Annotated in this window: 54 protein-coding genes and 2 pseudogenes (1 of these 56 cut by a window edge); 32 read left to right on the top strand and 24 right to left on the bottom strand. The window is 70.4% G+C overall.

Annotated features, from left to right (window positions below):
- Positions 1–20: 20 nt before the first annotated feature.
- Positions 21–578 (bottom strand): hypothetical protein, encoded by a 558-nt coding sequence (locus tag IEY88_RS28835; protein WP_189158016.1) that lies wholly within the window; start codon positions 576–578, stop codon positions 21–23.
- 25 nt (positions 579–603) lie between these two features.
- On the opposite strand from IEY88_RS28835, the gene IEY88_RS28840 reads away from it, so the two are divergent.
- From IEY88_RS28840 to IEY88_RS28860, 5 genes and pseudogenes are all read left to right on the top strand, one after another.
- Positions 604–1,269, top strand: a complete 666-nt coding sequence (locus IEY88_RS28840) for a response regulator transcription factor (RefSeq protein WP_189158017.1) — start codon at positions 604–606, stop codon at positions 1,267–1,269.
- A complete protein-coding gene (locus IEY88_RS28845; RefSeq protein WP_189158018.1) occupies positions 1,266–2,546 on the top strand; it encodes a HAMP domain-containing sensor histidine kinase in 1,281 nt (426 codons plus the stop codon). Before IEY88_RS28840 ends, IEY88_RS28845 begins: the two co-directional genes overlap by 4 nt.
- Before the next feature lie 540 nt (positions 2,547–3,086).
- Positions 3,087–3,308: pseudogene (locus IEY88_RS45580) on the top strand (DUF4360 domain-containing protein); the annotation flags it as partial.
- Between the two features lie 200 nt (positions 3,309–3,508).
- Positions 3,509–4,021 carry an ATP-binding protein gene (locus IEY88_RS28855; RefSeq protein ID WP_189158019.1) on the top strand — a complete coding sequence of 171 codons (513 nt, stop codon included), beginning with the start codon at positions 3,509–3,511 and terminating at the stop codon, positions 4,019–4,021.
- 273 nt (positions 4,022–4,294) lie between these two features.
- Entirely contained in the window at positions 4,295–4,921 is a 627-nt protein-coding gene (locus IEY88_RS28860) for a DUF4360 domain-containing protein (protein ID WP_189158020.1), read from the top strand.
- Between the two features lie 80 nt (positions 4,922–5,001).
- On the opposite strand, the gene IEY88_RS28865 is transcribed toward IEY88_RS28860, so the two are convergent.
- The 4 genes from IEY88_RS28865 to IEY88_RS28880 all read right to left on the bottom strand — a co-directional run bounded on the left by IEY88_RS28865 (position 5,002) and on the right by IEY88_RS28880 (position 8,878).
- Complete coding sequence (locus IEY88_RS28865; RefSeq protein WP_189158021.1) at positions 5,002–5,538, bottom strand: hypothetical protein; 537 nt, start codon at positions 5,536–5,538, stop codon at positions 5,002–5,004.
- 190 nt (positions 5,539–5,728) lie between these two features.
- Positions 5,729–6,556 carry an extensin family protein gene (locus IEY88_RS28870; protein ID WP_189158022.1) on the bottom strand — a complete coding sequence of 276 codons (828 nt, stop codon included), beginning with the start codon at positions 6,554–6,556 and terminating at the stop codon, positions 5,729–5,731.
- A 129-nt stretch (positions 6,557–6,685) separates the two neighbouring features.
- Positions 6,686–7,588, bottom strand: a complete 903-nt coding sequence (locus tag IEY88_RS44470) for an SRPBCC family protein (RefSeq protein WP_229693853.1) — start codon at positions 7,586–7,588, stop codon at positions 6,686–6,688.
- Between the two features lie 27 nt (positions 7,589–7,615).
- On the bottom strand, positions 7,616–8,878 hold the full coding sequence (locus IEY88_RS28880) for an NAD(P)/FAD-dependent oxidoreductase (RefSeq protein WP_229693854.1): 1,263 nt from the start codon (positions 8,876–8,878) through the stop codon (positions 7,616–7,618).
- A gap of 71 nt (positions 8,879–8,949) precedes the next feature.
- On the opposite strand from IEY88_RS28880, the gene IEY88_RS28885 reads away from it, so the two are divergent.
- Entirely contained in the window at positions 8,950–10,422 is a 1,473-nt protein-coding gene (locus tag IEY88_RS28885) for an FAD-dependent oxidoreductase (RefSeq protein WP_189158024.1), read from the top strand.
- Here IEY88_RS28885 and paaZ read toward each other — a convergent pair.
- Positions 10,419–12,440 carry a phenylacetic acid degradation bifunctional protein PaaZ gene (paaZ, locus tag IEY88_RS28890; protein ID WP_189158025.1) on the bottom strand — a complete coding sequence of 674 codons (2,022 nt, stop codon included), beginning with the start codon at positions 12,438–12,440 and terminating at the stop codon, positions 10,419–10,421. The two genes, IEY88_RS28885 and paaZ, sit on opposite strands and share 4 nt — an antisense overlap.
- An 85-nt stretch (positions 12,441–12,525) precedes the next feature.
- Here paaZ and IEY88_RS28895 point away from each other — a divergent pair, with 85 nt between their 5' ends.
- A complete protein-coding gene (locus IEY88_RS28895; protein ID WP_189158026.1) occupies positions 12,526–13,044 on the top strand; it encodes an SMI1/KNR4 family protein in 519 nt (172 codons plus the stop codon).
- Here IEY88_RS28895 and IEY88_RS28900 read toward each other — a convergent pair.
- Genes IEY88_RS28900 through IEY88_RS28910 form a run of 3 tightly spaced genes read right to left on the bottom strand, consistent with a single transcriptional unit; the run spans position 13,041 to position 15,570 of the window.
- Positions 13,041–13,766 (bottom strand): 3'(2'),5'-bisphosphate nucleotidase CysQ, encoded by a 726-nt coding sequence (locus tag IEY88_RS28900; RefSeq protein ID WP_189158027.1) that lies wholly within the window; start codon positions 13,764–13,766, stop codon positions 13,041–13,043. The genes IEY88_RS28895 and IEY88_RS28900 overlap by 4 nt on opposite strands.
- Positions 13,767–13,771: 5 nt before the next feature.
- Positions 13,772–14,395, bottom strand: coding sequence for an HAD-IA family hydrolase (locus tag IEY88_RS28905; protein WP_189158028.1), 624 nt, complete (start codon positions 14,393–14,395; stop codon positions 13,772–13,774).
- 2 nt (positions 14,396–14,397) lie between these two features.
- A complete protein-coding gene (locus IEY88_RS28910; RefSeq protein ID WP_189158029.1) occupies positions 14,398–15,570 on the bottom strand; it encodes an MFS transporter in 1,173 nt (390 codons plus the stop codon).
- 260 nt (positions 15,571–15,830) lie between these two features.
- On the opposite strand from IEY88_RS28910, the gene IEY88_RS28915 reads away from it, so the two are divergent.
- The 15 genes and pseudogenes from IEY88_RS28915 (at position 15,831) to IEY88_RS28980 (ending at position 33,740) form a co-directional block, all read left to right on the top strand.
- Entirely contained in the window at positions 15,831–18,590 is a 2,760-nt protein-coding gene (locus tag IEY88_RS28915; RefSeq protein WP_189158030.1) for a helix-turn-helix transcriptional regulator, read from the top strand.
- Positions 18,591–18,764: 174 nt separating this feature from the next.
- Entirely contained in the window at positions 18,765–20,012 is a 1,248-nt protein-coding gene (locus IEY88_RS28920; RefSeq protein ID WP_189158031.1) for an aspartate kinase, read from the top strand.
- A complete protein-coding gene (locus IEY88_RS28925) occupies positions 20,009–20,797 on the top strand; it encodes a 2-amino-3,7-dideoxy-D-threo-hept-6-ulosonate synthase (protein ID WP_229693855.1) in 789 nt (262 codons plus the stop codon). Before IEY88_RS28920 ends, IEY88_RS28925 begins: the two co-directional genes overlap by 4 nt.
- A 178-nt stretch (positions 20,798–20,975) precedes the next feature.
- On the top strand, positions 20,976–21,866 hold the full coding sequence (locus tag IEY88_RS28930) for a family 3 encapsulin nanocompartment shell protein (protein ID WP_189158033.1): 891 nt from the start codon (positions 20,976–20,978) through the stop codon (positions 21,864–21,866).
- Positions 21,866–22,765 (top strand): sulfotransferase, encoded by a 900-nt coding sequence (locus IEY88_RS28935; protein ID WP_189158034.1) that lies wholly within the window; start codon positions 21,866–21,868, stop codon positions 22,763–22,765. The genes IEY88_RS28930 and IEY88_RS28935 overlap by 1 nt, the downstream gene beginning before the upstream one ends.
- 43 nt (positions 22,766–22,808) lie before the next feature.
- Positions 22,809–23,558 (top strand): SDR family oxidoreductase, encoded by a 750-nt coding sequence (locus tag IEY88_RS28940; RefSeq protein WP_189158035.1) that lies wholly within the window; start codon positions 22,809–22,811, stop codon positions 23,556–23,558.
- Between the two features lie 25 nt (positions 23,559–23,583).
- Positions 23,584–25,176, top strand: a complete 1,593-nt coding sequence (locus IEY88_RS28945; protein WP_189158036.1) for an AMP-binding protein — start codon at positions 23,584–23,586, stop codon at positions 25,174–25,176.
- A gap of 10 nt (positions 25,177–25,186) precedes the next feature.
- On the top strand, positions 25,187–26,332 hold the full coding sequence (locus IEY88_RS28950; protein ID WP_189158037.1) for an acyl-CoA dehydrogenase family protein: 1,146 nt from the start codon (positions 25,187–25,189) through the stop codon (positions 26,330–26,332).
- 28 nt (positions 26,333–26,360) lie between these two features.
- On the top strand, positions 26,361–26,924 hold the full coding sequence (gene cysC, locus IEY88_RS28955; protein ID WP_189158038.1) for an adenylyl-sulfate kinase: 564 nt from the start codon (positions 26,361–26,363) through the stop codon (positions 26,922–26,924).
- Positions 26,921–27,835, top strand: coding sequence for a sulfate adenylyltransferase subunit CysD (gene cysD, locus IEY88_RS28960; protein WP_189158039.1), 915 nt, complete (start codon positions 26,921–26,923; stop codon positions 27,833–27,835). The genes cysC and cysD overlap by 4 nt, the downstream gene beginning before the upstream one ends.
- Entirely contained in the window at positions 27,835–29,109 is a 1,275-nt protein-coding gene (locus IEY88_RS28965) for a sulfate adenylyltransferase subunit 1 (RefSeq protein ID WP_189158040.1), read from the top strand. The genes cysD and IEY88_RS28965 overlap by 1 nt, the downstream gene beginning before the upstream one ends.
- Positions 29,102–30,667 carry an FAD/NAD(P)-binding protein gene (locus IEY88_RS44475; RefSeq protein ID WP_229693856.1) on the top strand — a complete coding sequence of 522 codons (1,566 nt, stop codon included), beginning with the start codon at positions 29,102–29,104 and terminating at the stop codon, positions 30,665–30,667. Before IEY88_RS28965 ends, IEY88_RS44475 begins: the two co-directional genes overlap by 8 nt.
- A gap of 5 nt (positions 30,668–30,672) precedes the next feature.
- Positions 30,673–32,244, top strand: a complete 1,572-nt coding sequence (locus IEY88_RS28975) for an aldehyde dehydrogenase family protein (protein WP_229693857.1) — start codon at positions 30,673–30,675, stop codon at positions 32,242–32,244.
- 32 nt (positions 32,245–32,276) lie between these two features.
- Positions 32,277–32,621, top strand: a pseudogene (locus IEY88_RS44480) (SRPBCC family protein); the annotation flags it as partial.
- 45 nt (positions 32,622–32,666) lie between these two features.
- Positions 32,667–33,740 carry an NAD(P)-dependent alcohol dehydrogenase gene (locus IEY88_RS28980; protein WP_373294204.1) on the top strand — a complete coding sequence of 358 codons (1,074 nt, stop codon included), beginning with the start codon at positions 32,667–32,669 and terminating at the stop codon, positions 33,738–33,740.
- A 2-nt stretch (positions 33,741–33,742) separates the two neighbouring features.
- On the opposite strand, the gene IEY88_RS28985 is transcribed toward IEY88_RS28980, so the two are convergent.
- From IEY88_RS28985 to IEY88_RS29010, 6 genes are all read right to left on the bottom strand, one after another.
- Complete coding sequence (locus IEY88_RS28985) at positions 33,743–34,213, bottom strand: CAP domain-containing protein (RefSeq protein ID WP_229693858.1); 471 nt, start codon at positions 34,211–34,213, stop codon at positions 33,743–33,745.
- 184 nt (positions 34,214–34,397) lie between these two features.
- Complete coding sequence (locus IEY88_RS28990) at positions 34,398–34,781, bottom strand: cysteine/serine endopeptidase inhibitor (protein WP_189158043.1); 384 nt, start codon at positions 34,779–34,781, stop codon at positions 34,398–34,400.
- Positions 34,782–34,810: 29 nt separating this feature from the next.
- Positions 34,811–35,545, bottom strand: a complete 735-nt coding sequence (locus IEY88_RS28995; RefSeq protein WP_189158044.1) for a thaumatin family protein — start codon at positions 35,543–35,545, stop codon at positions 34,811–34,813.
- Between the two features lie 30 nt (positions 35,546–35,575).
- Positions 35,576–36,739 (bottom strand): response regulator transcription factor, encoded by a 1,164-nt coding sequence (locus tag IEY88_RS29000; protein WP_189158045.1) that lies wholly within the window; start codon positions 36,737–36,739, stop codon positions 35,576–35,578.
- Positions 36,739–37,968, bottom strand: coding sequence for a helix-turn-helix transcriptional regulator (locus tag IEY88_RS29005; protein ID WP_189158046.1), 1,230 nt, complete (start codon positions 37,966–37,968; stop codon positions 36,739–36,741). Before IEY88_RS29005 ends, IEY88_RS29000 begins: the two co-directional genes overlap by 1 nt.
- Positions 37,969–38,112: 144 nt before the next feature.
- Complete coding sequence (locus IEY88_RS29010) at positions 38,113–39,018, bottom strand: LysR family transcriptional regulator (protein WP_189158047.1); 906 nt, start codon at positions 39,016–39,018, stop codon at positions 38,113–38,115.
- A 71-nt stretch (positions 39,019–39,089) separates the two neighbouring features.
- Between IEY88_RS29010 and IEY88_RS29015 the strand changes: the two genes are divergently transcribed.
- Complete coding sequence (locus tag IEY88_RS29015) at positions 39,090–39,746, top strand: nitroreductase family protein (protein ID WP_189158048.1); 657 nt, start codon at positions 39,090–39,092, stop codon at positions 39,744–39,746.
- Between the two features lie 29 nt (positions 39,747–39,775).
- Positions 39,776–40,639 carry an AraC family transcriptional regulator gene (locus IEY88_RS29020; protein ID WP_229693859.1) on the top strand — a complete coding sequence of 288 codons (864 nt, stop codon included), beginning with the start codon at positions 39,776–39,778 and terminating at the stop codon, positions 40,637–40,639.
- Here the strand turns inward: IEY88_RS29020 and IEY88_RS29025 are convergent.
- Genes IEY88_RS29025 through IEY88_RS29035 form a run of 3 tightly spaced genes read right to left on the bottom strand, consistent with a single transcriptional unit; the run spans position 40,617 to position 44,312 of the window.
- Entirely contained in the window at positions 40,617–41,786 is a 1,170-nt protein-coding gene (locus tag IEY88_RS29025; RefSeq protein ID WP_189158049.1) for a hypothetical protein, read from the bottom strand. The genes IEY88_RS29020 and IEY88_RS29025 overlap by 23 nt on opposite strands.
- Positions 41,787–41,801: 15 nt before the next feature.
- Positions 41,802–42,617: an SDR family NAD(P)-dependent oxidoreductase gene (locus IEY88_RS29030; protein ID WP_189158050.1), complete on the bottom strand. Its 816-nt coding sequence runs from the start codon at positions 42,615–42,617 to the stop codon at positions 41,802–41,804.
- Between the two features lie 39 nt (positions 42,618–42,656).
- Positions 42,657–44,312 carry an AMP-binding protein gene (locus IEY88_RS29035; RefSeq protein WP_189158051.1) on the bottom strand — a complete coding sequence of 552 codons (1,656 nt, stop codon included), beginning with the start codon at positions 44,310–44,312 and terminating at the stop codon, positions 42,657–42,659.
- 95 nt (positions 44,313–44,407) lie between these two features.
- Between IEY88_RS29035 and IEY88_RS29040 the strand changes: the two genes are divergently transcribed.
- Together IEY88_RS29040 and IEY88_RS29045 are read left to right on the top strand one after the other, a co-directional pair.
- Entirely contained in the window at positions 44,408–45,184 is a 777-nt protein-coding gene (locus IEY88_RS29040; RefSeq protein ID WP_189158052.1) for a LuxR C-terminal-related transcriptional regulator, read from the top strand.
- Between the two features lie 36 nt (positions 45,185–45,220).
- Positions 45,221–45,643, top strand: coding sequence for a nitroreductase family deazaflavin-dependent oxidoreductase (locus IEY88_RS29045; RefSeq protein ID WP_189158053.1), 423 nt, complete (start codon positions 45,221–45,223; stop codon positions 45,641–45,643).
- On the opposite strand, the gene IEY88_RS29050 is transcribed toward IEY88_RS29045, so the two are convergent.
- Positions 45,599–46,162, bottom strand: a complete 564-nt coding sequence (locus IEY88_RS29050) for a hypothetical protein (RefSeq protein ID WP_189158054.1) — start codon at positions 46,160–46,162, stop codon at positions 45,599–45,601. The two genes, IEY88_RS29045 and IEY88_RS29050, sit on opposite strands and share 45 nt — an antisense overlap.
- Positions 46,159–46,722 (bottom strand): TetR/AcrR family transcriptional regulator, encoded by a 564-nt coding sequence (locus tag IEY88_RS29055; RefSeq protein ID WP_189158055.1) that lies wholly within the window; start codon positions 46,720–46,722, stop codon positions 46,159–46,161. The genes IEY88_RS29050 and IEY88_RS29055 overlap by 4 nt, the downstream gene beginning before the upstream one ends.
- A 131-nt stretch (positions 46,723–46,853) precedes the next feature.
- On the opposite strand from IEY88_RS29055, the gene IEY88_RS29060 reads away from it, so the two are divergent.
- On the top strand, positions 46,854–48,308 hold the full coding sequence (locus IEY88_RS29060) for a trypsin-like serine protease (protein ID WP_229693860.1): 1,455 nt from the start codon (positions 46,854–46,856) through the stop codon (positions 48,306–48,308).
- 213 nt (positions 48,309–48,521) lie between these two features.
- A complete protein-coding gene (locus tag IEY88_RS29065) occupies positions 48,522–49,745 on the top strand; it encodes a glycoside hydrolase family 16 protein (protein ID WP_189158056.1) in 1,224 nt (407 codons plus the stop codon).
- Between the two features lie 106 nt (positions 49,746–49,851).
- Here IEY88_RS29065 and IEY88_RS29070 read toward each other — a convergent pair whose 3' ends face one another.
- The 3 genes from IEY88_RS29070 to IEY88_RS29080 are packed head-to-tail and all read right to left on the bottom strand — an operon-like array spanning position 49,852 to position 51,731.
- Positions 49,852–50,709, bottom strand: coding sequence for an ornithine cyclodeaminase family protein (locus tag IEY88_RS29070; RefSeq protein ID WP_189158057.1), 858 nt, complete (start codon positions 50,707–50,709; stop codon positions 49,852–49,854).
- A 19-nt stretch (positions 50,710–50,728) separates the two neighbouring features.
- Positions 50,729–50,890, bottom strand: coding sequence for a DUF397 domain-containing protein (locus IEY88_RS29075; RefSeq protein WP_189158058.1), 162 nt, complete (start codon positions 50,888–50,890; stop codon positions 50,729–50,731).
- 10 nt (positions 50,891–50,900) lie between these two features.
- A complete protein-coding gene (locus IEY88_RS29080) occupies positions 50,901–51,731 on the bottom strand; it encodes a DUF5753 domain-containing protein (RefSeq protein ID WP_189158059.1) in 831 nt (276 codons plus the stop codon).
- 43 nt (positions 51,732–51,774) lie between these two features.
- Here IEY88_RS29080 and IEY88_RS29085 point away from each other — a divergent pair, with 43 nt between their 5' ends.
- Positions 51,775–52,047 carry an HC3 family zinc finger protein gene (locus IEY88_RS29085; protein ID WP_189158097.1) on the top strand — a complete coding sequence of 91 codons (273 nt, stop codon included), beginning with the start codon at positions 51,775–51,777 and terminating at the stop codon, positions 52,045–52,047.
- Positions 52,029–52,274: a hypothetical protein gene (locus IEY88_RS29090; protein WP_189158060.1), complete on the top strand. Its 246-nt coding sequence runs from the start codon at positions 52,029–52,031 to the stop codon at positions 52,272–52,274. Before IEY88_RS29085 ends, IEY88_RS29090 begins: the two co-directional genes overlap by 19 nt.
- A 278-nt stretch (positions 52,275–52,552) precedes the next feature.
- On the opposite strand, the gene IEY88_RS29095 is transcribed toward IEY88_RS29090, so the two are convergent.
- Positions 52,553–53,395 carry a DODA-type extradiol aromatic ring-opening family dioxygenase gene (locus IEY88_RS29095; RefSeq protein WP_189158061.1) on the bottom strand — a complete coding sequence of 281 codons (843 nt, stop codon included), beginning with the start codon at positions 53,393–53,395 and terminating at the stop codon, positions 52,553–52,555.
- A gap of 23 nt (positions 53,396–53,418) precedes the next feature.
- Between IEY88_RS29095 and IEY88_RS29100 the strand changes: the two genes are divergently transcribed.
- A complete protein-coding gene (locus IEY88_RS29100; RefSeq protein WP_189158062.1) occupies positions 53,419–56,523 on the top strand; it encodes a phosphodiester glycosidase family protein in 3,105 nt (1,034 codons plus the stop codon).
- A gap of 48 nt (positions 56,524–56,571) precedes the next feature.
- On the top strand, positions 56,572–56,887 hold the 5' portion of the coding sequence (locus IEY88_RS29105; RefSeq protein WP_189158063.1) for a DEAD/DEAH box helicase. The gene runs 1,346 nt beyond the window's last position; only the first 316 of its 1,662 coding nucleotides appear in the window; its start codon is at positions 56,572–56,574; its stop codon lies off the right edge, out of view.

Raw genomic sequence — 56,887 nt, forward strand, 5'->3', positions numbered from 1 at the left:
GTGCTTCCAGGCCACGGCGCTCATTGCTCGATCACCTTCGCCGTCGGCCCGTTGTTCCAGGTGGCTTCCAGCCTGGACAACCGGCCGGCGGCGTTGCGGAAGTTCACCACCAGCGGCCCGCCGGGCTGCTCCACCGACACCGAGTACCCGTCCGCGGGCGTGGCCGACAGCGCCTGCACCCCCTGCGGCCGGTAGCGGACGACCACGTCCCCGCCGCGCAGGGTGAACGCGTGGACGTACGAGCCGTCCGGTTGCCATTCCCCCTGCGGAGATTGAGCCGAGGAGGGACGCGCATCCGTACTACTGGGAGGAGCCGGAACAGATGTCGTGACCACAGGAGGCCTGGTGGAAGAAGGCGTGACAGGCGGCGGCGGAGTGCCGGCGGAGGCACCGGGCCCGGGAGAGGGCACGGTGAGCGTCGTGATGGTCGGCATCGGCAGCACGGCCGAGCTCGTCGTGGACCCCACGGCGGCCACCGGTGCGGGTTCCATCGCCCACCGGATGCCGAACCACGACAGGCCGACGGCGACCGCGGTCACCACCGCCCAGGCGACCAGGTATCCGACGGACCGTCTCACTGCGGCAACCCTCCTGTAGCGGCTCATGGCATCAGTACTGCTGGTCGAAGACGACCCGGTGGTGCGGGCGGCGGTCACGCGCGCCCTCACCGGTCAGGGCCACATCGTGCACGGTGTCGCGCTCGCGATCGAGGCTTTGCGCGAAGTCACCGCGAACAGCTACGACGTCGTGGTGCTCGATCTCGGGCTCCCCGACCTCGACGGCGGTGACGCGCTGCGGATGATCCGGGGCGTCACGAACACCCCGGTGGTCATCGCGACCGCCCGCGACGACGAGGCCGGGATCGTCCGGCTGCTCAACGCGGGCGCGGACGACTACCTCGTCAAACCCTTCTCCAGCGAGCACCTCGAGGCCCGCCTGCAGGCGGTGCTGCGGCGTGCGCGCGACAGCAAGCAGCTCGTCATCGGCGGCCTGGAGATCAACGTCGACCTGCGCAGGGCCTCTGTGGACGGTCAGGAGCTCTCCCTGACGCACAAGGAGTTCGAGCTGCTCTCCTTCCTCGCGGCACGGCAGGGGGAAGTGGTGCCGCGAGCGGAGATCCTGGCGAACCTCTGGCCGTCGCACCGCGACGACCAGACGCTCGACGTCCACCTGTCCTGGCTGCGCCGCAAGCTCGGTGAACGGGCCGCGCAGCCCCGTTATCTGCACACGGTGCGAGGGGTCGGCGTGCGTCTGGTCGACCCCAGATGAGGCGTTCACTGGTGCTGGTCGCTCTCGCGGCGACCAGCATGGTGGCGCTGGCGTTCCTCATCCCGCTGGCGATCATCGTGAAGAACTCCGCGTACACCCGTGCCCTGAGCGAGGCCGAGAAGCAGGCCAACGCGATGACCCCGGCGTTGCTGATCACCCGCAAGGCGCCGGAGATCCGCCAGGCGATCAGGAGCACCCGGTACGGCGCCCAGCAACGGCTGGCCGTGCACGTCAGCACCCCGGTCGGCACGTACGGCTACTCGCACATCACCGCGGCGGACCTGGAGGACGCGCAACGGTTCGCGACCGCGTCCACGGTCGAGCGGCCGGACGGCGTGGCCTACCTGCAACCGCTGGCCACCAGCGAGAACGGGATCGTGATCGTCGAGGCGTTCGTGCCCCACGAGCAGCTCACCCGCGGCGTCGTCGGCACCTGGTGGGTGCTGGCGGGCGTCGCGGCCGGCCTGGTCGCCGGGTCGGTGCTGGTCGCCGACCGCCTCGGCGCGCGGGCCGTCAGGGCTACCAGGACGCTGGCCGAGAGCGCGCGCCGGATGGGCCAGGGCGACCTCACGGTGCGGGTCCCGGTGAAGGGGCCACCCGAGTTCGAGGAGGTCGGCAAGGCCTTCAACGCCATGGCCGAGCGCGTCCGGCACCTGCTCGCCGCCGAACGCGAAGTGGTCGCCGACCTCTCGCACCGCCTCCGGACCCCTCTCACGGCCCTTCTCCTGGACGCGGACACCCTCGGGCAGGGTCCAGGCGCGGACCGGGTCCGAGAGGCCGTCCAGGGCCTCGAGAGGGAGGTCGACGAGATCATCAAGCTGGCCCGTTCCGGGCTGCAGCCCGACGACAGCGGCGCCGACGCGGCGGAGGTCGTGCGCGACCGGCTGGTGTTCTGGTCCGCGCTCGCCGACGACCAGGAACGCCCCTGGACGGTGCGCGGCGCCGACAAGCCCGCCCCCGTGCCGCTCTCCCGCGCCGACCTCGCGGCCGCGCTGGACGCGTTGCTGGGCAACGTCTTCCGCTACACGCCGGAGGGCACGCGGTTCGCCGTGACGCTGGTGCACCAGGCCGATCTGGTGGCTCTGGTGGTCGAGGACGCGGGTCCCGGCATCGCGGACACCGAACGGGCGGTGCAGCGGGGCTCCAGCGGTGGTGGTTCCACCGGGCTGGGGCTCGACATCGCCCGCCGTGCCGCGCAGGGCACGGGAGGGTCTCTCCACGTCGACCGCGGGCCGTTGGGCGGTGCACGCGTGCAATTGAGGCTCCGGAGGCTCTGAGGGGCCGGAAACGACGAACACCGCCGGCGGCGCGGACCGTGGGACGGATCCAGCGCCGCCGGCGGGCACCGGCCGGCTGCGCGGCACCGCTGCCGCACCACCGAGTCCCGAGCAGGAGGGAGGAACCCGATGAGCGGTGCGCGCTTGCCTTCCCACACCGGTGAAACGAGGTGATCTGCCGGGGCTCTCGGCGCCAGGTGTGGGGTCCGGCGTATTCAGTGGGTCTCGGATCGCTTTTTGTGATCTGACATGAAGTTAGCCGACCACTGATCGCCGCCAATCCACCGTTCAGACGATTAATCCGTTTTAAATATATTTAAGTTCGTCCGGTCGGTCGTCCGCGACTCAAGCGTATTTAAGATGACGTCTCCCGCGCCGCCGCCGTTCCGCACATGGGAAAGACGACTCATCACGGTTCCGACTACCCCGCCGGAACGACCACAGTGGCCGTCTCGGACGAGAACACGGCATTCACGGTGACCTACAGCGAATCGCAAAGGACGACTACCGCGGGTTCGCGCACTTGCACAGAGGCGCGCGCGGCACGACATCGCGGCGCCTACGAGCGACAACTGGCAGTTCACCGAATCCACCGACGTCGCGGAGATCGTGTTCGCGCCTCGCGGCGCGGTCCGACGCCTGAACGTGAACACGGAGGTGCGGGCTTTCACGAACTCGGCGAACCAGCCGGCGTTCGCGTCGATGGATTCCACGGACGGGAGCACCAAGACCCGCTATCAGTTCGCTTGGAAGCGATACTGACCCGAAATGTCACGGAGTGGGCCCGGCGCTATACTCAGAGTGAGCACTGGGCGTTCTCTTCGTGACCCACACGTGACTTTTGACGGGTGAGTCAACCAGCCCATTGCTTCCCGCGTATACCCATGTAGATTCCCGCACACCGTGACGGCCATTCGGGTGACTGTCACGGACTCGCGCGCCGGACGCGAAACGGAGGCAGCATGCAGGCGAACGCCCAGACCGCCCAGGTCGACGACCTGACACTCATCGCGCTGCCCACCGCGGTGAACTGCGCGGATCTGTTCGTGCGCTTCACGCTCGGTGAATGGCGGCTGCGCAACATGACCGCGGAGTGCTCGGCCGTCGCTTGCGCGCTGGTCGAAGCCGCCGTCGAGTCGGCGGACCCCAAGACGTCGCGGCTGATCACGCTGCGACTGCGACTGAGCGGCGACTACCTCGTCGTCGAGCTGGAGGCAGCCAGGTTCATCATGCCGCCCACCTCGTCCAACGTGCGCACGGGCGAGCTGCAACTCGCCGGTGGCATCAAGCTGATCTGGTGCGAGATGCAGCTGCCGACGGGCGTGAACGCGAACGCCGTACCGCTTCCCCGGCGCGAGAAGCGCCGTTCCCCCGCCGCCGAGGCGCTGGGCGACGAGCCGGACGTCGATCCCGAGCTCATCCAGCGCATCCTGTTCGGCCTCGGTGGCTCGATGGGCAACGGCCACCAGCGCTGACCCGCTTCACCACGAAGGCGCATCCAGCCGCGGATGCGCCTTTGTCATGTGCGCGCTCTCATAGGGGTGGACAGTTCACCTATAGGTTCTGCTCTTCAGAAATAACCGATTTCCAGCAGTTCCGGACTGCGATCGACGACTTGTGGTGAACCCTATTTTTGGTGCGCCCGCCTTCAATGTTGCTCTGCTTGGCGGAAGGTTCGTCGACAGCCTTTCCGATACGGTCTCGTACCACGCCGCCCGAACTGTCCTGCACGTTCGGAAAGGTGTCGCATGATTTCCACGCTGGCCGCAGCCGCACTGGCTCTGTCCACCATCGTCGTCCCCCCGGCCGCGGACCCGCCCCCGCCGGGCCAGATCACCATCGACGTCGTCACGGTCAACGGCTCCGGCTGTCGCGCCGGCACGGCCGCCATCGCCGTCTCCCCCGACAACAAGGCGTTCACGGTCACCTACAGCGACTACCTGGCGCAGGTGGGTCCCCAGTCGGGACCGACCGATTTCCGCAAGAACTGCCAGCTGAACCTCAAGGTGAACGTCCCCGGCGGATTCACCTACGGCATCGCCCAAGCCGACTACAGAGGTTTCGCCCACCTCGAGCGGGGAGCGAAGGGCACGCAGAAGGCGAGCTACTACTTCCAGGGCATGTCGGACAACGACCAGCGCTCCAAGTCCTGGAACGGCGCGCTGAGCGACGACTGGCAGGTCACCCACAAGACCGACGTGGCCTCGATCATCTACCACCCGTGCGGGGCGAAGCGGAACTTCAACATCAACACCGAGCTGCGGGTGGACAAGGGCACGTCCGACCCGAAGAAGACCAGCTTCATGGCGATGGACTCGACGGACGGGTCGATCGAGACCATCTACCACTTCAGCTGGAAGAAGTGCCCCAAGTAGGCACGTAGGCGCGCCCTCGCACGGCAAGGCCGGAGCCCAGGAGGCATGGGCTCCGGCCTTGCCGTTCGTCGTGTCCGATCTCAGCCGAGGATCGCGTTGAGCGCGGCTTCGTACTCCTTGGCCTGCGTCGGCGTCAGTTCCTTCGACACCCGCAGCAGCACACCACCGATCACGTAGTCGTACTCGGCCAGCATCGGCATCTCCTTGCCGAACTGCTGGATGTAGTCCATCCGGGCCTTGGCCCCTGTTCCGTCGGGGAACACCTCGACCCCACCACCGCGCAGGGTGTCGTTCTCCTTGGTGGCCGCGACCACACCCTCGACCGCGATCCGGGTGTCGGTGAACGCGGACTTCGACGTGTAGCCGTTCGGGCGGCCGAGCTGCTTGTTCGGGTCGTCCTCAGCACTGAAGACCTTGGTGAGCTTCAGGCTCGGAATCTTCGCGGCAAGCGCGTTGGTCACCTCCCCCGCGGTCTGCGGCGCGGGCTGCGTCACGGCTTGTGACGTGGGGTCGGCGACGGTGGCGGACGTGGCGGTGCCCGTCGGGGACGGCGAACCGCAGGCCGCGACGGGCATCAGCAGCAGGGCGGCGACAACGCCGGAAACCAGGCGGTTCATGCGAGAAGTCCTCCACGACAGCGTTCAGCGATCAGATCTCGTTGTCGCACAACAACCGGCTGTTACCGAAAACAGCCGGTTGTCCACGATCTGTCCACTTGAATCCGCAGCCGGCGCCCTCGCACGGCAAGGCCGGAGCCCAGGAGGCATGGGCTCCGGCCTTGCCGTTCCCGCGTTGTTCCCCGCGAACTCAGATGTTCTGGTTCGCGAACCCCTTCGTCGCGATCTTCGACAACATCCCCTGCCACACCGCGGTGCTGGTGTGCGGGTCACCGGTCACGCCGAGCGCCGACTTGAGGCCGTTGAACGCGCTGGTCGTGGCGGGGCCCCAGATGCCGTCGATCGCGAGGCCGGAGCCGCGGAAGTTGTTGCAGGTGCCCTGGACGAACTTCGTGTCGGCCTCGGAGTCCTTGAGCACGCGGACCGGCATGCCGCCGAAGTCGGCGTGGATGTGGTCGCGGTGGTCGGCGTTGTACCAGCCGTCGAGCACGTAGCGGAAGCGGCGGCGGCACACTGCTTCCGTTGCGAGGTAACGCTTGCGCAGGGCGGCGGTGCCCGAGGCGTGGTGCTGGTCGAGGGGCGAGGTGACGTTGCCGCCCGACCAGCGGACGTGGTCGAGGTCCATCGCGGTGCCGGCGCCGTGCTGACCGGCCTTGTTGACGTAGAAGCCCGCCGAGACGATGTAGCTGATCGAGCCGTAGCTCGACGAGAGCGAACGCAGGTCGCGGATCCAGGCGACGAGCGCGTTGTAGAACGCGTCGGTGGCCTGCCAGTTGCGCGCGGTCGTGTTGCCGCGGTTGGAACGCCAGTAGTAGACGGGCGTGCCGTCGATCTTCTGGAACGTCATCATCGCCAGCGCGCCGGCCTCGGCGGCCTCGATCTCCGCGGGCGTGTGCTGGTCGGCGGGCGTGGGGGCGGCACCGGCCAGCCCCGGCGCGATGGTGGACAGACCGGCGAGACCGGCGACGGCCGCCGCGCCCGTGACGAAGCCGCGCCTGGTGACGTTGTTCTCGAACACCCCAGTACTCCCTCTGCGTCCAAGCCGGGGGCGGCAGGGTGAAGGCCTGTCTCACTCACCGGCCCGAGGGAGTCTAGGGATGAGGTCCGAACGGCGGAATCGCGCCTGACCTGCGGTTTTCCTTTGTCTTTACCGCACGGGGCCGAGCACGCGGATCAGGTTCTTCTCGGTGTCGTTGCCGAGTTTCTCCAGCGCGAGCTTCGCGACCGGTGCGCCGAGCTTCGCGAGCCCGTTGAACTCGACGTGCGCGTGGTAGGCGATCCTGGCCGTGCCGGGCGCGTCCCCCGGGGTGATCGAGATGTCGTCGGTCGAGGTGGCGGTGTCGTTGCGCCCCACGAACTGCAGCCCGCTCGCGTCGTCGCGGGTCAGCTCGTAGACGAGCTCGGTCTTGCGGCCGAGGAACTGCGACACGTTGCGCCAGCGCGAACCGACCTCGACCGGGCCGTCGTCGAGACGCGTGCACGAGACGGTGCCTGGGTCCCACTGCTCGGCGCGGGAGAAGTCGCGCAGGTACTCGATCACGCCCTCGGGCGTGGAGGCGACGGTGAAGGTGCGTTCGACGTCCACGCCGGAGACGTGCGGTGAGTTGAACGTCTGCGGCGCCAGCTGGAGCCGGTACTGGTCGAGGAGTTCGGCCTGGCTCGCGGCGCGGCCCTGCAGCCGCTCGAGCCGCGTGTCGTCGAAGTTGCCGAGCTTGCGCAGCGTCCGCCACAGCGCGATCTTGCCCTCGACGCCGACGCGCAGGGTCTCCAGTTCGAGGACGTCGCTCAGCGGTGAACGGCCGAGCACCCTGCCGTTGAGCTTCAGCCTGCCCGCCTTCTCGGTGAGCCAGCCGATCGCCTCCTTGTGCGGGCGCGGCTCGACACCGGTCTCGCGCATGAGGTCGAGCAGCTCCTTGCGGTCCGCTTCGACATCGTCCGCCAGGAGGCGCAGCTCGGGATGGGTGCGGCTCACGCGGCGGGCGAGTTCGGTGCTCGCCATCGCCCCGGCCAGGTGGTCGTTGAGGTAGATGCCCAGCAGCTCGGTGTTCACGCTGCCGGGTTACCCCTGGCCAAACCTCTACCGGCGTTGCGCCGCGCGCACCGGCTCGAGGATGATCGGCTGCGCACGACGGCCCGTGACGAGGTTCCACGCCCACTGCGTCAGCACCGCGGCCCGGTTGCGCCACCCGACGAGGAACGCGATGTGCACGACCGCCCACGCCACCTTGCCGATGATCCCCTTGAGCCGCAGCTTCTTGATGTCCGCGACGGCGTCACCGGGCGAGATCGTCGCCATCGTGCCGAGGTCGAGGTAGCGGAACGGCTTGGCGCGTCGCCCGTCCAGCCGTGCCTTGATCACGCGGGCGACGTGGTGACCCTCCTGCAGCGCGGGTTCGGCGATGCCCGGCAGGTCGTTCAGGTTGACCATGTCACCGATGGCGAAGATGTCGTCGGTGACCGAGCAGTCCACCGGGTTCACCACGATCCGGCCCTTGCGGTCGGTCTCGGTGCCGGTCGCCTCGGCGAGCCGGCGCGCCAGCGGTGAGGCCTGCACCCCCGCCGCCCAGATGATCGTCCGGGCCTCGACCCGGTCGCCGTCCTTGGTGGTGAGGCCCTCCGAGTCGATGGACTCGACCATGGCGCTCGTCATCACGGTGACGCCGAGCCGTTCCAGCTTGACCCGCGCGTGCTCGCGCAGTTCGGGCGAGAACGGCGGCAGCACGTGCGGCACGGCGTCCATGAGCGTGATGCGGACGTCGCGCGGGTCGATCTCCCGGAACTGCCCCTTCAACGCCCGCCGCGCGAGGTCCGCGAGCTGCCCGGCCAGCTCGACGCCGGTCGGTCCCGCCCCCACGACGGCGAACGACAGCCACTGCTTCGGGTCCTCGGCCGACACCGCCGTCTCGAACGCCCGCAGCAGCTTCGAGCGCAGGTCCACGGCCTGTTCGAGGGTCTTCATCGGCGGCGCGTGCTCGACCCACTCGTCGTGGCCGAAGTAGCTGTCCTGCGACCCCGCCGCCACGACCAGCGTGTCGTAGGCGACCTGCCGCGACCGGCCGTCGGGGAGGTCGACGTGCACGAGCTTGGCGGCCGTGTCGAAGCCGGTCACCTCGCCCAGCAGGACGTGCGCGTTGCGTTGCTTGCGCAGGATCGCCCGGAACGCCGGCGCGATGTCCCCGGTGGGCAGCAGCGCCGTCGCCACCTGGTAGAGCAACGGCTGGAACAGGTGGTGGTTCGTGCGGTCGATCAACGTGACCTCCGCGTCCGCGCGCTTGAGCCCGCGCACGACGCCCAGCCCGCCGAACCCGCCTCCGACGACTACTACCCGGTGCTTGCTCATGCCTGCGCATACCCGCTGGCGGCGGAACCTATCCGGCCGCATACCCGTCCCGATCGCGGGTATCCGCCACGATGACCACCACCGCTGACCAGTCGCTCTGGCTCGCCGCCCTCCCGGTGACCCCTCGCCCGTCCCTGACCGGCGAGCACACCTTCGACGTGGCCGTGGTCGGCGGCGGCATCACGGGCCTGACCACCGCGCTGCTGCTCAAGCGCCGCGGCCTGCGCGTCGTCGTCCTGGAGGCCGACCAGGTGGCGTCGGGCGTGTCCGGCAACAACACCGCCAAGGTCACCGCGCTGCAGTCCACCGTGTACTCGCAGATCCGGCGCACCCACGGCCTGGCCGCGACCACCGACTACGCCGCCGCGTCCGTGGCCGCCGTGGCCCAGGTGGCCGAGCTGGCGAAGGGCATCGACTGCGACCTGCGCCGCTCCCCCGCCGTCACCTACGCCTACTCCGAGTCCGAGGTGCGCGACGTCGACAACGAGCTGATCGCGGCACGTCAGGCCGGCCTCCCTGTTCGCGACGCGAAGAACGTCGACCTGCCGTTCGAGGTGCACGCGGCCGTCTGGCTCGACGACCAGATCGCCCTGCACCCGGTGAAGTACCTGCGAGGCCTCGCCGACGCGGTCGACGGTGACGGCAGCACGGTGTTCGAACACAGCCGCGTGCTCGACGTGAGCGGCAACCGCGTGTCCACAGCGGACGGTCACGTCGACGCCGAGAAGATCGTGATCGCGACGCACTACCCGACGCTGGACCGGGGACTGTACTTCGCGCGCCTCGAACTCACCCGCGCCTACTGCATCGCGGCCCGCGTCCACGCGCCGACGCAGGCGCTCGCCATCAGCACCGGCAGCCCGTCGTGGTCCATCTCGGCGCACGAGGACAAGCTGATCCTCGCCGGCCAGAGCCACCCGACCGGCAAGCCCGGCGTCGAACCGTTCCGCAGGCTGGAGGACTTCGCGCGGCGGCACTGGCAGGTCGAGGAGATCACGCACCGCTGGTCGGCGCAGGACCCGACGGCCTACGACCACCTGCCGATGATCGGGAGCTACACGCCGGGCAGCACCACGATCTTCACCGCCACCGGGTACATGAAGTGGGGCCTGACCAGCGGCACGTTCGCGGCGTCCCTGCTCGCGGACCTGGTGACGGGCAAGCCGAACGAGCTGGCGGACCGGTTCAGCCCGCACCGGCTGTCGCTGAAGTCGTTGCCGCAGCTGGTGAAGAAGAACGCCGAGGTGGCGGTGGAGATGGTCGGCGACCGGATCGTGCCCGCCGACGCGACCTCCAGCGAGAACCTGAAACCCGGTCAGGCCCACGTCATCCGCGACGGCCTGGGCAAGACCGGCGTCTACCGCGACGACGACGGCAAGCTGCACGGCGTGTCGATGCGCTGCACGCACCTCGGCTGCCTGGTCCGGTTCAACGCGGCCGAACGCAGCTGGGACTGCCCGTGCCACGGGTCGCGGTTCGACGTGGACGGCGCGGTGCTGGAGGGACCGGCGACCCGGCCCCTCCCCCGCAAGGAAGCGCGTTAGCGCTTGGCGACCAGGGTGAGCACGTCGTACTTCGCGACCGACTCGCCCTTCTGGTTCGTCACGTCCGAGTCCCAGCGGACCTCGCCGTACTCCTGGTCCTCGCGCGGCGTGATCTGCTTGACGGTCAGCGTCACCGTCAGCCGGTCGCCGGGGAACGTGGGCGTGACGAACCGCAGGTTCTCCAGCCCGTAGTTCGCGAGCACCGGGCCGGGCTCTGGCGAGACGAAGAGGCCCGCCGCGAACGACACCACGAGGTAGCCGTGCGCGACGCGGCCGCCGAAGAACGGGTTCGCCGCGGCGGCTTCCTCGTCCATGTGCGCGTAGAACGTGTCGCCGGTGAACGACGCGAAGTGCTCGATGTCCTCCAGCGTCACCTCGCGCGGGCCCGCCACGACCGTGTCGCCCAGGCGCAGTTCGGCCAGCGTCTTGCGGAACGGGTGCACGGCGTCTTCATTGCGAGGTGCGCCGGTGACCCAGCGGTTCGTGATGGCGCCCAACGCGCGCGGACTGCCCTGCACGGCCGTGCGCTGCATGTGGTGCATGACGCCGCGCATGCCGCCCATCTCCTCGCCGCCACCGGCTCGGCCGGGGCCGCCGTGCACGAGCATCGGCAGCGGTGAGCCGTGGCCGGTCGACTCGCCGGCGTCCTCGCGGTCGAGCACCAGCAGCCTGCCGTGCCACGGCGCCGCGCCGATCACGACGTCGCGCACGAAGTCCGTGTCGGCGGAGACGATCGAGCCGACCAGCGAACCGGCACCGCGCGCGGCCAGCGTCACGACGTCGTCCACGGAGGTGTACGGCATCAGCGTCGACACCGGGCCGAACGCCTCGACCTCGTGCGGCTGGACGGCGTCGGCGGCGGCGCGGAGCAGCATCGGCGACATGAACGCGCCGCGCTCGGCGTCCGCGTCCACAAGGGACAGTGCGCCGTCGCCGTAGACGACCGAGGCGTTCTCCTGCAACGCCTTCAGCGACCGGCGGACCTCCTCGCGCTGCTCCAGTCCGGCCAGCGCGCCCATCTTCACGGACTTGTCGGCGGGGTTGCCGATCACGACCTCGCCCAGCTTCGCCGCCGTCGCCTCGGCCACCGCGTCCATCAGCGACTCGGGCACGAGCGCGCGCCGGATCGCCGTGCACTTCTGCCCGGCCTTGGTCGTCATCTCGGAGACCAACTGCCCGACGAACAGGTCGAACTCGGGCGTACCGGCCACCGCGTCCGGCCCGAGGATCGAGCAGTTCAGCGAGTCGGCCTCGGCGTTGAACCGCACCGACGACCGGATCACGGCCTGGTGCGTGCGCAGGTGCTGGGCGGTGGACGCGGACCCGGTGAACCCGACCAGGTCCTGCGGCGTCAGGTGGTCGAGCAGGTCGCCCGCCGACCCGCAGACCAGCTGCAGCGAGCCCTCGGGCAGCAGACCGGAGGCGAGCATCAGCTCGACCAGCTTCTCGGTCACGTACGCCGTCTGGGAGGCGGGCTTGATCAGCGTGGGCACACCGGCGATGAACGCGGGCGCGAACTTCTCCAGAGGCCCCCACATGGGGAAGTTGTAGGCGTTGATCTGCACCGCGACGCCCCGCAGCGGCGTGCAGATGTGCTGGCCGACGAACGTGCCACCGCGTCCGAGCGGCTCGACGGGCCCGTCGACGAAGACCTTGTCGTTCGGCAGCTCGCGCTTGGCCTTGGACGCGTACCCGAGCAGCACGCCGAAGCCGCCGTCGATGTCGATCCACGAGTCGGACCTCGTCGCACCCGAACGAGCGGACAGCGCGTAGAGCTCCGCCTTGTGCTCCTTGAGGTAGAGCCCGACGGCCTTGAGCAGCTGAGCGCGCTGGTGGAACGTGAGCTCGCGCAAGGCGGGCCCGCCGACCTCGCGCCCGTGGCGCAGCGCCGCCCCCATGTCGACGCCCGCCGACGAGATCCGCGCGATCTCCTCGCCTGTCACGGCGTCGTGCAACGGCGCGCCCTCCACCGAGGGCGTGTGCCACCCACCCGACACGTAGCTGCGCAGCAAGCTCATCGAGCCAACCCTTCTCGCTGGGCGCTGGATCCTCAGCGACCCGACCACCAGGCAACGTATCAGCCGCCGGGTAGCGTCGGCCGGTGTGAAGGCTCTGCTCAACACGCTCGGCGAACTGCTCGCGAGGAAGGCTCCTCACGAGCACTCGACGCTGTTGCCGGGCACCACGGACCTCAGCCCGCTGACGACGCGCCTGCCCCTGCCGCTGCACCCCGACCTGGTGGCGCTGTGGGAGTGGCACGACGGCACCGACCACCGCGTCCCGTCCCCGTTCGAGATCGCGCCGCCCTGCGTGTTCGAGAGCGTCGACACGGCCGCGCGGACGTGGGACCAGCAGCAGGCGTTCAGGGAGATCTACCCGCACATGCCGTGGCGACCGGAGTGGGTGCCCATTGGCTCGGACGGGTGCGGCGGCCTCCTCGTGGTCGACCACACGCCCGCGTCCGACTTCCGCGTGTTCAACGCCTTCATCGAGGCGGGTGACTTCGTCCACGTCGTGGCGGAGTCGCCCCGCGCCATGATCGCCGATCTCGTCACCCGCCTCCGCGACGACGTGCCGGCCGACCCCTGGACCCGCTACGACCAGCCGTATCCGTTCGCCTAGCGGGCCAGCGCGCCGAGCAGCACCGGCGCCACCTCCGGGCGGCACACCAGCAGGTTCTCGGACCGCGGGTCGGCGGAGCGGTACTCCACGGGACTCCCGTCGAGGTGCGAGGTGTGCGCGCCGCACGCACGGGCGACGGCGACCGGTGCCGCGCTGTCCCACTGGTACTGGCCCCCGTCGTGCACGTAGGCGTCGACATGGCCGGTGCACACCGCGACGGCCTTGACCCCGGCCGAGCCCATGGGCACGAGCTCGACGTCCAGCACCTCGGCCAGCTCGTCCACCAGCGGCGGGCGGTGGCTGCGGCTCACCGCCACCCGCAGCCGTTCCGCACGAGCCCCGGGCAACGGCGTGGGAGCGGCGGTGCTGTGCGTCTCACCGGAGGAGAGGGCAACGGCACCGGCGGTGAGTTCTCCACCGTCGGTCAGGGCGACGTGAACGGCCCAGTCGTCCCGTGTGCGGTCGCAGTACTCGCGGGTGCCGTCCAGCGGGTCGATGATCCACAGGCGGCCGGAGCGGGCGTCCGGTGCGACGGGGTCGCCCTCCTCGGACAGGACGGCGTCGTCCGGGCGCTGCCTGGCCAGCTCCTCGACGAGGAGGTGGTGGGCGCGACGGTCACCCTCCCGGCCGAGCTCTGGCCCGGAGTCGTGCTCGGATCGTATGCGTGCCAGCAGATCGCGGGCGGCGGAGGCGAGAGTGGACGCGAGAGTGTGGTCGTCCACTGTGGTCAGTCCTCGACGGTGAGGACGACGCGGTCGCCGTCGACCTCGAACCGCGTGTGCGAGAGGTCGGGCACGACGATGTCCGCGTCCAGGTCCGTGCCGACGCCCAACGTCGTGCAGCCCGCCGCGCGGCCGGAGGCGAGACCGGGCGCGGTGTCCTCGACCGCGAGGCAGCGGCGCGGGTCCGCGCCCAGTTGCTCGGCGGCGTTCAGGTACGGCACGGGTGAGGGCTTGCCGTGGTCCACGTCGTCGGCGGTGACGAGGACGTCGGTCGCGGGCAGACCGGCCGCGGCGGTGCGGGCGGCCGTGACGTCCCGTGTGGACGAGGTGACGATGGCCTTCTTCGGACCCGCGGCACTGGTGGCGTCCAAGGCGCCCGGCAGCACGACGACGCCGTCGAGGTCGTGGGTGGCGATGTGGAGGTAGTGGGCGAGTCCCTGGGCGTGGCGGTCGGGCGGGAGCAGTGCGGCGACGATGTCCTTGGCGGGCTTGCCTTCCGTGCCGGCGAGCCGGGCCGGGTCGACACCTTCTTCCTCGGCCCAGCGGTGCCAGGCCCTGCGGACGGCCGCCGTCGAGTCGATCAGGGTGCCGTCGAGGTCGAACAGCACCGCGTCGAATTCCAGTCGCATGGTCATCCTTTCGCTGTGGTGGTCACGAGTTCGCGCTGTTTGACGTACCGGACCAGCAGGATCACGAAGCCGAGCGCGGCGAGGCCGAGCACACCGCCCAGCACCGCGACGCCGGGCAGCCCCGCCTGGTCGAGTGCGATGCCGCCGAGACCGGCGCCCGCGACGATGCCGATGTTGAACGCCGACACGGCGAACGACACGGCGAGCTCACCGCCCTCGCCGGCCGCCTGGAAGAGCGCCGCCTGCACGGCGGGAACGAACGACCAGGCCGCGAGCTGCCACACGACCACCAGCGCGATGGTCTGGGGCGTGTCGGTGGACAGCGGCAGCACCGCGAGCAGTGCCACGGCCGTGATCGCGGCGGTGATCAGCAACGTCCTGCGCGAGTCGGAGTCCGCGCCCTTGCCGCCGATCACGTTGCCGACGACGGCGCAGAGGCCGGCGATGAACAGCACGACGATCACCATGGTGCCGCTCATCCCGGCCCGCTGCTCCAGCAACGGCACGAGGTAGGTGTAGACGGTGAACGAGGCTCCCCAGAACAGGGTGATCGCGGCCAGTCCGACGAGGACCGGGGCCGTGCGGACCGCACGCAGCCGTTCGCTCAGCGGAGGACCTTCGTCGGCGCCGGTGGGCGGCAGCACGGCGGCGATGAAACCCAGCGACAGCAACGCGAGCGCGCCGATCACGAACATCGGCACGCGCCACCCCATGTGGTGGCCGAGCAGGGTGCTGACCGGCACCCCCAGCGCCGTGGCGGTGTTGACCCCCGCCTGGATCGTCGCGATGGAGGACGCGCGGCGTTCCTCTCCGCCCAGTCGTGCGGCGGCACCGATCGCCGTGGCCAGGTAGAGGCCCATCATGGCGCCGGACAGGATGCGCGAGCCCAGCAGCACCTCGTAGTTCGGTGCGAGGCCCGCCGTGGCGTGGCCGAGCGCGAACACGGCCAGACAGCCGAAGAGGACCTTGCGGCGGTCCATCCGGTGGCAGACGGCGGCCAGCACGGGCGCGCTGATCGCGAACGCCACGGCGTTCAGCGTCACGAGCTGACCCGCCGCCGCCTCCGACACACCCAGATCGCGCGCGATCTGGGGAAGCAGGCCGACGACGGCGAATTCGGTGCAAGCTACCGCAAAGGCACCGCTGAACAAAGCCCAGATCCAAATTCTTTTCATTGCCCCCTCCAGGCGTGCGCGTCGGGTGCGCAATTGCCATGAGGGTTGACGGCTTGTTCCCGGGATATGCGGATTCATGCCGAGAAAAGCGAAACTGCCTGTTGCCCGACTTAGGTCTTCACGAGATCGGAGTAGTGCCGACACGTCCGGTCACCGCCCGAATGAGCGGTTCCAAACGGTGACCATGTGGGTAAGCACCAGGGTGTCGGGCGTCCTGGGGGGACATCAACGCCACAGCCGCGTCACGGGGAGGATCAGCTGTGCTCGAGGACGACGTGGAGCCGCATGCCACGCCGCGATTACCAGGACGTTCGGAGCTCGTCGACACCGCTCTGGCCTCGTTGGCACAGGGCGAGAGCAGTGTCCTGGTCGTCGAACAACAGGGGGTGATGGGCCGCAGAGCGCTGGTCGGCCGGGTGCGGGCCCGAGCAGCCAGGGCGGGGATCCGGGTGGTGCACGGCCGTGCCACCCACGTCGACAGGGTCGCGCCGCTGTCCACGCTGCGGGCGGCGCTGAGCGCGCGGCTTCCCGACCCGCACCACGACTTCGGCGAGGACCACCTGACCGCGTTGCGCAAGATCCGCGCGCAGCTGGTCGGCCTCGCGGACGGACCGGGTCTGCTGGTCTGCCTGGACGACTTCCACCACGCCGACGACGTCACCGCGCTGGCGCTGCGCATGCTGGTGCCGGGGCTCAAGAACACTCCCGTGCTGTGGCTGCTGTCGTTGCGCCGGTCGCAGGCGTCGGCCGCCGTGCTCGGCGTGGTCGACGTGCTGCTGGAGGCCGGTGCCCAGATCGTGCCCGCCGCCTGGCCGACCGGTGAGGACGTGCGGCGGCTGTGCGCACGAGTGCTCGGAGCGGAGCCGGATCCGGCGCTCGTGGCGATAGCGAGCGATGTCGACGGCGACGCGGAACGGGTCGTACGCGCGTTGCACGACGCCGGACACGTGCGCGTCGCGGACGGGAAAGCGCTGCTCGGTCCCGCTGAGCGACCGTTGCCGCACTGGCTCGTCACCGAGGTCCGGTCCTCGCTGGGTGATCTCGCCGGTCCGACCGCGGAGGTGCTGGACGCGGGCGCCGTGCTGGGCAGGCGGTTCACCGTGCACGAGGCCGCGGCCCTGTTGCGCCGGCCGGTCGCCGAACTGCTCTGGGCGGCCGCCCTGCTGGTGGAGACCGGTGTGCTGGCCGCCGTGACCAGTGGCCTGAGCTTCCGCAGCGAACTGGTGCGGCGCGTCGTCTACTCGGGGCTCGCCGAGCCCGTGCGGGTGGCGCTGCACCGGGAGGCCGCCGACGTGGTCGCACGGGAGGGCCGACCGGCAGCAGAGGTCGTGCACCACGTCGAACGTGGCGGCCACTGCGGTTCGGAAGCGGTGGTGGGCACGCTGCGCAAGGCCGTGCGGAACCGTACGGGTGGCACGGGCGAGGCCGCGCGCCTGGCGTTGCGGCTGCTGGACCTGGCCGGTGACGCCGGCACCGGGGACCTGGCCGTGGACGCGGTGCGGCTGCTCAGCGCGGACGGCCGCACCTCCCAGGCCTGGGACCTCGCGGTGCGGACGCTGAACAGGACGTCCGACGCCGGCACGGAGACGCGGCTCGTGTGCGCACTCGCCGAACTGGCCGACGCACGCGAGCCCGGCGACCACCACGTGGTGGTCGAGTACGCGCGACGGGCGTCGGCACGGCCCGGCCTCGCCGAGCAGGACCACGCGGACCTGGCCGCCGTGCAGGCCTACCGGCTCGCGGCCGCCGGGAGCACCGAGGCGGCGGAGAGCGCCGCGGCCAGGGCGGGCTCGACCGGAGGTGAGGCGGTCGTGCTCGGGTCGGCGGCACGCGCCCAGATCGCGCTGCGTCGCGGTGAGCTGGGACGGGCGCTGGAACTGGCGCGAGCGGCCGTGCGCGAGGCCGACCGGGCCGGGCCGTCGCAGCGCGGGCTCGACTCGCGTCTGTGGCTGTGCGCGCCGCTCGTGGCGCTCGACCGGTTCGACGAGGTGCACTCGACGCTGGCCCTGGTCGCGAGGGAGACCGCCCAACTGGGCGCGGCGTGGCCGGTGTCGCGCTGGCAGTACCACAAGGCCCGTGCCTGCCTGGCCTCCGGACGGTTGCGGGCCGCGGCCGCCGACGCCGAGGTCGCCGTTCTCACCGCGCGGGCATCACCGTCCTCACCGGTCCTCGGGCGGGCGTTGCTGCTGCTCACCGAGATCCGCACGGCGCTCGGCCACCTGGAGGCCGCCGAGGCGAACCTGCGGGAGGCCGAACAGCTGGGCGGCCAGAGCGCCGGGGTGGCGTGGCAGCGCGTGCTCCTGTTGTGCGAGGCCGACCGGTACGACGAGGCGTCCGAGGTCGCGGAGAGGCTCCTGAGCAGCACGGATCTGGTCGAGTTCACGGCCACGGCCGCCTCGCCGGTGGCACCGGTGCTGGTGCGCCTCGCCCGGCACCGCGGTGACGAACGCCGGGCCGCCGAGGTCGTGCGGGTCGCGCGGGAGCTGAGCGAGCGCAACCCCGGCGTCCTGTGGGTCGCGGCGGCGGCCGCGCACGCCAGGGGTCTGCACGACGGGGACGCCGGCGCGGTGGCCGGGGCCGCCGAGCTCGGCAGACTGGCCGACCGTCCGGCGGCCGCCGCCGCGGCACTCACCGACGCGGGCCACCTCGCGTTCGCGCGGGGCAAGGCACAACGAGCCCGTGAGCTGCTGGAACAGGCCCGCACCAGGTGGACCGCGGTCGGCGCTCCCCACGTCGCCGACCGCATCGTCCTGACCGCGGACACGGCCGGTCACGATCCCGACGACCCGGTGCCGTCACCGTCGCTGGAGCTGTGGGCGAGCCTCACCGGAACGGAGGTCCGGGTGGCGCGGCTCGTCGCGCGCGGGCTCACCAACAAGGCCATCGCCACGCACCTGACCCTGTCCCCCAACACCATCGGCACGCACGTGCGCAACGCGTTCACGAAGCTCCAGGTGACCAACCGCGTCGAGCTGGCGCTCCAGGTGATCGCGCACGAGCGAAAACGTCCTTCTCGCTGACCCCGCAATTCACGCGGCTCCTCACTCATACACGTGAGGAGCCGCGTGGCGTTTCCGCACCGGGTCGTCCAGGTTCATGGATTTGCGCGAGCTTCGCTTTCTCCCCAGCCGGGGACTCTCTTGATGTGAGGGGTGAAATTCGGCTCCCATCGGACGAATTCCGGACGGAGTGGCATGGAGATCAGCATCCAGAAGTACGGCGGCAGCTCCCTTGCCGATGACGCGCAGGTCGCCTCCGTGGCGCAGCGCGTCGCGCAGGCCCACCGATCGGGTTCCGCCGTGGTCGTCGTGGTATCCGCGAGGGGCACCACGACCGACGAGCTGGTCCGCTCGGCCACGGCGGTCAGCGACGTGCCGGACCCGCGCGAGACGGACAAGCTGCTCGCCACCGGCGAACTGGCCTCCGCCGCGTTGCTCGCCATCGCGCTGCAGGACCTGGACGTGCCCGCGGTGTCGTTGTCCGGCCCGGACGCCGGACTGCGCGCCGTGGGACCACCCGGCGCCGGGGTGATCGCCTCGATCGAGACCGGTGCCGTCCGCGGCTGGCTCGACCGCCGTCACGTCGTCGTGGTCGCCGGTTTCCAGGCGCTCGACGACGAGGGCGAGGTCGTCACGCTCGGCCGTGGCGGATCGGACACCTCGGCGGTGGCGCTGGCCGTCGCGCACGGGGCGCCGGTGTGCGAGATCTACACCGACGTGCGCGGCATCGCCCGCGCCGATCCCAGGGTGGTACCCGGCGCCGGACTGCTGCCCGTGCTGCCCGCGACGGTGATGGCCGAGATGGCGTTCTCCGGCGCACGGGTGCTGCACCCGCGTTCGGTCGAACTGGCCGCCGCGCACGGCGTGGACATCGTGGTCCGCGACTCGTCCGGGCTCGGTGACGGAAGCACGATCTTCGGAGGGAGAGCGATGCTCGACTCGGACGTCCTCGAAGGACGCGCCGGCGTGGTCGCGGTGACGCACGACGAACAGGTGACGCAGGTACTGGTGGACGCGGGGGCCGACCTCGTGGACGGCAGCGCACGCGTGCTGGAGGCGTTGGCGCGCCTGGAGATCCCGGTCGACTCGGTGCAGTGGTGGTCGCATCCCGGCGCCCCGCTGCGGATGCGGTTCTGCCTGCCCGACGCCGTGGCGGACGACGCGGCGGAGGCGGTGCGCGAGGAGCTCGACTGCACGGTCACGCTGCGCCGCGAGTTCGGCCGCGTCTGCGCCGTCGGCACCGGCCTGCTGAGCAGGCCCGGACTCACCGCGCTCGGCCTGAACGCCCTGTCCGCGGCCGGGATCGCCGCCGAGTGCGTGGCGTGCAGCCAGGCCAGGACGACCTACCTCGTCGCCCGCGACCGCGTGCACGACGCCGTGCGCACGCTCTACGAATGCTTCGGCTTGGACCAACACGACCTCGAAAGGAGCAGGTCCCGGTGAACCAGCCGCAATCCTTCGGCGCGAGGCTGCGCCTCGACCGCATCGACCGCAACGGAGACGGCCGGTTGATGATCGTGCCGCTCGACCACTCGGTCGCCGACGGACCGGTGACCCCCGACGACTCGCTCGACGACCTGATCGGCGAGCTCGCCGCGGCCAAGGTGGACGCCGTGGTGCTGCACAAGGGAACCGTCCGCCACCTCGACCCCAAGCGGTTCGTCAACACCTCGTTGATCGTCCACCTGAGCGCGAGCACCGCGCACGCCCCCGACCCGGACGCCAAGTACCTCGTCACGAGCGTCGAGGCGGCGTTGCGGCTCGGCGCGGACGCGGTCAGCGTGCACGTGAACATGGGCTCGCAGCAGGAAGCCGAGCAGATCGCGGACCTCTCGCGCACCGCGGAGGAGACCGAACGCTGGGGAATCCCGTTGCTGGCCATGATGTACGCCCGCGGCCCGCAGATCGACAACGCCGCCGACCCCGGCCTGGTCACGCACTCCGCGACGCTCGCCGCCGACCTGGGCGCCGACCTCGTCAAGGTCAGCTACCCCGGTTCGGCCGAGGCCATGGCGAACGTCGTCCGGGCGTGTCCCATCCCCGTCGTGGTGGCGGGCGGGCCGCCGGTGGACGACAAGCGCGACCTGCTGCGCCGCGTCGCCTCGACGGTGCGCGCCGGTGCGGCGGGAGTCGCCATGGGCCGCAACATCTTCCAGCACCCGACGCCGGGCCGGCTGGCCCGCGAGATCGGTGACGTCGTGCACGGCCGCATGGCGATCGCCGCCTGAGCCGGGGCCTGTGCCGAAGCATGATCCGCGACTGCGGGGCCCGAGGCGGCCCCTGGCGGCACGGCCGAAACGCCCACGGACAACACCGGTGCGCGGCCGTTTCGGCCGCACCACCAGGAACCACCTCAAGCGCGACTCTCATCGAACCACCCTTCGACACAGGACCCGGGAGGCAGCGATGACCACGAGTTCCCCCTTGAAACAGACCCGCCAGCTGCTGGCGGACCCGGCGATGACCGAGAGCACGCCCGGTTCGGAGTTCGCCCAGGCCGCGACGCTCGGCAACCCGTCCGACGACGTGACCGTCACCTACCGCGCCTACCTGCCCACGGCGTTCCCGCTGTTCGCCGAACGTCCTCGCTTCACGGTGCGGCAGCTGATGAAGATGGCCACGATCCGCGACGACGACGCTCCGTACGTGCGTGAGCCGCAGCCTTCGCAGGAGCGGGGAAACCGCTCGGGCGTCACGTTCGACACGACGCCGGAGTCGGCTTTCCAGCCGCTGCTGGACGAGGCCCGGCTCACCGACATCGGCGTGTCCGTGGCGGTGCCGCCCGGGCTGCTGGAGCACCCGCGGCTGCTGGCCGCGTTCATCGACTACCGGCTGCTCGTGCGGTTCGGCACCACCGAGAACGAGGTGCTGCTGCGCGGCAGCGAGGACGGCGCGGTGCCGGGGCTGCTGACGCTGCCCGAGGCCCGCAGGCTGCGTGCCGGCCGTGCGCCGGCCGACCTGCTCACGGAAGCGGCCGCGCTGGTCGAGGAGACCGGCGGGTCGTGCGACGGGATCGTCGCGCACAACGCCGTGTACTGGCAGGCCGTAGAGTCCGGTCTGCTGAGCAAGCTCGCCGAGGCCGGGGTGCGGATCGCGCGCACCAGGATGATCCCCGAGCACCAGGTGCTGCTCGGCGACTTCCGCGCCGCCACCACGTTCCTCGACCCCGGTGTGGGGCATCTGCGGTTGCGCCGCGGTGCCGCCGAGGACGGCGGCGACCTGCTGGAGGCGGGCAGCCGGATGGGCCTCGCCGTGCACCTGCCGCAGCACTTCGTGTTGCTGGAGGGATCGGGCTGATGCGGGTCCTCTACCTCACCGGCATGATGCGCTGCGGCAGCACGATGATCGGCAACGTCCTCGGCGAGACGGAGGGCACGCTGCACGTCGGCGAGCTGCACTACCTGTGGCGCAACGGGGTGCTCGACCAGGGCACGAACTCTAGCTGCGGCTGCGGCTCCCCTCTGTCCGAGTGTCCACTGTGGTCCGACGCGCTGGACGACGACCGGATCGCGACTGCGGTGGAGGCCGTGCAGGCCACCAGATTGCGCGCCCGCCACACCCCGCGCCGCCTCGCCGAGTCGATCGGGCCGATGGCCGCGCCACCCGACGTGCGATGGCTGACGGGCCTGACCGCGGACGTCTACCGGCGTGCCGCTTCGGTCGCGGGCGCCGACGTCGTGGTGGACGGGTCCAAGTACCCGGCCGAAGCGGCGGCGATGCTCGGTTCGGGCCTCGACGTCCGCGTGCTGCACGTGGTGCGCGACGCCCGTGCGACCACGCACTCGTACCGCAAGGACAAGAGCTACGTCGAGCGGATGAGCGCGGCGCGCAGCACCGGGTACTGGACGGCCGTCAACGCCGCGTCCGACCTGCTCGCGCTGGCCGGCCGGTCGCGCTACCTGCGGGTGCGGCACGAGGACTTCTCCGCCCGCCCGGCCGAGGTGATCGACGAGGTGATGGCGTTCGCGGGCATCACGGGACCGAACCCGGTCTCCGCCGACGGCACGGTCGAGCTCGGGGTCAACCACACGGTCACGGGCAACCCGGACCGGTTCCACCGCGGGCGCGTGCTGATCGGGGACAACGCGCGGTGGCGGACCGAGCTCGACTGGAAGCCGCGGACGCTCACGACGGCGGCCTCCGCGCCCCAGTTGCTGCGCTACGGCTACCCGGTGCTGACGAGGAGGGACGGCTGATGCGACCAGGACCTCACAGCCGTTCCCCCTGGAAGGAGGCCTGATGGACCTCGGACTCGAAGGCAAGGTCGCCATGGTCGCCTGCGCCAGCAGCGGTCTCGGCCTCGGTGTCGCGACGGCGCTGGCCGCCGAAGGCGCGGACGTCTCCATCTGCGGACGCGACCCCGGCCGTCTCGCCGACGCCCACGGCAAGCTCGAAGCGAGCGGACGACGGGTGCACAGCCAGGTCGCCGACGTCAGCATCGACGGCGCGGTCGGGCGCTGGGTCGACGGCACGCTGGCGGAGTTCGGCGGGATCGACGTCGTGGTCAGCCACACCGGCGGTGTCGTGCAGGGACCGGTGGCCGGCTTCGGCCCCGAGGACTACCGCAGGGCCGTCGACACCGCTCTCATCCCCCACGTCGCGCTGATCACCGCGGCGACGCCGCACCTGCGTCCGGGCGGACGCGTCCTGCTGATCACCTCCGAGGCGGTGCGGCAACCCATGCCGCACAACGTGTTGTCCGGGGTGGCGCGCCAGGGGGTGCTGTCGTACGCGCGGAACCTGGTGCACGCCTTCGGCGACAGCGGCACGACGGTCAACGTCCTCGCGCCCGGCTACCACGACACGCCGGCGCTGCGCGGTCCGTCCGGGGAGGACACGTCCGCCGCGGCCGCCGAGGTGCCGCTCGGCAGGGTCGGCGACCCGGACGACTTCGGCGCACTGGCCGCGTTCCTCGCCTCCCGGCAGGCCGCCTTCGTGACAGGGGCCCTGCTGCTGGTCGACGGCGGCAACACACGCGCACCGGTGTGACCACGAACCCACTAGGAGAAGCCAGATGACTGAGGAATACCGCGCCCGAGGGTGGTGGCGCGAGAAGGAAACACTCGTCGACGACCTCCGTCGCGCGGCGCGTGAGCACCCCGAACGGCGTGCGGTCGTCGTGTGGCACACCGACGGCCGCGACACGGAGACGCTGACCTACGCCGAGCTGGAACGCCGCGTCGAGCGGATCGCGGCCGGGCTCGCGGGCCTCGGCGTCGAGCACGGCGACGTGGTGACGTTGCAGCTCCCCAACTCGTGGCAGCTGCTCGCGACCACGCTGGCGTGCGCCCGGATCGGAGCGGTCGCCGGCCCGGTGCTGCCGATCATGCGCAAGCGCGAGCTGACGTTCATGACCAGGTTGACGAAGAGTCCCGTCTACATCGGACCGGTCGAGCACCGCGGCTTCTCGCACGCGGACCTGAGCGAGGAGGTCGCCCGCGAGGTGACGTCCATCAGGCACCGGGTCCTGGTCGGCGGCGGCTCGGCCGGGGCGCTCGACTTCGACACCGCGCTGCTCGGCGAGCCCGGCACGGACGGCGCGTTCTTCGGTGACACCGAGGGGCGCGAGGCGAAGCCGGACGACCTGGCCTACGTCATGTTCACCTCGGGCACCACCGGCGAGCCCAAAGGCGTGATGCACAGCCACAACACGTTGCACGCCACCAACCGCATGCAGATCGACGCGCTGCACCTGCGTGACGACGAGGTCACCGCGATGGGTTCCCCCACCACCCACAACGCCGGGTGGACGTGGAACTTCACGATGCCGTTGCTGCTCGGCGCGACATGCGTGCACATCGACAACTGGGACGCGGGCCTGATGCTGCGGGTCCTGGAGACCGAGCGGGTCAGCTTCTTCATGGGCGCGCCGCCGTTCCTGGTCGACCTGATCGACCGCCAGCGCGAGCAGAAGCGCGACCTGTCCGCCCTGAGGACCTTCGCGACGGGCAGCGCGCCGATCCCGCCCGTGCTGGTCGAGCAGGCCCGCGACGTGCTGGGCTGCCGCCTGTACGCGTTGTGGGGCATGACCGAGAACGGCGCGCCGACCATCACCAGGCCGGAAGACCCGGAGATGCGGGCCGCCGAGAGCGACGGTTCCCCGGTGCCCGGCATGGAGATCCGCATCGCCGGCGACGAGGACGGGACCGGACGCCTGCAGGTGCGCGGCGCCACGCAGTGCCTCGGCTACTTCGGCCGGCCGGAGGTCTACGCGGACAACCTCACCGATGACGGCTGGTTCGACACCGGCGACCTCGCCCGCCCGGACGGCCACGGCGGCATCCGCATCGCCGGGAGGGACAAGGACGTCATCTCCCGTGGCGGCGAGAAGGTGCCCGTGGTGGAGGTCGAGGCGGCGCTGCTGCGGCACCCGGCGATCAAGGACGTCGCCGTCGTCGCCTACCCGGACGACCGGCTCGGTGAACGGGCCTGCGCGGTGGTCGTGCCGCAGGGCGAACCGCCGGAGCTGCCCTCGTTGCGCGAGCACCTCGACGGGCTCGGCATGGCCAAGCAGTACTGGCCCGAACGCGTCGAGCACGTGGGCGAGCTGCCGACGACGCCCAGCGGCAAGGTCCAGAAGTTCCGCCTGCGCGAGCAGCTGGTCTGAGGAGGCTGACGTGGACTTCTCGTTCACCGGGGAACAACAGGCACTGGCGGAGAAGGTCAGGGCGTTCGCCGGCGACACCGTCGCCCGGCACGCGGCGCTCGACGACCGCGAACGCACGTTCTGGTCCGGCTTCTTCGCCGAACTGGGCCGTGCGGGCCTGACCGGGCTCGCCATCGCGGAGGAGTACGGCGGCAGCGGTCTCGGCGCGGTCGAGGCCGGAATCGCCGTGGAGCAGCTGGCACGGGCCGAGGCGACCGCCTGCTACCCGGTCGTCAACGCGACGCTGATCGGCGGCATCATCAGCCGCAGCGGCACTGTCCGCCAGCGGGCCGAGTGGCTGCCGGCGGTCGCGGCGGGCGACGCCGTGGTGGCGTTGGTGCTCACCGAGCCCGGCCACGGCACGGACGCCGCCGCCATCGAGCTGAGCGCCCAGAAGGACGGCGACGGCTGGATCCTCAGCGGCACCAAGACGTCGATCATGCTCGGGATGCACGCGACGCACGGCCTGGTGTTCGCGCGTACCAGCGACGACGGCGCACGCGGCGTGACCGCCTTCTACCTGCCGCTCAACCGCGACGGCATCGCACGCGAACGGCTCGACGACCTCGGCGTGCGCGCCGGCGGCCGGGCCACGCTCTACTTCGCCGGGGTGCGCGCGTCGGACGACGAGATCGTCGGCGGGGTCGGCGAGGGGTTCGGCGGCGTGATGCGCGGCTTCGACCACTCCCGCGCGTTGATCGCGGTGCTCGCGATCTCCAACGCGCAGGCCGCGCTGGACGACGCACTGGCCTACGCCCGCGAGCGGGAGTCGTTCGGACAGGTGCTCGGCAAGCACCAGGGCGTGGCGTTCCCGTTGGTGGAGCACGCGACCCGGCTGCACGCGGCCAGGTTGCTGGCGTTCGAGGCCTTGTGGCGCGCGGACAACGGCCTCGACCACCGCACCGAGGCGAACATGGCGAAGTGGTGGGCCTGCCGGGTCGGGGTCGAGGCCGCCCACCAGGCGTTGCTGACCCTCGGCCACCGCGGCTGGAACGACGACCACCCCGCCGGCCGCCGAGTGCGCGACGCCATCGGACAGGAGATCGCGGACGGCACCGAGAACGCCACGAAGCTCGTGGTGGCGAGGAAACTGCTCGGCCGCGACTGCGCGCCGTGACCACAACGACTGCAGAAGGAGGACTTTCGTGACCACCACGCTGTGGCTGACCGGGCTGCCCAGCTCCGGCAAGTCGACTCTCGGCCGGGAACTGGTCGAGAAGCTGCGCACCGAGCGCAAGGTGCAGCACCTGGACGGTGATGCCGTCCGCAGGGACTTCTTTCCGGAACTCGGGTTCAGCAAAGAGGATCGTACGGAGAACATCCTGCGCATCGGCCGGCTCGCCGCGATGCTCGCGGCGCACGACGTGCTCGCCGTCGTCTCGGTGATCGCGCCGTTCCGCGAGGTGCGCGACCAGGTCCGCGCCGAGCACGAGGAGGCGGGCCTCACGTTCGTCGAGGTCTACGTCGACGCACCGGTGGAGATCTGCGCCGAGCGGGACGTGAAGGGCCTGTACGCCAAGGCGGAACGCGGCCAGGTGCAGGCGATGACCGGGGTCAGCGACGTGTACGAGGCGCCGGTGTCGCCCGAGGTCCTCGTCAACACCTCCACCCTCAGCGTCGAGCAGAGCACGGAGATGATCGAACGGGCCCTGACGCGCTGTGAGCGCGAACGAGACGAGCAGGACATCAGGGAGGTGGTGCTGCGATGAGTGCTCCCGCCAAGGAAAAGGCCGTCACCGGCATCGAACAGCTCGAGGCCGAAGCGATCCACGTCCTGCGCGAGGTCGCGGGCGAGTTCGACCGTCCCGCGCTGTTGTTCTCCGGTGGCAAGGACTCCACCGTGCTCGTGCACCTCGCGGTGCGCGCCTTCGCCCCGATAGCACCGCCTTTCACGCTCGTGCACGTCGACACCGGCCACAACTTCCCGGAGGTGCTCCAGTTCCGCGACGACATCGTGGAGCGGTTCGGGCTGCGGCTGCACGTCGCCGAGGTGCAGGACTGGATCGACCGCGGTGCCGTGAAGGAACGCGAGGACGGGATGCGCAACCCGTTGCAGACCGTGCCGTTGCTGGACACGATCACCGAGCAGAAGTACGACGCGGTGATCGGCGGCGGCCGCCGGGACGAGGAACGCTCGCGCGCCAAGGAGCGCATCTTCAGCGTCCGCGACAGCTTCGGCCGCTGGGACCCGCGCCGCCAGCGCGTCGAGCTGTGGAACCTCTACAACGGCATGCACTCCCCTGGCGAGCACGTGCGCGTGTTCCCGATCTCGAACTGGACCGAGCTCGACGTGTGGCGTTACGTGCGCAAGCACGACATCGAGCTGCCGCCGCTGTACTTCGCGCACTCCCGCGAGGTGTACCTGAGGGACGGCATGTGGCTGACGTCGGGCCAGTGGGGCGGACCGGCCGAGGACGAGGAGACCGTCGAGAAGACCGTGCGCTACCGCACCGTCGGTGACGGCTCGTGCACCGGCGCGGTCGAGTCGGACGCGGCCACCGTCGACGACATCATCGCCGAGATCAAGGCGAGCCGGCTCACCGAGCGCGGCGCGAGCAGGGCCGACGACCGCATGTCCGAGGCCGCCATGGAGGACCGCAAGCGGGAGGGGTACTTCTGATGACGTCCGACCTGTTGCGACTGGTGACGGCCGGAAGCGTGGACGACGGGAAGTCCACTTTGGTCGGACGGTTGCTCTACGACACCAAGTCCGTGCTCAGCGACCAGATCGACGCGGTGCTGCGCAGCAGCGAGGAGCGCGGGCTCGACAACCCCGACCTCTCGCTGCTGGTGGACGGCCTGCGCGCCGAACGGGAGCAGGGCATCACGATCGACGTGGCCTACCGGTACTTCGCGACCTCCAAGCGCACCTTCGTCCTCGCCGACACCCCTGGCCACGTGCACTACCTGCGCAACACCGTGACCGGGGCGTCGACCGCCGACCACGCGGTGCTGCTGACCGACGCGCGCAAGGGCGTGCTGGAACAGACCCGCCGGCACCTGGCCGTGATGGCGATGCTCGGGGTTCCGGGCATCACGCTGGCGGTCAACAAGCTCGACCTCGTCGACTTCTCCCAGGAGACCTACGAGTCGGTCCGCGCGGAGTTCGTCGCACACGCCGAGTCCCTCGGCTTCCGCGCCGAACAGATCACCACCGTTCCGATGTCCGCGCTGGCCGGGGACAACGTGGTGACGCGATCCGACCGGACCCCTTGGTACGACGGGCCGACGTTGCTCGAGCACCTGGAGACCGTGCGGCCCGACGAACGCGGCTGCGACGTGGGCCTGCGCGTGCCGGTGCAGTACGTGCTGCGCGACGGCTCGACCGACTACCGCGCCTACGCCGGCCAGATCGCGGCGGGCGAGGTGCGTCCGGGCGACGAGGTCGTGGTGCTGCCCGCGGGAACCAGGTCGACGGTCACCGTCGTCGGCACCCCGGACGGCCCGGTCGACGAGGCCGGCGTCGGACAGCCCGTGGCGCTGACGCTCTCCGACGACCTGCCGATCAGCCGCGGTGACCTGATCGCGGCGGCCGACCGGGTGCCGGAACTCGCGGCGGAGGTCACGGCGACGGTGTGCTGGCTCGCGGAGGAACCGCTGCGCCCCGGCGCACGCGTGCTGCTCAAGCACGGCACGCGCACCACGAAGTGCCGGGTGCCGAGTCTGTCGACGCGGTTCGACGAACAGCACCTGGTGCTCGAACGCGAACCGGAGTGCCTGGAGCTCAACGACATCGGGCAGGTACGCCTCGAAGTCGCCGACGCACTCCCGTTCGACTCCTACACCGACTGCGTGGCGACGGGTGCGTTCCTGCTCATCGACCCCGACGGCGGCGACACCCTGGCCGCGGGCCAGGTCGGCGACACGTTGTCCGCGGTGACCGGTGATGCCTGACCGGCTCCGCGTGGTCGTCGTCGGCGCGGGGGCGAGCGGGACGCTGGCGGCGATCCACCTCCTGCGCGCCGGCCTCCCGCTCGAGCTGGTGCTGGTGGATCGCAGCGGCGAGTTCGGGCCGGGGCGGGCCTACCGCACCGGCGATCCAGGGCACCTGCTCAACACCGCCGCGGGGAAGATGAGCGCGCTGGCGGACGACCCGGGGCACTTCGCGCGGTGGGCGGGGTGCGGTGCGGAGGACTTCCTGCCGCGCGGGGAGTACGGGAGGTACCTGGCGGAGACGCTGCGGGCGACGGAGAGGGCGGCGGCGGAGCCTTTGCGGGCGGAGGAGGGTGCCGCGGCGGAAACGCTGCGGGCGGAGGAGGGTGCCGCGGACGAGACGCCGCGGACGGACGAGAATGCCGCGGACGAAACGCCGCGGCCGAACGAGAATGCCGCGGCCAAGACGCTGCGGACGGACGAGAGCGCCGTAGCCGAAACGCCGCGGACGGACGAGAGTGCCGCGGCGGAGACATCGCGGGCGGCGGAGGGTGCGGCAGCGAGCTACGCCACCGGCAGCCGGCCTACCTCCCCCACCACCGTCCACCACATCGCCGACACCGCCACCGGCCTCACCTCGTCCAGCACCGGCGTGACCGTCACCCTCTCCCGAACCGGCCCCCTGCGAGCGGACTTCGCCGTCCTGGCACCGGGAGTGGGCACCAGCGATCCGCTCGCCGGCCTCCTGCCCGAGAACTCACCGCGGTACGTCTCCGATCCCTGGGCCGCCCCACTGCCCGAAACCGGCGGCGCACCAGTGCTCGTGCTCGGCACCGGTCTGTCCATGATGGACGTGTCGGTGGCGGTGGCGCGCGACTCCGTGGTGCACGCCGTGTCCCGGCACGGACTGCTTCCCCAGCCGCACAAGCGCGGTACCGGACCCGAGCCGTCCCTGCCGGAACCCCCGAAGCGGGGGTCGCTCGGCGAGCTGATGGCGTTCGTGCGGCGCAGCGTGTCGGCGAACCCCGACCGCTGGCGAGACGTCCTCGACCAGCTGCGCCCGCACACCCACCGGTTGTGGCGGCAGCTCGACGTGCCGGAGCGACGCCGCTTCCTCGACCGCGTCGGCCACTACTGGAACGTGCACCGCCACCGGGCCGCGCCCACCACCCACCGGCGGGTGCGCGAACTGGTGGACGAGGGCCGGGTGCGGCTGCACCGGGGCCAGGTCACGGCGGTCCGCCCGGCGGGGGAAGGGTTCCACGTCGACCTGGCCGGGCCACGGGGCAGCCGGACGCTGACCGTGGGCTGGCTGGTCAACGCGACCGGCTTCCGCCACGACGGCGGCCCGCTGGTGCGGGACCTGGTGGCGGACGGCACGGCCCGGCCCGATCCGATCGGGCTCGGCGTGCGGACCCGGCCGGACGGCCGCGTGCTGGACGAACGGGGCTTGCCGTGCCGCATCTTCACGCTCGGCGCGCTGCGGCGCGGCGAGTTGTTCGAGAGCACCGCCGTGCCGGAGATCCGCGCCCAGGCGGCCGAGATCGCGGCGACCGTGGCCGCGCACAGGACGAGGTGATGACCATGCACGACCTGCTGATGTACCCGGCCTACATCGACGGCAAGGACGTCGAGCACCCGGAGGGCCGGTACGTCCACACCGTCACGGCACGCTCGGTGCTGGAGGACACGATGCCCGCGCTGGCGTTGAAGCGCGATCTCGACGCCGGGCTCGTCGACCCGCGCCGGGCAGGCCCGTCGGTGGTCGGTGGCTGTGCGCTGGCCGACGACCGGATGGCCGCGGACGCGTTGGAAGCGGCGGCGCGGGCGGCACCGGAGTGGGCGCGGACGTCGTTGATCGACCGGCTGGAGATCGGCGCGCGGATCGGCGAACGGTTGCGCGAGAAGCGGGACGAGATCGTCGAACTGCTGGTGGCGGAAGGACAACCGCGCGACCTGGCCGGGCCGACGCTCGACGAGTACTGGCTCGCCGACTTCAGCTCGGAGACGCTGTCGTTCTGCGCCTCGCAGATGCAGACCAGCAAGCACCGCGGCCGGGGCGGGCACGCCACGGTCCGCCGGGTGCCGGACGGCGTCGTCTGCGTCAACCCGCCGCAGAACGCCTCCACGCCCAACGCCCTGTTCGGCGCGACGGCACTGCTCGCGGGCAACGCCGTGGTGATCCGCGCGCCCCGGGGCGTGCCGCTCGCGACCACGCACGCGCTGCGCGAGGTCGTCGTGCCGGTGCTGGAGGAGGCCGGCGCGCCCACCGGGACCCTGAACATCCTTTGTGGACCGCCGATGACCGACCTGTGGCTGCAGAGCCCGCACGTCGACGACATCGTCTACGTCGGCAGCAGCGCGAAGGGCCTGGAGTTCGAACGGGCCGCCGTCGCCGCGGGCAAGAAACCCGTGCTGGAACTGGCCGGCAACGACTGCGTGGTGGTGTGGGCCGACGCCGATCTCGACGCGGCGGCCACCTCGATCACCGAGAACTTCCGGCAGTCCGGGCAGATCTGCAACATCCCCAACCACGTGATCGCACACCCGGCCATCGCCGACGCGCTGCTGGAGCGCCTGGTCGCCATCGCCGCGGCGACCAAACCCGGTTACCCGGACGAGGAAGGCGTCGTGCTCACGCCGGTCCTGATGGCGGAGCAGCACTTCGCCGACATCGCCGACGCGGTACGGCGAGGCGCGCGCCTGCTGCACGGCGGACGCCGGCTCGAGGTCGACGGATCACCGTCCGACACGGGGTTCTTCGTCGAACCGGCGGTGCTGCGCGTCGACGGCCTCGACCTGGCCAGAAGCACACCCGCCGTGCGCGAGGAGACGTTCTCCCCGCTGCTGCCCGTCGTCGTGCCGGAAAACCACGACGGCCTGTTCGACGAGGTGCTGGAGTTCGTCGGCAGCAACCGTTACGGGCTGCGCAACTCGTTCTGGGTGGAGGACGAACGACTCATCGCCGCCATCACGGCGAAAGTGACCACCGGCGGTGTCGTGAACGTCAACGACTCGCACTCGGCGTTCCGGCCGTTCCTGCCGACGCACGGCGGCACCGGCCTGACCGGCGGCGTGTTCGGCGAAGCCAACTACCTGATGTTGCGGACCACGCGCCTGCAGGGCGTCAACGTCAAACGGGGAGGAGCAAGGTGATGAAGGAGCACCGCGTCGCACTCAGGACGCCGATGCCCGCCGACGAGGTGTTCGACCGCTTGCAGCACCCCGAAAGCTTCACCGAGGCCGGCATCGAGTCCGTCGAGCCGACCGCGGAGGGCGACCGGTACGCGCTGCGATTCCGCGGCGGCCTCGCCAGGTGGATCCAGCGCACCGAAGCCGACCACGCGGCACGGGTGCTCAAGTTCGACCAGGTCAGCGGCGACTTCGTGGACTTCGGCGGCAGCTGGGAGGTCACGCCCGACGGCACCGGCAGCCGGATCGTGCACCGGGTCGCGTTCCGCACCAGCGTCCCGCACCTCGCCGGCGCGATCGAACCGATGATCGCGCGAGTGCTGCTGCGGGCCGCCGCGGACGTGGTCTCGGGCCTCACGGGCGAAGCGGAGGTCGTCGAGGGCGCGCTGCACGACGAGGCACCCGGCGCCAAGCCGTCCGTCGCCGCGTACACCGCGCCGTCCGCCGGTGCCGCCCTGGAGCCGACGACGATCGAACGCCGCCCGCTCGGCCCCCACGACGTCGGCATCGCGATCCACTACTGCGGTGTGTGCCATTCCGACGTCCACCAGGTCCACGGCGACTGGGGCGACGGCACGTTCCCCATGGTGCCCGGCCACGAGATCGCCGGTGTCGTCACGGAGATCGGCGCGGACGTCACCCGGCACGCGGTCGGCGACCGCGTCGGCGTCGGCGTGATCGTCGGCTCCTGCCGTGACTGCGGGATGTGCGTCCAGGGCCTCGAGCAGTACTGCGCGAAGTCGGTCGAGACCTACGCCGCCATCGATCGCTACCACGGCGGCGAACCGACCCGGGGCGGCTACTCCACGCACATCGTCACCGACGAGCACTTCGTCCTGCGCATCCCGGACTCGTTGCCGCTGGACCAGGCCGCTCCCCTGCTGTGCGCGGGGATCACCACCTACTCGCCGCTGAAGCACTGGGACGCCGGGCCCGGCAAGAAGGTCGCGGTGCTGGGACTGGGCGGTCTCGGCCATCTCGCCGTGAAGATCGCGCACGCCCTGGGCGCCGAGGTCACCGTGCTGTCCCGGTCGGAGCGCAAGAAGGACGACGGCCTGCGCCTGGGTGCCGACCACTTCCACGCCACCGACGATCCGGCGACGTTCGACCTGCTCGCCGGGACGTTCGACCTTGTCGTGTGCACGGTCTCCAGCCGTCTCGACGTCGACGCCTACCTGTCGTTGCTCGCCAACGGCGGCACGATGGTCTACCTCGGCATCACCGACGAACCGCTGGGCGTCAGCGTGTTCTCGCTGCTGCGCGGCCGCACCTCATTGGCGGGCTCGCAGATCGGCGGCATGGCCGAGACGCAGGAGATGCTCGACTTCTGCGCGGAGCACGGCATCGGCGCCGACGTCGAGGTCATCGACGCCACCCGGATCAACGAGGCGTTCGACCGCGTGCGGCACGGCGACGTCCGCTACCGGTTCGTCATCGACGCCTCGACGTTCGAGAGCTGACGTCAGCGCGTGCCGAAGTTCTGCGTCCAGCAGTGGCCGTAGGTGGTGCCCTGCCGGTACTGGTGGCCGACGCCGATGTCGCGGAGGTTGCAGTTCAGGATGTTGGCGCGGTGTCCCGAGCTGTTCATCCACCCGCGCACGACCTCGGCGGCGGTGCCGTAGCCGGCGGCGACGTTCTCGGCGGCCCTGGTCCAGCGGGTGTAGCCCGCCCGTTCGATCCGGACGACCATGGTGCTGCCGTCCGAACCGGTGTGGCCCATGAAGTTCTTCGTGGCCATGTCCACCGAGTGGCGCTGCGCGGCGGTGTTCAGCGCCGCGTTCGACTTCAGGGCGGGGCAGTTCACCTTGGCGCGTTCGGCGTTCGTGAGGGCGATGACGTCCTCCTGCACGGTTGCCGCCGTGGCGGCGGGTGCGAACGTGGCCGCCAGCGCCAGGGTCGTCGCAGCGAGCAGGGAAGTGTGTAACGCGAGCATGGTTTTTCTCCTCGTGGTGCGAGATGCGGGGATTGCAGGGCCCCGGAGGACAAACGCCGGGCAGGGCGCAGAGGGTGCGCTCCGCGTCCTGTTGAGACGCGATGTCCACTGGACACATCTGCCCGGCACGGAAAAGAAGGGGGAGCCCGGGTTCGACCCCCGGGCTCCCCCCGCCTTCAGCGGCTCAGACGATCTGCCACGTCACGTTGATGATGCCCACCGAGGTGTTGGCGAGGCTGGCGAACGCGGGCTGGCTGAGGTCGATCTTGTTGCTCGCGCAGCTCGGGCACTTGTCCTTGATCGGCACCGTGATGGTCTTGCCGTTGTGGGTGACCCGGATCGACTTGCGGCACAACGGGTCGTTGTTCGGGTTGGGCGTCGTCCACAGCGCGGCGGGTGCGGCGACCAGCAGCTGCGTCGCCGCGTTGATCTGGGTGCCGCACGCGCCGTAGCCGGCGTCGTTGTAGTAGCTGGCGGTGCCGCTGACGGCGGAGGCGGTGCCGGAGAAGACGAACGACAGGACCGCTGCCGACGCGACGGCGCCGAGCACCTTGGCGGTGGACTTCATGGTTTTCCTTTCAGGATGGGAGAACGGGCTCAGGCCACGGAGTGGAACGTGACCTTGAAGCCGCTGCAGTTCGCGCACTGGAACACGGTCTGGTTGCCCGGCTCGGTGTCCTGCTTGGACCACGCGTAGGCCTTGGGACAGCGCGACTTGATGGTGTTGCTGTAGTCGGTCTGCGCGTCGCGGTTGGGGTTGACGCAGTTGATGCGCTGACCGTTCGCGCCGTACTTCACGTACGCGGGGTTGCACTGCGGCAACATGTTCGTGGTGCACCCGGCGGTGCCGCACGAACCCGGCGGCCCGGTGGCGTTGACCGGCGAGATGCTCACCGGCACGGAGAACGCGTTGACGTAGCTGACGTTGTACCAGGGGGCCAGCCGGTCGCGAGTGTCGAAATTGAACTCCGCGAGACTCGCCGGCTGTTCACCGGTGACGCAGCGGGCCGCTTGGACACCGCAGTCGCCCACCGCGCAACGGAAGTTGGCACCGGACGTGCCGGTGCACCCCTGCCGGGCGAAGAACGTGCCGCGCCAGTGGCCCGGTGCGGAGGTCTCGGGGATGGTGACGGTCGCGGACTGGCCGTTGTGCAGCATCGGCAGGTTCGTCAACGCGCGTGAGCCGTCCGCGTTGACGGTGCTGCCGACCCAGATCGTCTGGCCGGTGTTGTTGACCAGGGTGACGGTGTGGTCGATCGCCGCGTTCGCGCTCGGCACGCCGGCACCGGCGAAGGCGAGTGCGAACAGGGCCGCGAGCAATCGTGTGAGCATCTGCGGGCTCCCTCCCTCAGAGCTCCACGATCACTCGGGAGGACCTCCGGGGGCACCACGGTCGGTCCGCAAGGTTTCGTGGTGCAGCCACGCCCACCGCGTGGCCCGCAACTCCCGCCGGCCCGACAGCCCGAGCTTGCGGTACACCCTGGTCAGGTGCAGCTCGACGGTCCGCGTCGCCATCGCGAGCCGGACCGCGATCTCCTTGTTGCGCAGGCCCGCGCACACGAGCCGGGCGACCTCGGCCTCGACCGGGGTCAGCGCCGGTTCGGCAGTCGCGGCGCCACGCGCGGACTCCTCGATCCGCCGCAGGAGAACGGTGTCGCCGACGTCGAGAGCCGTGGCGTGCGCTCGTGCGTAGATCTCGGACGCCGCCGCCTGCTTTCCGTGGGCGGTGAGCCGATCGCCGTAGTCGCAGAGCACCTCCGCGAGGTCCATCCGGGCGTGCGCCATTCCCAGCAACCGGATCGCGCGCTCGTAGACCACGAGGTCCTCGCCGTGGGGAGGGCTCGCGCCGGCGACGGCCGCCAGGCTCCAGCCGAGTGCCCTGGGTTCTCCCCACCGGGCCGCGGCGGCGTGTTCCTCCATCGCCAGGCGCAGGGCTTCCCCGGAGTCACCGCACGCCAGCGCGGCGCGGGCGGCCCGGGACCGCCACGGCAGGACGGCGGGGTTCACGACACCGTTCTCCACCAACGTCCTGCCGCACGCGAGATGGCCCTCCAGCGCGTCCTGCGGGCGGCCCCGCGCCATCGCCACCACCGCCTCGGCCTCCAGCACCAGCGGACCGCCGTGGCGGGCGGGCAACACGGCTTCGGCACCATCCAGGTCCCCGCGGGCGACGAGCAGTTCCACCGTCCAGAGCCGCACGAGCGGGCGGACCTCGACGTCGTCGGGCCGCACCAGGGCGAGCAACGAGGAGTGCCTCGCGAGGTCACCGGTGCGGCGGGCGACGCAGGCTCGGGCGAGCAGCACGTGGTCACCGGGACTCTCGTCGAGCAGGGCGAGGCTGTGCGCGTCGGCGGCGACCAGCTCACCCGCGCAGACCAGCGTGCCCAACGCGCGCGACATGCACCGCGGGCTCTTCCGGCAGGCAGGACACGCCAGCGCCTGCTCGGCCGCCTCGACGGCCCCGGTCCAGTCCTCCCCCGCGGCGAGCAGTCCGGCGGCGACGTCCGCCGAGCACTCCTGGCTCATCACGCGCTGGGGACGAACGCCCGGCGCAGTCCGGGCCTGCCCGCCACCCCCATCTTGCGGTAGACGGCGGTGAGGTGGAACTCGACCGTGCGCAGCACCAGCCCCAGCTCGGCGGCGATCTCGCGGTTCGACCTCCCGGCTCTGGCCAGCAGGGCGATCCGGCGTTCCTGGTCGCTCAGCGCGGCTTCGCCGTCCTTGCGCAGCAGCCGCGACGCCAGCGCGTCCGCCGCCCGGGTCCACTGAGGACAGGACGCGGCCTCGCGCAGGTACCGCGTGTGCTTCCTGGCCCGTCCGATCTCACCGCGCGCGAGCAGGAGCTGGGCCAGGTCGTGCCGCGCCCGCAGGGCCTCGCCCGCGGTCAGGAAGGTGATCGCCTCTTCGAGCTGGACGTCGTCACCGCGCGCCAGCGCCGAGGCGTGCAACGCGAGCCCGATGCCGCGCGGCGCACCCCACCGCCTCGCCGCGACCAGGTCCTTGTCGGCGCAGATCCGCGCCAGCACCAGATCCCCGGTGTCCGCGGCGGCCAGCGCGGCCGACGAACGCCACGGCAGCACCGCCGGGTTGACGACGCCCCACGCGGCGAGCAGCCGTCCGCATTCGAGGAACTCGTCCAGCGCCACGGCACTTCGCCCCTCCGCGAGCAGGAGCCGGCCTCGCGCGAAGTGCAGCTCTGCGCTGTCCGGGTGCTCGGCCACCGGGCGCGCGGACTCCAGCACGGCACGCGCCCGGTCGAGCTCACCGGCCTCGGTCAGCGCCTGGACCAGCCACGCGGCCGCGACCACCCGCAGCCGTGGACGGACGCCGCGGGTGAGCAACCGGACCGCCGCGCGAGGATCGCCGCGCAGCACCATGATCCGCCCGCCGAGCAGGTCGTGGACGTCCCGGCTGACACCGGTGGCGGCGGTCCAGCGCCGGTGCGCGAGAGCGTTCTCACCAGCGTGGATCAGAACCGTCACGGCCTGCCAGAACGTGCCGTCGTCGACCTGCTCCGCGTGCCGCGCGCTCGCCACCGCCTCGGCTCGTCCGGTGCCGCGGTTCGCCGCCTGCACCGCGCGGAACACGGACGTCCGGCACGGGCCCGGGCTTCCCGGCAGATAGGCGAGCGCACCGGGTTCCAGTCCTCCGGCCACCGCCTCACCGGCGAGTCGATCAGCTTCGTGCCACCGTCCATTTCGGACCAGTTCGAACCGGGTGCGGCGAAGTTCGTCGAGCAGACCACTGTTCGTCATTCGACAGTGCCCTTCCGGCCAATTGATGCAGAGTGCGACCGTCTTGTTTGGTGGACCACCTGGTCTGGACCATACCGGCATTCAGCGATCGAACGCACCACTTGGCAAATCGGAAAGATGGGAGTATTAAAAGGAAATCGACGTCTACGTGGGAAACAGCTCGGCGCAGTGCTCGGCGAACGCCTGCGCGCGGCGCGTCAGCGGACCCCCTGCGGCCCATCCCAGCACGACGGGCGTGGTGGGAACGCTGTCACGCAACCCCACCGCCACCACCTCGAGCCCTTCGTACGAAGCGCTCACGAGCGGTTGTTGCACGGTCATCGAATAACCGATGCCCCGGCCCACCAGCGACCGCGCCAGTTCGAAACTGCGCGCCCGATGCGTCACGACCATCTCGACACCGGCCGCCGCGAACACCGAACGGAAGTACTGCTCGCTCGGCGGCACGTCAAGCAACACGAAAGGATCTTCGGTGAGTTCCCGCAAATCGACCGCACGGCGTCGCCGCAATCGATGGCCGGCGGGCAGGAGGACCTTCGGCGGCAGGTCGTACAACGTGCGGGTCGCGATCCCCGGCAGCAGGTCCTGGTCGTAGAGGAACGCGATCTCGCACCGCCCGGCGACCAGGTCCTCCCCGATCTCCGGCAGGCTCCCCTCCACGAACCGCACGGACACCCCGGGGTGCGCCCGCTCGAACGTCGCGATCGCCGCGGGCAGGTGGAACGGCGCGATGGGCGCGTAGCAGCCGACGGTCAGCACACCGCTGATCTGCCGGCTCAGCCCGCGCGCCTCGGCACCCAGCTCCCCCATCGCCCCGACCACGCGACGAGCGTCCGCGAGCACCTGCGTCCCCGCGGCCGTCAACGCGGCACCCCTGCGCGGCGACCGGACGACCAGTCGCAGGTCCAGCACCCGTTCCAGCTCGCTCAACGCCAGCGAGACCGCACCCTGCGAGACGTGACACCGCGCGGCGGCCGCGGTCAGCGAGCCCGTCTCGGCCACCGCGATCAGGTATTCGAGCTGCCGCAGCGTCACGTTGGGCAGATTCATGAGCCGAGCTTATAACTGGCTGCAGGAACGTGAACTGGTCAAAACAATCGCACCCCGGCATCGTCGCGACCGTGACCCGACCGCACACCCACCCGTTCCTCCCGTACACACCACCGCGCCTGCCGATCGAGGAGGGACTCGACCGCGGCAGGGCGTTCCACCGGCTGCTCGACGCACGCCGGTCCGTCCGCTGGTTCTCCCCCGATCCCGTGCCGGTGCAGGCGATCGAGCTCGCGGTCCAGGCCGCGAACACCGCCCCGAGCGGCGCGCACCAGCAGCCGTGGCGGTTCGTGGCGACCCAGGACCCGGACCTCAAGCGCCGCATCCGCGAGGCGGCCGAGGAAGAGGAACGCCGCTTCTACCACGAGCGCGAGATCCCGGAATGGCGCGCGGCGCTCGCACACCTCGAGACCGACGCGACCAAGGAGTTCCTGGAGGTCGCGCCCTGGCTGGTGGTCGCGTTCGCGCAGAAGCAGCAGGACGGCCGGAAGACCTACTACACCAGCGAAAGCGTCGGCATCGCCTGCGGTTTCTTCATCGCGGCGCTGCACTCGATGGGCCTGGCGACCCTCACGCACACGCCGAACCCGATGACCTTCCTGCAGGACCTCCTCGGCCGTCCCGGCGAACGCGCGTACATCCTCTTCCCGATCGGCTACCCGGCCGACGACTGCGAGGTGCCCGACCTGCGCCGCAAGCCGCTCTCCGAGGCCCTCACGCTTGCCTGATCGTCCCGCCGGAGGGGACCATCGGGACCGTGGACGAACTACGCGCGCTGATCAGCAAGCACGCCGGACCGGACCTGACCACGTCCATCCCGGGCGTGCTGGTGTCGAGGACGACAGTGGCCGGTCCGCCTGCCCCGTCCATGACCGGCACGATCCTCGCGTTCGTCGCCCAAGGCCGCAAACGCATCGCGTTGGGCGAGCGCGTCTACGACTACCGCGCCGGCCAGTACCTCGTCGCGTCGATCGACATGCCGATCACCGGCAACTACGTGGACATCAGCCCGTCCGAACCCGCGCTCGGCCTGGGCCTGGTCCTCGATCCCGAGATGGTCGCGGAGATGCTGCTGACCGGCGACTTCCCGAAACCCGCGGGCACCCCGGAGGGCCTGGCCGTCAGCGACGCCTCCCCCGAGCTGGTCGACGCGGTCACCCGGCTCGCCCGCCTGCTCGACCGGCCGGGGGACGCGCGGGCGCTCGCCCCGCTGGTCAAGCGCGAGATCCTCTGGCGGGTCATGACCGGCGAGCAGGGCGCGGTGGTGCGCCAGCTCGGCGTGCGGGACAGCAACCTGAGCCACATCGCGAGGGCGGTCCGGTGGATCCGGGAGAACTACGCGGAGTCGTTCAAGGTCGAGAACGTCGCGCGGATCGCGGGCATGAGCGAGTCGGCGTTCTACCGCAACTTCCAGGCCGTCACGGCGATGAGCCCGATCCAGTTCCAGAAGCAGATCCGCCTGCAGGAGGCCAGGTTGCTGCTCGCGACGACCAGGGACGTGACGGGCGTCAGCCACCGCGTCGGCTACGACAGCCCGTCGCAGTTCAGCCGCGAGTACCGCCGCCAGTTCGGCGCGCCGCCCAGCCAGGACGCGAAGCTCACGCTGCGGCACGCTCTCTGACGTCCAGGTAGACCGCGCGGACCTCGAGCGTCCGCTCGACCTTCTCGATCACGGGCGCGAAGAACTGGCGCCGGTGGTCGGCGTCGCTCATCGAGATCACCGAGAAGTACATGCTGCCGAACGCCGCGAACAGCGTGGCGTTGCGCAGCATCGCCGACGGCAGGCCGGGGATCATCGACGGTTTCGCCGGCTCTCCGATCCACTGCTCGGCGATCTCCGGCGTGACCACGATGAGGCCGAGGATCACGAAGAACACGAACAGCGCGAGCCCGATCACCGCGGCCTGCACGAGCTGGCGGATCGCGAGCATCACCAGCAGGTTGCGCGACTGGCGGCCGTTCAACCGCCTGGGCGGCAACGGTTCGGTGATCTCGACCCCGGACAGCGGCGTGCCCTTGCAGGCGACGGTGAGCACCTCCGGCCGCAGGTCCTGCTCGACCCGGCCGATCTCGTCGCGCAACCGGGCCGCCGCCGCGAGCACGGTGATCGAGGCGAACAGCAGCACGACCAGGCTGACCCGCGGCCAGAGCAGCCGGTTCATCGCCTGCCACAGCTCACCGGTGAAGAACAGGAAGAGCGTCACGAACAGCATCGGCGGCAACGCGCGGCCGATCAGGTGGACGCTGTTGCGCAGGTCCGCGATCACGTGCCGGATGGCCGCCTTCAGCAACGCGCCCAGCCCGTAGGTCGTGGCCAGCATCGTCGCCACGAACGCCAGCACGAAGACGACGACGAACCAGGCCAGGGCGCCCCACACCGGTTCGGGGTGGTCGTCCCCGTCCGGCGCCATGAACCGGATCTCCAGCGCGTACTGGATCAGCGGCGTGATCACCGGGATCACCGCGTAGACGACCAGCACCAGCACGGTCGCGCGGGGCGAGAAGCTCGGCATCCGCCGCACGAACAACGAGAGCAGCACCCACGCGGAGACCATCACCGCGACGATCACCCCGAGCAGCACCCCGCGCGACAGCCCGGTGGACTGCTGCAGCACCAGCCAGGCGAAGCTGCCGACGGCGACGAACGTCAGCGCCGGCAGCATCCGCGGCAGCACGTGCGACCGGAAGCCGTAGCCCTCGATCATCGTCGGCGCGCCCTGCCGGACGAACCACTGCTCGGTCCGCCGCACGACCGTCTCCGAAGCCACGGCGAGGATCATGCCTCACCGCTCGAACAGCCGCGCCATGACGGAGTAGTAGTGGGTCGGCGTGATGCGGGCGAGCCAGTCGAACGCGTAGGCGTCCGGCCCGACCAGGACGCGCGACTTGCCCTTCTCCACACCGCGGTGGATGACCTCGGCGGCCTTGTCCGGGGTGGTCAGGGCGATCTTGTCGAAGTCGGCCGCGATCTGCTCCAGCGACCGGCCCTGCTCGTCGAGCTCGGCGTGGAAGCGCCCCCTGCGGACGATGTTGGTCTTGATCCCGCCGGGGTGCACCGCGACCGCCGAGACCCCGGTGCCGCGCAGCTCCTGGCGCAACGAGTCGGTGAAGCCGCGGACGGCGAACTTCGCGGCGCAGTAAGCACTCTGGTTCGGCATGCCGCACAGCCCGAACACGCTGGAGGTGTTCACGACGACGCCGTAGTTCTGCTTGACCAGCAACGGCAGGAACGCCCGCGTTCCGTTCACGACACCCCAGTAGTTGACGTCGAACAGCCAGGAGTCGTCCTCCGCCACGGAGTTCAGCACGCTCGTGGACGTGGCGACGCCCGCGTTGTTGAACACGGCCGCGAGCGGCAGGTCCAGCCAGGCCTGCACCTCCTTGGCGAACCGCTGCACGTCGTCGGCGTCCCGCACGTCGAGGATCCGGCTGAGCACCGGGCCCCGCAGCGACGCGGCGGTCTCCTCCAGGCCGATCTCGTCGACGTCGGCGATGACCACCGGCGAGCCGTGCAGGGACAGCCGCCGCGCGAGGCTGCGGCCGATCCCCGAGGCCGCCCCGGTGATCACCGCCGGACGCCCTGAGATCTTGCGGACCATGTGTCTGCTCCTGTCGTCGGGGACGGCGGAGCACTCACGTTAGCGGCGCAGCTCGGGGAACTGGTCGTCCCGCCACTCCCCCGTCCCGTCGAAGCCCTCCTCCTCGCGCGTGCGCAGGTCGACGCGCCGGATCTTGCCCGAGACGGTCTTGGGCAGCTCGGAAAACTCGAGGCGCCGGATCCGCTGGTACGGCGCGAGGTTCTCGCGGGCGTGCTTCAGGATCTCCAGCGCGGTCTCGTGGTTCGGCTCCCATCCAGCGCTCAACGCCACGTACGCCTTGGGCACGGCCAGCCGGAGCGGATCGGGCGCGGGCACCACCGCCGCCTCGGTGACAGCGGGGTGCTCGATCAGCACGCTCTCCAGCTCGAACGGCGAGATCTTGTAGTCCGACGCCTTGAACACGTCGTCCGTGCGCCCGATGTAGAACAGGTAGCCGTCCTCGTCCCGGCTCGCGATGTCGCCCGTGTGGTAGTAACCGCCGGCCATCGCCTCGGCGTTGCGCTCGTCGTCGCCGAAGTAGCCGACCATCAGCGACATCGGCCGCTCGCGCAGGTCGACGCAGATCTCGCCCTCCTCGGCCGGTGTGCCGGTGATCGGGTCGACGAGCACCACCGGGACGCCCCGCAGCGGCAGGCCCATCGAGCCGAGCTTCACCGGCGCGCCCGGCACGTTGCCGACGGACAGGGTGGTCTCGGTCTGGCCGAAGCCGTCGCGGATCGTGAGGCCCCACTGCTTCTGGACCTGCTCGACCACCTCGGGGTTCAGCGGCTCGCCGGCGGCCACGACCTCGCGCAGCCCGCCCGGTCCACCGCTGAGGTCGGCCTTGATCAGCATCCGCCACACCGTCGGCGGCGCGCAGAACGTGCTGACGCCCTTCGCGCGGATCTGGCCGAGCAACGCGGCCGCGTCGAACCGGGCGTAGTTGTAGACGAAGATCGTCGCTTCGGCGATCCACGGCGCGAAGAAGCAGCTCCAGGCGTGCTTGGCCCAGCCCGGCGAGCTGATGTTGAGGTGCACGTCGCCGGGCTTCACGCCGATCCAGTGCATGGTCGTCATGTGCCCGACGGGGTACGAGACCTGGGTGTGCTCGACGAGCTTCGGACGGCTGGTCGTGCCGGAGGTGAAGTAGAGCAACAGGCGGTCGTCGGCGCTGGTCTCCGGGTGCGGCAACGGGTTCTCGGGCGCCTCGGCCGTCTCCGCGTAGTCGAGCCAGCCCGCCGCCGTGCCGCCGACGGAGATCAGCACGGGTCCGTCCTCGAACTTGCCGGCGTCCTCCACCCGCGCGATGACGTGCCGCACGGAACCGCGGTGCAGCCGGTCGGCGAGGTCGGCGGGCCCGAGCGCGGTGGTCGTCGGCATGATCACCGCGCCGAGCTTCATCACCGCGAGCATCGACTCCCAGAGCTCGGCCTGGTTGCCCAGCATGATCATCACGCTGTCGCCGCGGCCGACGCCGTGCCCCGCGAGCCAGCGCGCGACGCTGTTGGAGCGGCGGCGCAACTCCTCGAACGAGTAGGCGCGCTCGGAGCCGTCCTCCTCGACGACGTGCAACGCCGTGGTGTCGTTGCCTTCCGCGATGACGTCGAACCAGTCGTGCGCCCAGTTGAAGGCGCCGTCGAAGCTCGGCCAGGTGAACGCGTCGGGGTCCGTGAGCATCAGGTCGCGGGCCGCGCGGTAGATGTCGTGACTGGACATGTCGCAGAGGGTGGGGAGGACCGGGGCCACCGGGCTACCCCCGGATGGGGGTGTACCCCTTTTCGAGGGTGCGGCCGTCAGCGAAACTGCTCGACGTGCTGCCAGACCGCTTCCAGACGTTGCTGCCGCAACGCCTGGACATGCTCCGCCGAGCCACCGGGCTGCCCGTCGTGTTCGGCGGCGCGGTCACGCCCGGCCACGAGCTGCTGCTGACCAGCTTCCAGGGCACGCACGGCACGTCATTGCACGGACTGCGCGTCGGCACGGGCCGGGGCCTGGGTGGCACCGCGATCGCGATGGGCACCGCGGTCCGCGTCAACGACTACGCGACCACGCGCGCGATCACCCACGAGTTCGACCAGATGGTGGTGGTGAACGAACGCCTGACCTCGGTGTTCGCCTACCCGGTGACGGTGCGCGGCACCGTGCACGGCGTCCTCTACGGCGCCGTGCGCGGGCAGGCGACCGTCGGTGACCGGGCGATCAGGATGGCCGGTGCCATCGCACAGGGATTCGCACAGGACCTGGACATGCCTTTCCCTCAAAATCAGACACTGCACACACAGGCCGCACTTCGTGAACTGGCCGAGGTCGCCAAGCTCGTCGGCGATCCCGTGCTGCGCGAACGACTTCGCAAGGTGCACCAGAACCTCGGCGGTGAGCCCGCCGTCAGCGTCCCCACCGGTCTGACACCGCGCGAACTCGATACGCTGCGGCTGGCCGCGGTCGGTGCGTCCAACCGGGAGATCGCCGCCGAGCTCGGGTTGAGCACCGAAACCGTCAAGGCCTACCTCCGGGGCGCGATGCGCAAGCTGGGGGTGCACAACAGAACCGCCGCCGTCCACGCGGCGAGGTCGACGGGAGCGCTCTAGGGCTGTCATCGAACCAGACTTCGATACAGTCCCCGGATGTCGTTGATGGAGAAGGCCGTGATCGGCACCGATCGCCTGCTCTACAAGCTGACCGGCGGCAAGTTCACCCTCGTGTCGTTGTCGAAGCAGACAGGCCTGACGCTGATCACCGTGGGCGCCAAGTCCGGTGAGCGGCGCGAGAACCAGGTCCAGTACGTGGCCGACGGCGACTCGATGCTGGTCGTGGGGTCCAACTGGGGCAAGCCGAACCACCCCGCGTGGACCGCGAACCTGCTGAAGAACCCGGACATCCAGGTGAACGTGCGCGGTGACGTCCGCGCCGTGCGGGGCACGTTGCTCGAAGGCGCCGAGCGGGAGGCCGCCTGGACCCGCATGGTGGCGGCCTGGCCCGCGTTCCAGGACTACGTGGAGCGCTCAGGCGGTCGCGAGCTGAGGGTCTTCCGCCTCACCGCGCGCTGAGTCCCACGCCAGCCACACGCAGCCCGCGATCATGAGCACGCCGTGTGCGATGCGCACCGCGGGCGGCGTGAAGAACTGCGGCAGGAACAACGCGAACCCGGCCGCGAACACGATCGCCGCGGTGGTGCGGAGCTTCAGCGCGACCATGACCGCCGCGACGCCCATGGTGACGAGGCCGACCCCGAACATCGTGACGGCGAACGGGTTGTAGCGCACGGCCTCGGCCAGTTCGAGGACGTTCGGCTGCTGCGCGACGGCGTGCAGGCCGAAGTCCTCGGCGCCGTAGTACGGCAGCGTGAGGCCGGCGCCGACCCAGAACGTGATCGCGGCCGTGCGGTGGATCTCCAGCAACGCGATCGGCACCAGGATGAAGCCGATCATCGCGAACAGGTGCGACAGGACCCACGCGGTCGACCCCATCGAGGCCGCGGCTCCTGCGGCCGTCGTCTCGTCGTGCCACGGTCTCGAGGCCGGGTACAGCAGGAAGAGCAGCCCTGCGGCGATGAGCGTCCACTTCACGATTGCCCCCTGAGATCGGTGAGGTACATCCGGACGAGCTGGTCGTAGGTGTCGTCGAGACCCTCCGGCAGGCCGAAACCGCCACCGGACTCGATCGACGCGAAGCCGTGCACGATCACCCGCAGCCTGCGCGTGGCGTGGATGGCGTCGGAGCCCTCCAGGCCGTAGCTCCGCAGGGTCGCGAGCAGGACCTCCATGAACTTCAGGCCGGCCGCCCGCTGCAGTTCGTCGTGCAGCGGGTCCATCGGCATGGCCGTGTACCGCTTCGGGTGTTCCTGGACGTACGCGCGGTAGGAGTGCATCAACACCCTCACCGCCTCGTCGCCCGACAGACCCAGGACGGCGTCGGTGAAACGCGCTGTCATCTCCTCGATCAGACGCACTCCCACCAGGCCTCGGAGCTCGCCGAGGCTCGCGACGTGCTTGTACAGCGAGGGTGTGGCGACACCGGTCCGTGCGGCCACGGCGGCGAGCGTCAGTGCGTCGACGCCGTGCTCGTCGACCAGCTCCAGTGCGGCGTCCACGACCTTGGCGGTGGTGAGACGTGGGCGAACAGCCATAGCCCAAAAGCTAACAGCATTAGCTCAGGGCCGTCCAGGACAGGTTTTGTGAAGATCTTGCGGATCCCCCGCGCAATCCGTGCCCTCGGCGCTATGAAGGTCAGGTCATTCGCATCGGCAAGGAGAATCCATTGCGATCAGCCAAGATCCTGGGGGCGGTCTCCGCGAGCGCACTGTTCGCGGCGACCTTTGCGGCTGCACCGGCCACCGCCGGTCCGACGTTGCAGAACTCGATCGACCCCGGCTCCGTCAAGGAGTCGATCGAGTACCTGATGCAGACCTATCGAGTCAGCGAGCGCGAGGCGCTGCGCAGACTCGAGCTCCAGAACGACGCGACGAAGCTCGAAGCCACGCTGAACAAGGAGGCCGCCGGCGAGTACGGCGGCATGTGGATCGACCAGCAGGCGGGCGGCAAGCTCGTCGTCGCGATGACGAAGCCCGTTGCCGCGCAACGTCACATCGCGGCACTGCCGGACCGCACCAACGTCACCGTGCGCACGGTGAGGAACTCGCTGGCGTCGCTGCGGACGACGTACGACCGGATCAGCGGCCAGGTCGGGGAGAAGGCCGAGTCGGTGTACCTGCCGGCCATCAGCCAGACCGAGAACAAGGTCGTCGTCTGGGAACGCTCTTGGCTCAAGAAGCCCGGCGTGGCGGCGCAGGCGGAAGCGCGCACGTTCGACGCCGACCCGAGCCTCGTGTCGGCCCGCACGCTGCAGAAGCCGACGCCGTACGCGGGCAACCCGGTCGACTGGGGCTTCTGCCACCCGCTCTACTGCACGAACTACGGTCCCATGCGCGGCGGCCTGCGCCTGGACATGCAGCGCGACGCGGCCCCCGGTCAGACTCCCACCTGGGGCGGGTGCACCGCCGGGTTCAACCTGCGCACCACGGGCGGCGCGTTCCCCGGTGTCCCCTGGGTGCTGACCGCGGGCCACTGCGTGAGCACCAAGACGAACGGCACGCCCACTCAGCACAACAACCAGCCGATCCTCGAGCAGCGCTACGTCTGGAAGAACGCCTACCCGTACGACTACAACGCCGTGAGGTACGTCAACGCCGCCACTGCGAACACGTGGCTGGAGGGCCAGACCAACCGCAACACGGTCCTCAAGTACTGCCGCAACGGCGGCCTGGACAGCAACGGCGACACCCCGTGCGGCCCGCAGGCGACCTCCCAGAACCAGGAGATCACCTCGGTCACCCCGCTGGAGCAGATCCTGACCGGCGCGATCGTGTGCGCCACCGGGTCCGGTTCCAGCCGGGTGAACTACCCGGACTCCGTCGACAGCGGCGCCGGTGAGGGCTACCTCGTCGGCACCCGGTGCGGCCGGGTCCTCTCGACCGACGTCGGCATCAACACCGACGTGTGCGCGAGGAACGGCGACAGCGGCAGCCCGTTGTTCAGCCAGGTCACCAAGGCAGGGCTCGGCATCCTCAACGGCAGCCAGCAGGCCCGCAGCGGCGCCTGCCAGCTCGGCGAGCTGAACAACTACTCGCCGCTCTCGACGGTGCTCGAGGACCTCAGCGCTCGCCAGATCAGCGGCGGCTCGGTCTTCAACGTCATCACCACCCCGCAGGGCTGATGCCCGCCGTCTCCGGAGGGCCTGGCTCCAGGCCCTCCGGAGACGCGTTTCCGACTTAAGCAGCCTTAAATCCGCTGGTATGGACGTAGATCACTTGAGAGCGCTCTCATCTGACAAATTCGTGAAAACCTTTACACGTTGACCGAGGGTCACGGCGCGACAACACTTCCGAACCACTGGGCGCACAACTCAACACCCGGAAAGGTCGGTTCGATGCAGCGACGCATCGGGACGGCCCTCGCTGCCGCCTTGATGGTGGCCGCAGGGATCACCGTCGCCACCACCAGCCAAGCTCCCCCTGCCAACGCGGCGGTGACCTGGGCCGACGAATTCAACGCTCCCGCCGGCTCAGGTGTCGACGGTGGCAAGTGGAACATGGAAGTGGGCAACAACAACGGCAACAACAGGGAACACCAGTGGTACCAGTCGGGTACCTCCAACGCGGCGCACGACGGCCAGGGCAACCTCGTCATCACCGCCAAGAAGGAGAACCCCGGCAACTACAACTGCTGGTACGGCCGGTGTCAGTACACGTCCGCGCGCATCAACACCGCGAACAAGTTCACCCAGACCTACGGCCGGTTCGAAGCGCGCATGAAGATGCCGCGCGGCAAGGGGATCTGGCCCGCGTTCTGGATGCTCGGCGCCGACATCAACACCGGCAACCCGTGGCCGGGTTCGGGCGAGATCGACATCATGGAGTTCCTGGGACACCAGACGAACACCGTGTACGGCACGATCCACGGCCCTGGTTACTCCGGCGCGGGCGGCAAGTCCCACGCCTACAACGGCCCGAACTTCTCCGACGGTTTCCACAACTTCGCGGTTGACTGGAAGCCCGGTGAGATCACGTGGTCGGTGGACGGCAACGTTTACGCCCGCAACACGCCGACGGACGTCAACGGCAACCCGTGGGTGTTCAACAAGCCGTTCTTCATCATCATCAACCTCGCGGTCGGTGGTGAGTGGCCGGGCTACCCGGACGCCAGCACGACGTTCCCGCAGCAGCTCGTGATCGACTGGGTCCGCGCCTCCTCCGCCGACACCCCGCCTGTCGGTGGTGGCTCGGAGATCCGCGGCATCGGCGGCAAGTGCCTCGACGTCCCGTGGGCCAACACGGCCAACGGCACGCCCATCCAGATCGTCGGCTGCAACGGCAACGCCGCCCAGAAGTGGAGCCGTCCAGGAGACGGCACGATCCGCGCGCTGGGCAAGTGCCTCGACGTCAACGCCGGCGGTAACGCCAACGGCACCGTGGTCCAGCTCTGGGACTGCAACGGGTCCGGTGCGCAGCAATGGGCCGTCAGCGGGGCACAGGACATCGTGAACCCGCAGTCCAACAAGTGTCTCGACGCCGTGGGCGGTTCCTCGGCTGACGGCACGAGAACCCACATCTGGGACTGCCTCGGCGTCGCCAGCCAGAAGTGGGCGGTCTGAGGTCTCTCCTCGTCGGGTCGCGCACGACCTGACCGGGAGGAGTGCGGCGCTGGACGTGAACCCCCGCGGCGGATGGGTTCACGTCCAGCGCTTTCTCGTTGGCTCTTTAAGCCAGAAGCCTTGCCACGGCCCAGTCCTGGACCGCGACACCGACCGACTTGAACACCGTCCGGCCTTCGCGCAGCGGCGGGTTCCCCAGCGCCGCACCGAGTTCGACGAGCGACTCCAGCCGCAGCACACCCGACCGCACCGCGCGGATGATCTCGCCGGCCTCGCTCAGCGCCGCCTCGACCTGGTCCACGACCACGACCCCGGCGGTCGCCAGCAGTTCCTCCGGCAGCTCCCGCATCACCGGCCGGTACGAGCCGATCGCGTTGACGTGCACCCGTTCCTTGAGCGCGTCGCACCGGAACAGCGGCACGGTCGACGCCGTCGCACAGCACACGACGTCGGCGTCCCGCACGGCTTCCTCGGCCTGCGCCGCCACGTCCATCACCGTGCCGGGCAGCTCGTCCTTCAGGCTCTCCAGCAACGCCTCGGCCTTTTTCGCGTCCCGGTTGAACACGACGAGCTTCTTCAACGGCCGCACCGCGTGCACGGCCCGGACCTGGTCCGCGGCCTGCGCCCCGGCACCGATGAGCGCGAGGTGCGACGCGTCCTCGTCCGCGAGCAGATCCGTTGCCACACCGACGACAGCGCCCGTGCGCAGGGTCGTGAGCGACACCGCGTCCGTGACGAACTGACCGTCCGGATGCGAGTACACGACCGTGCCCGCGATCACCGGATCGCGTTCGACCTCGATGCTGACCACCTTGACCGCGGTGGACTTCGTCGGCCGGTGGTGCACCGCCATGACGAGGGACCGGCTGTCGCTGAACGCCTGCCGCGGCGGCAGGTCGAACTCCTCCGCGGCCAGCCCGACGAACGCTTCTCGCACGGCCTCGATCGCTGCGGGCATCGTCATGGATCCGGATGGTAACGACTCAGCCCGAGCGCTTGACCGCCCCCAGGAACGAGGCCCACGCGCCGGACCCGACCTCGACGTGGGCGGCCGGTGCCTTGCTGTCCCGGATCCCGACTCCCGCGGCCACTTCGACGCACGCGCTGGCGTTCGCGCTGCGGGTGCTCTTGCGCCACGCGGCCATCGAGGACTCCTCACGTCAGCAACTTCTTGATCAGCTCCTTCGATTGTTCCGCATCCAAGGCGACGGGTTCCAGTCCCTCGACGACCCGCGCGTACGCCTTGACGGCCGCCGGCGCCTCGATGATGAGACTGGAGTTCTCCGCCTCCAGGAACACGACGTCCTCGTACCTGTCGAACGTCATCAGGTCGAACGACCCGGCCATCCCGGCGTGCGCACCGGCGTCGAGCGGCACGACCCGGATGACAACACTCGGCCGCGCGGCCAGCGCGGCGAGGTGCTCGAGCTGCCCGCGCATCACCGCGGGCCCGCCGACCTGGTTCAGCAACACCGCTTCGGGGACGAAGAAGACCGACTTCATCCCGCCGCTGAGCGCCTCCTGCCGCACCGCCCGCGCCGCGACCCGTTCCTCACGCTCGTCCGCCGGCGCGTTCACGCACCCGGCGATCACCGCACGCGTGTAGTCCGAGGTCTGCAGCATGCCGTGCAGCAACATCGTCTGCCAGCTGACCAGTTTCTCGGCCAGCCGCTCGTGCTCGACGAGCGTGCGCGGACTGATGGGCGCACAGGCACCATGCTCCTGCCACCAGCCCCGTACACCCGTACCGGTGAAGAGCGACAGCAGGTGGTCCCGCTCCGCGGGCGGGGTCCGGCAGGCGCCCAGCAGCAGGGCCAGCTCGAGCTCGTTCGCGCCGCCCTTGCCGTTGATCAGGTCGGAGAGCTTCGCTTCCTGCCAGCCGACGAGCTCGGCGACCTTGCGCGAGGTCATTCCCGTGGCGGCGACGGCCGCCCGAAGCCCGTCGCCGAACTCACGGCCCCTCACAGTGGAGAATCTTTTCGGCATGGCGAGAACCGTAAACCCATTCCCGGACGCTCCGGAACATTTGATGCCAACACAACCCAAAAGGGCGGTGGCTTGGAGCAGCTCCAAGTTGAAGAATAATTCCGTGAAGTTCCGATGGTTGCCCCACGAGGGGCTGCGACACGCAATCTCCGGCGAGCCGGCCAGGGGGCGGCTCATCGAGAGTCTGTGCGGCGATCCCTTTGTCCCGCAAGAGCTGGACCTGTGGACGAACAAGAACGTGTGGCCGACGTGCCCGGACTGCGACGGCATCTGGCGAGAGAGCGAGGGGATTCTCCCATGGCCGCGGAAATCCTGACCGAAGACCTGCTGCGCATATCTCTTCAGCGCCTCTCGCGTGAGGTGGTGAAGACTTATCCACAGTTCGGCGAGCTGCTCGCGCAGAACATGCTGCGCACCTGCGGGTTGATTCCCGACCTGGAGCGGGCGGAGCATTATCGGGAGCTGGGGACGTTGCTCACCGACCTCGGCCGGCTCTACCACGCCGAGGCCGACTTGCTGAGCACGGTGGAGTCACCGGACTGAGGCAGGGTCGGTCGAGCTGGCTGCGCGCCAGCGCCGCACGAAAGCCGTCCACGTAGGGAAGAGCACCCGACGTCGATGGTGGTACGTGCGTTTGAGGGCGTCTCTCAGTTCGTCCTTGACCTTGGCTGGGATGACGATCGCGCAGAACGGCAACCTGACTGGGAGCAAGGCGCTCAAACACCACCTCGATACCCCATCCGTGAGAGAGCCAGCCGCCGAAAGCGGGAATCTTCACAGGTCCACCAGACTTCCACGCTGCCCCACATCACGCCGCTCCCCTACGACATCACCACCGCACGTCCGCCGGTGTCGAACTCGTGCGCCAGCGTCCGCAACGGCTGCCCACCAGCAGCCCAAGCGGCCGTCCAGGTCAGGCACTCGGCCGCCCCGTTCCCGCCGCGCTCCACCAGATCCACCCCGATCGAGTCGAGCCACTCCCAGGACGTGCCGCCGATCCCGGCCAGGAACGACTCGTCCCACGACCGCACCAACTCGCGCACCGACCCCTCGGCACGTGCCCGAGCGTTGACCGACCGGATCCACTCCTGCCGCTCCTCCTCCGACAGCACCACCCCGGTCTCGGGCTCGCGGAACCCCGGCAGGTCGTGCGCCAACCCACCCGACCCGACGTACAGGACCCGCCGGTCCGCGAAGAACTCCCCCACCCGACGCCCCAACGAAGCCGCACGCCGGAACGTCGCGTGCGGCGGGGAGGCGCAGTTGACGAAGACCGGCAGCACCGGCTTGGCGGAGATCGAGCCCAGCAGGTCCCGAGTCGTGTGCCCAAAAGCGTGGTCCAGGGCGGCCGAGTAGGCGGTGGCGATGTCGAACTCGCCCTCCACCAGGTCCGCGACCAACGCGCGTCCCAGCGAGGAAGGCACGTCGTAGGTCCCGACCGGCCCGGCGACGTCGCCCTGCGCGGTGGCCGACAGCACCACCGCGAAGGTCGGCACCACGGCGCGGAAGGCGCGGCGGTGGTCCGTGCCGAAGAAGACCACGAGTTCCGGGTCGAACGACGCGACGGCGTCACGGGCGGAGGCGATCGCCTCGCGCACGGGGCCGAAGGGCGCGCTCGGCAGGGTGATCAGGTGGGAGGCGCAGACCGTTAGGCGGTTCTTCACCGGACCAGTCTAAGTTTCGGGGCGTGACGAGACGTGCACTTGCGGTGATCATCGCCGCCGCCCTCCTTGCGCCTGTTCACCCCGTTCGGGCCGAAGGCCGCATCGAGACCGAACGGATCGAGAGACCCGTTGCTCCGGGCGTCACGCACAGCTCGTTCGACTGGTATGAGGAAGACGGATGGGTTCGCGGGGACGCGCTGAAGGTCGACCTCACGCAAGCGCGGGTCGGGTACGTCGATCCCGGCACGGTGGCGCAGGCGGTGCCGCTCTCGCAACAGGCGAAAACGGCCGTCGCGGCCATCAACGGGGACTTCTTCGACATCGACAACTCCAACGCGCCCGAGGGCGTCGGCATCCAGGACGGCCGGACGCGGAAGTCGGGCGAAGGCAGGGCGATCGGCATCGACGCGGCCGGCGTGGGCAGCGTCATGGAGACGTTCTTCGAAGGCACGCTCAACGGCACGCACGAGTTGACGCAGCTCAACAGCGCGCGGATCGACGTGGACGGCATCGGCGTCTTCAACCCGTTGTGGGGCACGTACAGCAGAGCGCGCGCTACGCAAGGTGCGGCCAACACCGCCGAGGTGCTCGTCAAGGACGACGTCGTCCAGAGCGTCGGCAGTCCGAGCGACCGGCCCGTCGAGGGGTACGCGCTGGTCGGCCGCGACAAGGGTGCCGACGTCCTCAAGGCCCTCAGGCCGGGTGACAAAGCAAAAGTCAGCTACCGGAGCCGCACCAGCGATGGCAGCGAGCCGCGCACGGCCATCGGCGGGCGGCAACTCCTGGTCGAGAACGGCCGGAACGTCGCACCGGCGGACCCGGTGCACCCGCGCACCGCGGTCGGCTTCTCGCGGGACGGCAAGAAGATGGTGATGCTGACCGTCGACGGACGGCAGGGGCTCCACCTGCCGGGCCTGAGCCTGAGGGACCTCGCCGACGCCATGATCGGACTCGGCGCGCACAACGCCCTCAACCTCGACGGCGGCGGCTCGTCGACCATGCTCGTGCGCGAACCCGGCACCACCGCGCTCACCCTGGCCAACACGCCGTCCGACGGCGGCGAACGCCCGGTCCCCAACGGTCTCGCGCTCTACGCGCCGCGAGGCACCGGCCGGCTCACCGGCTTCGACGTGCGGACGGCGGACCAGCGCGTCTTCCCCGGCATGACGCGCAGGATGACGGTCCGCGGCCACGACGAGACGTTCGGACCGGCCACCGACAACGCGCACGTCACGCGCGCGACCGGCGGCTGGGCCATCGGTGACACGTTCCACGCGGCACACCGCGAGGGGCCGGCGTCGTTCACCGCCTCCCAGGGCCTCACGACCGCGACGGGGAAACTCACCGTGCTGGGTGCGCTCACCCGGCTCGCGGCCGAGACCCGTGTCAGCCTGGCCGAGAACGAGCACAAGCCCTTGCGGGTCAACGGCGTCGACGCCGGGGGGTTCAGCGCGCCGATCGAACGGGCCGACCTCGACCTGAGCTACGACCGGAACGTCGTCGAGGTGACCCCGGACCTGCGGATCAGGGCGATCAGGCCCGGCGCCACCACGATCACGGCACGGGCGCAGGGCAAAGAGGCGCGGACAGCGGTCACGGTCGGGGTGACCGACCGGGTGGTCGCCGGGTTCGACGACGCTCCACAGTGGACGTTCGGGTCCGCCAGGGCGACCGGGAGGGTGGAACCGGCACCGGACGGCCACACCGGCCCAGGTCTGAAGCTCAGCTACGACTTCACCCAGTCGACCGGCACGCGCACCGCCTACGCCGTCCCACCCGAGCCGATTCACGTAGAGGGACAACCACTGGGACTCTCCGCCTGGGTCAACGGCAACGCCCAGGGCGAGTGGACCGCCTTCACCGTCAGGGACGCGACAGGACAGTCCCGGTCGCTCTACGGCCCGCACGTCACCTGGACCGGCTGGCAGCGGATCGACGTCGCGGTCCCGCCGGAACTGAGGTTCCCGATCCAGGTCACCAGGATCTACGCGATCGAGACCAAGGCCGACCGCTCCTACCGGGGCGAGGTGGTCGTCGACGACATCGTCGCGAGGGTCCCGCCCGAGATCACCCTGCCGCCCGCTCCGGACCTGCGCGAGGACGTGATCGGCCGGGCGGAGGGCTGGAAGTTCGCGGTCATGTCCGACGCCCAGTTCGTGGCGCGCGCCCCGGACAGCGACCTCGTCCGGTCCGCCCGCCGCACGCTGAGGGAGATCAAGGCGTCCGGAGCCGAGTTCGTGGTCGTCAACGGTGACCTCGTGGACGAGGGGTCCCCGGCGGACCTGGCGCTCGCCCGCAGGATCCTGACCGAGGAGCTCGGGGACTTCCCCTGGTACTACGTGCCGGGCAACCACGAGATCATGGGGCCGGGCACTACCGAGAACTTCCGCCGCGAGTTCGGCGCCACCCACCGCACGTTCGACCACAAGGGCACGAGGTTCGTGCTGCTCGACTCGTCGACCGGGACGCTCCGCGGCGGCGGGCTCGAGCAGGTGGAGATGCTCCGCGACGCGTTGCGCACAGCCGAAGGCCAGGCGGTCGTGCTGATGCACCACCCGCCGCGCGACCCCACGCCCGCGCGCACGAGCCAGCTCGCCGACCCGCTGGAAGCGTCCTATCTCGAACGGCTCCTGTCCGAACGGGACGAACCGACGGCGTTCATCGGCGGGCACGTCGGCGGGTTCTTCGCGTCCACTGTGGACGGCGTGCCGCAGGTGGTCAACGGCAACTCCGGCAAGGCACCCGCGGAGGCCGGCGGGTTCACCGGCTGGACGCTCGTCGGCGTGACCGGGAACGGCATCAGGGCCGAGATCCGGCCGCACGTGGACGCACTCGGACTCCGGCCACCGGCGACGTTGCGGCCCGGCACGGTGGAAACGCTTGCGGCGACGGTGAAACAGGGATCGAGGTCGGTGCCGGTGCGTTATCCGATGGGCGCGGTGTGGGAAGGGTCACGTGGTGTGCACGTCGGCGCCGAGTCCGGGATCCGGCCGTGGCACGTCGCTCGGCTCGAACCGGACAGCGGCGTCCTCACCGGGATCAGGCCTGGTCAGGCGAAGATCTCGGTCACGGTCAACGGCGCGACGAGCAGCGCGGACGTGCGCGTCGAGGCGGCGGGGAGCCCGTGAGCTGGTCTGGGTGAGTGCGATGCGAGGCGGTGGGGGAAGATACTCCCCATGACCACCGCCGACAACGGTTTCGCCGACCTGGGGCTGCGCTCCGACATCCTCAACGCACTCACCACGCTGGGCTACGAGGAGCCGACGCCGATCCAGAGCGAAGCGATCCCGCCCCTGCTCGCGGGCAACGACCTGCTGGGCCAGGCGGCCACCGGCACGGGCAAGACGGCGGCGTTCGCGCTGCCGCTGCTCGAGCGCATCGCCGACCGGATCGGCAAGGCCGAGAAGCCGCTGGCTCTCGTGCTCGCACCGACCCGTGAACTGGCCGTGCAGGTGTCCGAGGCAGTGCACCGCTACGGCCGCCACATGGGCA

Source organism: Lentzea pudingi (assembly GCF_014646255.1).
In the GTDB taxonomy this organism is placed as follows: Bacteria; Actinomycetota; Actinomycetes; order Mycobacteriales; family Pseudonocardiaceae; genus Lentzea; species Lentzea pudingi.

Bases quoted from the DNA above. Each gene is read 5' to 3' on its own strand.
- IEY88_RS28840 (WP_189158017.1), top strand. From the start codon at position 604: ATGGCATCAGTACTGCTGGTCGAAGACGACCCGGTGGTGCGGGCGGCG.
- IEY88_RS28845 (WP_189158018.1), top strand. From the start codon at position 1,266: ATGAGGCGTTCACTGGTGCTGGTCGCTCTCGCGGCGACCAGCATGGTG.
- IEY88_RS28855 (WP_189158019.1), top strand. From the start codon at position 3,509: ATGCAGGCGAACGCCCAGACCGCCCAGGTCGACGACCTGACACTCATC.
- IEY88_RS28860 (WP_189158020.1), top strand. From the start codon at position 4,295: ATGATTTCCACGCTGGCCGCAGCCGCACTGGCTCTGTCCACCATCGTC.
- IEY88_RS28865 (WP_189158021.1), bottom strand. From the start codon at position 5,538: ATGAACCGCCTGGTTTCCGGCGTTGTCGCCGCCCTGCTGCTGATGCCC.
- IEY88_RS28880 (WP_229693854.1), bottom strand. From the start codon at position 8,878: ATGAGCAAGCACCGGGTAGTAGTCGTCGGAGGCGGGTTCGGCGGGCTG.
- IEY88_RS28885 (WP_189158024.1), top strand. From the start codon at position 8,950: ATGACCACCACCGCTGACCAGTCGCTCTGGCTCGCCGCCCTCCCGGTG.
- paaZ (WP_189158025.1), bottom strand. From the start codon at position 12,440: ATGAGCTTGCTGCGCAGCTACGTGTCGGGTGGGTGGCACACGCCCTCG.
- IEY88_RS28905 (WP_189158028.1), bottom strand. From the start codon at position 14,395: ATGCGACTGGAATTCGACGCGGTGCTGTTCGACCTCGACGGCACCCTG.
- IEY88_RS28910 (WP_189158029.1), bottom strand. From the start codon at position 15,570: ATGAAAAGAATTTGGATCTGGGCTTTGTTCAGCGGTGCCTTTGCGGTA.
- IEY88_RS28920 (WP_189158031.1), top strand. From the start codon at position 18,765: ATGGAGATCAGCATCCAGAAGTACGGCGGCAGCTCCCTTGCCGATGAC.
- IEY88_RS28930 (WP_189158033.1), top strand. From the start codon at position 20,976: ATGACCACGAGTTCCCCCTTGAAACAGACCCGCCAGCTGCTGGCGGAC.
- IEY88_RS28935 (WP_189158034.1), top strand. From the start codon at position 21,866: ATGCGGGTCCTCTACCTCACCGGCATGATGCGCTGCGGCAGCACGATG.
- IEY88_RS28940 (WP_189158035.1), top strand. From the start codon at position 22,809: ATGGACCTCGGACTCGAAGGCAAGGTCGCCATGGTCGCCTGCGCCAGC.
- IEY88_RS28945 (WP_189158036.1), top strand. From the start codon at position 23,584: ATGACTGAGGAATACCGCGCCCGAGGGTGGTGGCGCGAGAAGGAAACA.
- cysD (WP_189158039.1), top strand. From the start codon at position 26,921: ATGAGTGCTCCCGCCAAGGAAAAGGCCGTCACCGGCATCGAACAGCTC.
- IEY88_RS28965 (WP_189158040.1), top strand. From the start codon at position 27,835: ATGACGTCCGACCTGTTGCGACTGGTGACGGCCGGAAGCGTGGACGAC.
- IEY88_RS44475 (WP_229693856.1), top strand. From the start codon at position 29,102: ATGCCTGACCGGCTCCGCGTGGTCGTCGTCGGCGCGGGGGCGAGCGGG.
- IEY88_RS28975 (WP_229693857.1), top strand. From the start codon at position 30,673: ATGCACGACCTGCTGATGTACCCGGCCTACATCGACGGCAAGGACGTC.
- IEY88_RS28985 (WP_229693858.1), bottom strand. From the start codon at position 34,213: ATGCTCGCGTTACACACTTCCCTGCTCGCTGCGACGACCCTGGCGCTG.
- IEY88_RS28990 (WP_189158043.1), bottom strand. From the start codon at position 34,781: ATGAAGTCCACCGCCAAGGTGCTCGGCGCCGTCGCGTCGGCAGCGGTC.
- IEY88_RS28995 (WP_189158044.1), bottom strand. From the start codon at position 35,545: ATGCTCACACGATTGCTCGCGGCCCTGTTCGCACTCGCCTTCGCCGGT.
- IEY88_RS29000 (WP_189158045.1), bottom strand. From the start codon at position 36,739: ATGAGCCAGGAGTGCTCGGCGGACGTCGCCGCCGGACTGCTCGCCGCG.
- IEY88_RS29005 (WP_189158046.1), bottom strand. From the start codon at position 37,968: ATGACGAACAGTGGTCTGCTCGACGAACTTCGCCGCACCCGGTTCGAA.
- IEY88_RS29010 (WP_189158047.1), bottom strand. From the start codon at position 39,018: ATGAATCTGCCCAACGTGACGCTGCGGCAGCTCGAATACCTGATCGCG.
- IEY88_RS29030 (WP_189158050.1), bottom strand. From the start codon at position 42,617: ATGGTCCGCAAGATCTCAGGGCGTCCGGCGGTGATCACCGGGGCGGCC.
- IEY88_RS29035 (WP_189158051.1), bottom strand. From the start codon at position 44,312: ATGTCCAGTCACGACATCTACCGCGCGGCCCGCGACCTGATGCTCACG.
- IEY88_RS29045 (WP_189158053.1), top strand. From the start codon at position 45,221: ATGTCGTTGATGGAGAAGGCCGTGATCGGCACCGATCGCCTGCTCTAC.
- IEY88_RS29055 (WP_189158055.1), bottom strand. From the start codon at position 46,722: ATGGCTGTTCGCCCACGTCTCACCACCGCCAAGGTCGTGGACGCCGCA.
- IEY88_RS29065 (WP_189158056.1), top strand. From the start codon at position 48,522: ATGCAGCGACGCATCGGGACGGCCCTCGCTGCCGCCTTGATGGTGGCC.
- IEY88_RS29070 (WP_189158057.1), bottom strand. From the start codon at position 50,709: ATGACGATGCCCGCAGCGATCGAGGCCGTGCGAGAAGCGTTCGTCGGG.
- IEY88_RS29075 (WP_189158058.1), bottom strand. From the start codon at position 50,890: ATGGCCGCGTGGCGCAAGAGCACCCGCAGCGCGAACGCCAGCGCGTGC.
- IEY88_RS29080 (WP_189158059.1), bottom strand. From the start codon at position 51,731: ATGCCGAAAAGATTCTCCACTGTGAGGGGCCGTGAGTTCGGCGACGGG.
- IEY88_RS29085 (WP_189158097.1), top strand. From the start codon at position 51,775: ATGCCAACACAACCCAAAAGGGCGGTGGCTTGGAGCAGCTCCAAGTTG.
- IEY88_RS29090 (WP_189158060.1), top strand. From the start codon at position 52,029: ATGGCCGCGGAAATCCTGACCGAAGACCTGCTGCGCATATCTCTTCAG.